The sequence below is a fragment of the Aeromonas sp. QDB20 genome, from assembly GCF_027707805.1.
Taxonomy (GTDB): Bacteria; Pseudomonadota; Gammaproteobacteria; order Enterobacterales; family Aeromonadaceae; genus Aeromonas; species Aeromonas dhakensis.
The window spans coordinates 1-56,636 of record NZ_JAPCJC010000022.1 but is presented as its reverse complement, the minus strand read 5'-3'; the positions used below and the strand labels follow the sequence as shown (position 1 = coordinate 56,636).

General features: G+C 61.2%; 55 protein-coding genes (1 of these 55 running past the window's edge). 37 read left to right on the top strand and 18 right to left on the bottom strand.

From position 1 onward, the window contains the following. On the top strand, positions 1-1,760 hold the 3' portion of the coding sequence (locus PG897_RS19020; protein ID WP_017780325.1) for a sensor histidine kinase. The gene continues 829 nt to the left of window position 1, outside the view; 1,760 of the gene's 2,589 nt are visible here — the last part of the coding sequence; its start codon lies off the left edge, out of view; it ends in the stop codon at positions 1,758-1,760. 38 nt (positions 1,761-1,798) lie between these two features. Then, positions 1,799-2,482 (top strand): response regulator, encoded by a 684-nt coding sequence (locus PG897_RS19015; protein WP_017780324.1) that lies wholly within the window; start codon positions 1,799-1,801, stop codon positions 2,480-2,482. Between the two features lie 4 nt (positions 2,483-2,486). On the opposite strand, the gene PG897_RS19010 is transcribed toward PG897_RS19015, so the two are convergent. Beyond that, entirely contained in the window at positions 2,487-3,614 is a 1,128-nt protein-coding gene (locus PG897_RS19010) for a multidrug effflux MFS transporter (protein WP_201882042.1), read from the bottom strand. A 92-nt stretch (positions 3,615-3,706) separates the two neighbouring features. Between PG897_RS19010 and PG897_RS19005 the strand changes: the two genes are divergently transcribed. Continuing rightward, positions 3,707-4,531: an AraC family transcriptional regulator gene (locus PG897_RS19005; protein ID WP_005307115.1), complete on the top strand. Its 825-nt coding sequence runs from the start codon at positions 3,707-3,709 to the stop codon at positions 4,529-4,531. Here the strand turns inward: PG897_RS19005 and PG897_RS19000 are convergent. Beyond that, positions 4,461-4,694: a hypothetical protein gene (locus tag PG897_RS19000; protein WP_201882041.1), complete on the bottom strand. Its 234-nt coding sequence runs from the start codon at positions 4,692-4,694 to the stop codon at positions 4,461-4,463. The genes PG897_RS19005 and PG897_RS19000 overlap by 71 nt on opposite strands. A gap of 282 nt (positions 4,695-4,976) precedes the next feature. On the opposite strand from PG897_RS19000, the gene PG897_RS18995 reads away from it, so the two are divergent. Further along, positions 4,977-6,227: a valine--pyruvate transaminase gene (locus PG897_RS18995; RefSeq protein WP_201882040.1), complete on the top strand. Its 1,251-nt coding sequence runs from the start codon at positions 4,977-4,979 to the stop codon at positions 6,225-6,227. Positions 6,228-6,303: 76 nt separating this feature from the next. On the opposite strand, the gene PG897_RS18990 is transcribed toward PG897_RS18995, so the two are convergent. Together PG897_RS18990 and PG897_RS18985 are read right to left on the bottom strand one after the other, a co-directional pair. After that, positions 6,304-6,744: an Hsp20 family protein gene (locus tag PG897_RS18990; protein ID WP_017766633.1), complete on the bottom strand. Its 441-nt coding sequence runs from the start codon at positions 6,742-6,744 to the stop codon at positions 6,304-6,306. Between the two features lie 93 nt (positions 6,745-6,837). Beyond that, positions 6,838-7,251: an Hsp20 family protein gene (locus PG897_RS18985; RefSeq protein ID WP_010635612.1), complete on the bottom strand. Its 414-nt coding sequence runs from the start codon at positions 7,249-7,251 to the stop codon at positions 6,838-6,840. A 236-nt stretch (positions 7,252-7,487) separates the two neighbouring features. Between PG897_RS18985 and PG897_RS18980 the strand changes: the two genes are divergently transcribed. Together PG897_RS18980 and PG897_RS18975 are read left to right on the top strand one after the other, a co-directional pair. Next, entirely contained in the window at positions 7,488-8,192 is a 705-nt protein-coding gene (locus PG897_RS18980) for a helix-turn-helix transcriptional regulator (RefSeq protein WP_017785136.1), read from the top strand. Between the two features lie 66 nt (positions 8,193-8,258). Further along, positions 8,259-8,636, top strand: coding sequence for a VOC family protein (locus PG897_RS18975; RefSeq protein ID WP_201882039.1), 378 nt, complete (start codon positions 8,259-8,261; stop codon positions 8,634-8,636). 100 nt (positions 8,637-8,736) lie between these two features. Here the strand turns inward: PG897_RS18975 and gyrB are convergent, their stop codons facing one another. From gyrB to dnaA, 4 genes are all read right to left on the bottom strand, one after another. Beyond that, entirely contained in the window at positions 8,737-11,148 is a 2,412-nt protein-coding gene (gyrB, locus tag PG897_RS18970; protein WP_017766631.1) for a DNA topoisomerase (ATP-hydrolyzing) subunit B, read from the bottom strand. Continuing rightward, the gene (gene recF / locus PG897_RS18965; RefSeq protein WP_017787844.1) at positions 11,145-12,248 is read right to left on the bottom strand and encodes a DNA replication/repair protein RecF; all 1,104 of its coding nucleotides are present in this window, start codon (positions 12,246-12,248) and stop codon (positions 11,145-11,147) included. The genes gyrB and recF overlap by 4 nt, the downstream gene beginning before the upstream one ends. Before the next feature lie 2 nt (positions 12,249-12,250). Beyond that, the gene (gene dnaN / locus PG897_RS18960) at positions 12,251-13,354 is read right to left on the bottom strand and encodes a DNA polymerase III subunit beta (RefSeq protein WP_005307138.1); all 1,104 of its coding nucleotides are present in this window, start codon (positions 13,352-13,354) and stop codon (positions 12,251-12,253) included. Positions 13,355-13,437: 83 nt separating this feature from the next. Next, positions 13,438-14,808 carry a chromosomal replication initiator protein DnaA gene (dnaA, locus tag PG897_RS18955; RefSeq protein ID WP_005307141.1) on the bottom strand — a complete coding sequence of 457 codons (1,371 nt, stop codon included), beginning with the start codon at positions 14,806-14,808 and terminating at the stop codon, positions 13,438-13,440. 313 nt (positions 14,809-15,121) lie between these two features. On the opposite strand from dnaA, the gene PG897_RS18950 reads away from it, so the two are divergent. The 8 genes from PG897_RS18950 (at position 15,122) to mnmE (ending at position 21,471) form a co-directional block, all read left to right on the top strand. Next, positions 15,122-15,880, top strand: coding sequence for an amino acid ABC transporter substrate-binding protein (locus tag PG897_RS18950; protein ID WP_005307144.1), 759 nt, complete (start codon positions 15,122-15,124; stop codon positions 15,878-15,880). Continuing rightward, positions 15,881-16,549 (top strand): amino acid ABC transporter permease, encoded by a 669-nt coding sequence (locus PG897_RS18945; RefSeq protein ID WP_080760954.1) that lies wholly within the window; start codon positions 15,881-15,883, stop codon positions 16,547-16,549. 87 nt (positions 16,550-16,636) lie between these two features. Further along, complete coding sequence (locus PG897_RS18940) at positions 16,637-17,371, top strand: amino acid ABC transporter ATP-binding protein (RefSeq protein ID WP_005307149.1); 735 nt, start codon at positions 16,637-16,639, stop codon at positions 17,369-17,371. A 269-nt stretch (positions 17,372-17,640) separates the two neighbouring features. Continuing rightward, entirely contained in the window at positions 17,641-17,775 is a 135-nt protein-coding gene (gene rpmH, locus PG897_RS18935; protein WP_005307156.1) for a 50S ribosomal protein L34, read from the top strand. Next, entirely contained in the window at positions 17,775-18,134 is a 360-nt protein-coding gene (gene rnpA / locus PG897_RS18930; protein WP_005307159.1) for a ribonuclease P protein component, read from the top strand. The genes rpmH and rnpA overlap by 1 nt, the downstream gene beginning before the upstream one ends. Further along, on the top strand, positions 18,101-18,349 hold the full coding sequence (gene yidD / locus PG897_RS18925; protein ID WP_010635605.1) for a membrane protein insertion efficiency factor YidD: 249 nt from the start codon (positions 18,101-18,103) through the stop codon (positions 18,347-18,349). Before rnpA ends, yidD begins: the two co-directional genes overlap by 34 nt. 5 nt (positions 18,350-18,354) lie before the next feature. Beyond that, positions 18,355-20,001, top strand: a complete 1,647-nt coding sequence (yidC, locus tag PG897_RS18920; protein WP_010635604.1) for a membrane protein insertase YidC — start codon at positions 18,355-18,357, stop codon at positions 19,999-20,001. 108 nt (positions 20,002-20,109) lie between these two features. Then, a complete protein-coding gene (gene mnmE / locus PG897_RS18915) occupies positions 20,110-21,471 on the top strand; it encodes a tRNA uridine-5-carboxymethylaminomethyl(34) synthesis GTPase MnmE (protein ID WP_017410486.1) in 1,362 nt (453 codons plus the stop codon). Positions 21,472-21,541: 70 nt separating this feature from the next. Here the strand turns inward: mnmE and fhuB are convergent, their stop codons facing one another. The 5 genes from fhuB to PG897_RS18890 all read right to left on the bottom strand — a co-directional run bounded on the left by fhuB (position 21,542) and on the right by PG897_RS18890 (position 29,098). After that, positions 21,542-23,524 (bottom strand): Fe(3+)-hydroxamate ABC transporter permease FhuB, encoded by a 1,983-nt coding sequence (gene fhuB, locus PG897_RS18910; protein WP_201885291.1) that lies wholly within the window; start codon positions 23,522-23,524, stop codon positions 21,542-21,544. Then, positions 23,524-24,447: an ABC transporter substrate-binding protein gene (locus tag PG897_RS18905; RefSeq protein WP_043171126.1), complete on the bottom strand. Its 924-nt coding sequence runs from the start codon at positions 24,445-24,447 to the stop codon at positions 23,524-23,526. Before PG897_RS18905 ends, fhuB begins: the two co-directional genes overlap by 1 nt. 18 nt (positions 24,448-24,465) lie before the next feature. Next, positions 24,466-25,230, bottom strand: a complete 765-nt coding sequence (locus PG897_RS18900) for an ATP-binding cassette domain-containing protein (protein ID WP_005307174.1) — start codon at positions 25,228-25,230, stop codon at positions 24,466-24,468. Between the two features lie 22 nt (positions 25,231-25,252). Beyond that, the gene (locus PG897_RS18895) at positions 25,253-26,911 is read right to left on the bottom strand and encodes a multidrug ABC transporter permease/ATP-binding protein (RefSeq protein ID WP_043171124.1); all 1,659 of its coding nucleotides are present in this window, start codon (positions 26,909-26,911) and stop codon (positions 25,253-25,255) included. Between the two features lie 78 nt (positions 26,912-26,989). Further along, complete coding sequence (locus tag PG897_RS18890; RefSeq protein WP_026141999.1) at positions 26,990-29,098, bottom strand: TonB-dependent siderophore receptor; 2,109 nt, start codon at positions 29,096-29,098, stop codon at positions 26,990-26,992. 383 nt (positions 29,099-29,481) lie between these two features. Here PG897_RS18890 and mioC point away from each other — a divergent pair, with 383 nt between their 5' ends. The 15 genes from mioC (at position 29,482) to glmU (ending at position 43,273) form a co-directional block, all read left to right on the top strand. Continuing rightward, the gene (mioC, locus tag PG897_RS18885) at positions 29,482-29,931 is read left to right on the top strand and encodes an FMN-binding protein MioC (protein ID WP_043171123.1); all 450 of its coding nucleotides are present in this window, start codon (positions 29,482-29,484) and stop codon (positions 29,929-29,931) included. A gap of 509 nt (positions 29,932-30,440) precedes the next feature. After that, positions 30,441-32,330 carry a tRNA uridine-5-carboxymethylaminomethyl(34) synthesis enzyme MnmG gene (gene mnmG, locus PG897_RS18880; RefSeq protein WP_043171122.1) on the top strand — a complete coding sequence of 630 codons (1,890 nt, stop codon included), beginning with the start codon at positions 30,441-30,443 and terminating at the stop codon, positions 32,328-32,330. Positions 32,331-32,350: 20 nt separating this feature from the next. After that, positions 32,351-32,977, top strand: coding sequence for a 16S rRNA (guanine(527)-N(7))-methyltransferase RsmG (rsmG, locus tag PG897_RS18875; protein ID WP_024942392.1), 627 nt, complete (start codon positions 32,351-32,353; stop codon positions 32,975-32,977). A 26-nt stretch (positions 32,978-33,003) separates the two neighbouring features. Then, positions 33,004-33,807, top strand: a complete 804-nt coding sequence (locus PG897_RS18870) for a ParA family protein (RefSeq protein ID WP_005307193.1) — start codon at positions 33,004-33,006, stop codon at positions 33,805-33,807. After that, the gene (locus PG897_RS18865) at positions 33,804-34,718 is read left to right on the top strand and encodes a ParB/RepB/Spo0J family partition protein (RefSeq protein ID WP_270829252.1); all 915 of its coding nucleotides are present in this window, start codon (positions 33,804-33,806) and stop codon (positions 34,716-34,718) included. The genes PG897_RS18870 and PG897_RS18865 overlap by 4 nt, the downstream gene beginning before the upstream one ends. Positions 34,719-34,908: 190 nt before the next feature. Further along, on the top strand, positions 34,909-35,319 hold the full coding sequence (locus PG897_RS18860) for an ATP synthase subunit I (protein WP_024942393.1): 411 nt from the start codon (positions 34,909-34,911) through the stop codon (positions 35,317-35,319). A gap of 8 nt (positions 35,320-35,327) precedes the next feature. Continuing rightward, positions 35,328-36,110: a F0F1 ATP synthase subunit A gene (gene atpB, locus PG897_RS18855; RefSeq protein WP_005307200.1), complete on the top strand. Its 783-nt coding sequence runs from the start codon at positions 35,328-35,330 to the stop codon at positions 36,108-36,110. 58 nt (positions 36,111-36,168) lie between these two features. Continuing rightward, the gene (atpE, locus tag PG897_RS18850) at positions 36,169-36,411 is read left to right on the top strand and encodes a F0F1 ATP synthase subunit C (protein ID WP_005307205.1); all 243 of its coding nucleotides are present in this window, start codon (positions 36,169-36,171) and stop codon (positions 36,409-36,411) included. 52 nt (positions 36,412-36,463) lie between these two features. Further along, a complete protein-coding gene (atpF, locus tag PG897_RS18845) occupies positions 36,464-36,934 on the top strand; it encodes a F0F1 ATP synthase subunit B (protein ID WP_005307207.1) in 471 nt (156 codons plus the stop codon). Positions 36,935-36,947: 13 nt separating this feature from the next. Further along, positions 36,948-37,481, top strand: coding sequence for a F0F1 ATP synthase subunit delta (atpH, locus tag PG897_RS18840; protein ID WP_010635592.1), 534 nt, complete (start codon positions 36,948-36,950; stop codon positions 37,479-37,481). A gap of 15 nt (positions 37,482-37,496) precedes the next feature. After that, on the top strand, positions 37,497-39,038 hold the full coding sequence (gene atpA, locus PG897_RS18835) for a F0F1 ATP synthase subunit alpha (protein ID WP_010635591.1): 1,542 nt from the start codon (positions 37,497-37,499) through the stop codon (positions 39,036-39,038). A 43-nt stretch (positions 39,039-39,081) separates the two neighbouring features. Beyond that, positions 39,082-39,948, top strand: a complete 867-nt coding sequence (atpG, locus tag PG897_RS18830; protein ID WP_005307212.1) for a F0F1 ATP synthase subunit gamma — start codon at positions 39,082-39,084, stop codon at positions 39,946-39,948. Between the two features lie 33 nt (positions 39,949-39,981). After that, entirely contained in the window at positions 39,982-41,370 is a 1,389-nt protein-coding gene (atpD, locus tag PG897_RS18825; protein ID WP_005307215.1) for a F0F1 ATP synthase subunit beta, read from the top strand. Positions 41,371-41,388: 18 nt separating this feature from the next. Further along, a complete protein-coding gene (locus PG897_RS18820) occupies positions 41,389-41,817 on the top strand; it encodes a F0F1 ATP synthase subunit epsilon (protein WP_005307217.1) in 429 nt (142 codons plus the stop codon). A 94-nt stretch (positions 41,818-41,911) separates the two neighbouring features. Continuing rightward, complete coding sequence (gene glmU / locus PG897_RS18815; protein WP_026459027.1) at positions 41,912-43,273, top strand: bifunctional UDP-N-acetylglucosamine diphosphorylase/glucosamine-1-phosphate N-acetyltransferase GlmU; 1,362 nt, start codon at positions 41,912-41,914, stop codon at positions 43,271-43,273. Positions 43,274-43,323: 50 nt separating this feature from the next. Here the strand turns inward: glmU and creD are convergent, their stop codons facing one another. The 4 genes from creD to blrA all read right to left on the bottom strand — a co-directional run bounded on the left by creD (position 43,324) and on the right by blrA (position 47,802). Next, positions 43,324-44,685: a cell envelope integrity protein CreD gene (creD, locus tag PG897_RS18810; protein WP_043171119.1), complete on the bottom strand. Its 1,362-nt coding sequence runs from the start codon at positions 44,683-44,685 to the stop codon at positions 43,324-43,326. A 116-nt stretch (positions 44,686-44,801) separates the two neighbouring features. Next, positions 44,802-45,596, bottom strand: a complete 795-nt coding sequence (blaOXA, locus tag PG897_RS18805; protein WP_019839806.1) for an OXA-12 family class D beta-lactamase — start codon at positions 45,594-45,596, stop codon at positions 44,802-44,804. 75 nt (positions 45,597-45,671) lie between these two features. Continuing rightward, the gene (blrB, locus tag PG897_RS18800) at positions 45,672-47,093 is read right to left on the bottom strand and encodes a beta-lactam sensor histidine kinase BlrB (protein WP_019839805.1); all 1,422 of its coding nucleotides are present in this window, start codon (positions 47,091-47,093) and stop codon (positions 45,672-45,674) included. A 34-nt stretch (positions 47,094-47,127) separates the two neighbouring features. Then, positions 47,128-47,802, bottom strand: coding sequence for a beta-lactam response regulator transcription factor BlrA (gene blrA / locus PG897_RS18795; protein WP_019839804.1), 675 nt, complete (start codon positions 47,800-47,802; stop codon positions 47,128-47,130). Positions 47,803-47,924: 122 nt separating this feature from the next. On the opposite strand from blrA, the gene PG897_RS18790 reads away from it, so the two are divergent. Both PG897_RS18790 and glmS read left to right on the top strand, forming a co-directional pair. Then, entirely contained in the window at positions 47,925-48,698 is a 774-nt protein-coding gene (locus PG897_RS18790; protein ID WP_005307234.1) for a DeoR/GlpR family DNA-binding transcription regulator, read from the top strand. A 51-nt stretch (positions 48,699-48,749) separates the two neighbouring features. After that, the gene (gene glmS, locus PG897_RS18785) at positions 48,750-50,582 is read left to right on the top strand and encodes a glutamine--fructose-6-phosphate transaminase (isomerizing) (RefSeq protein ID WP_043171117.1); all 1,833 of its coding nucleotides are present in this window, start codon (positions 48,750-48,752) and stop codon (positions 50,580-50,582) included. Between the two features lie 69 nt (positions 50,583-50,651). Here glmS and PG897_RS18780 read toward each other — a convergent pair whose 3' ends face one another. Continuing rightward, on the bottom strand, positions 50,652-51,428 hold the full coding sequence (locus PG897_RS18780; protein ID WP_016352388.1) for a helix-turn-helix transcriptional regulator: 777 nt from the start codon (positions 51,426-51,428) through the stop codon (positions 50,652-50,654). 209 nt (positions 51,429-51,637) lie between these two features. On the opposite strand from PG897_RS18780, the gene PG897_RS18775 reads away from it, so the two are divergent. Genes PG897_RS18775 through PG897_RS18750 form a run of 6 tightly spaced genes read left to right on the top strand, consistent with a single transcriptional unit; the run spans position 51,638 to position 56,468 of the window. Next, on the top strand, positions 51,638-52,399 hold the full coding sequence (locus tag PG897_RS18775) for a DUF3450 domain-containing protein (RefSeq protein WP_043171116.1): 762 nt from the start codon (positions 51,638-51,640) through the stop codon (positions 52,397-52,399). After that, a complete protein-coding gene (locus PG897_RS18770) occupies positions 52,396-53,703 on the top strand; it encodes a MotA/TolQ/ExbB proton channel family protein (protein ID WP_201882036.1) in 1,308 nt (435 codons plus the stop codon). The genes PG897_RS18775 and PG897_RS18770 overlap by 4 nt, the downstream gene beginning before the upstream one ends. Continuing rightward, a complete protein-coding gene (locus PG897_RS18765; RefSeq protein WP_005307253.1) occupies positions 53,700-54,230 on the top strand; it encodes a MotA/TolQ/ExbB proton channel family protein in 531 nt (176 codons plus the stop codon). The genes PG897_RS18770 and PG897_RS18765 overlap by 4 nt, the downstream gene beginning before the upstream one ends. Further along, a complete protein-coding gene (locus tag PG897_RS18760) occupies positions 54,227-54,628 on the top strand; it encodes an ExbD/TolR family protein (RefSeq protein WP_010635580.1) in 402 nt (133 codons plus the stop codon). Before PG897_RS18765 ends, PG897_RS18760 begins: the two co-directional genes overlap by 4 nt. Further along, complete coding sequence (locus PG897_RS18755) at positions 54,625-55,287, top strand: energy transducer TonB (protein ID WP_017766612.1); 663 nt, start codon at positions 54,625-54,627, stop codon at positions 55,285-55,287. Before PG897_RS18760 ends, PG897_RS18755 begins: the two co-directional genes overlap by 4 nt. Positions 55,288-55,289: 2 nt before the next feature. Further along, complete coding sequence (locus tag PG897_RS18750; protein WP_201882035.1) at positions 55,290-56,468, top strand: hypothetical protein; 1,179 nt, start codon at positions 55,290-55,292, stop codon at positions 56,466-56,468. Positions 56,469-56,636 lie beyond the last annotated feature (168 nt).

The following is a 56,636-nucleotide window of genomic DNA, read 5'->3' as shown; positions in this document are numbered from 1 at the left end:
TGGTGGTGCACGTCGACAGCAAGGGGCAGCGTTCCGCCGAACAGGAGCAGGCGCTGGCGCTCGCCTCCCAGCTGGGGGCCAAGGTGCTGACCCTCTCCAGCCCGGCGGTGGCCGACGCCCTGCTGGAGACCGCCGAACAGCAGCAGGTGTCGCAACTGCTGCTGGGCAAACCCCACAAGGCGCCGTGGCGCCGCTCGCTGGTGCAGCATCTGCTCAGGCAGGCACAGGGGCTCGAGATCACCCTGGTGGATACCGAGAAACGCAAACCCGGCCTGAACTGGCAGCCGCTTCACCCCAAGGACATTCGCCAGAGCCTGCTGGCGGTGGTCATCATGGGGACCACCTCGGCCGCCGTCTGGGGGCTCTCCCACTGGCTGCCGCCCGCCTCCCTGCCCATGCTGTTCGTGCTGGGGGTACTGGCCACCGCGCTCACCACCAGCCTGGTGCCCGCCATCCTGGCCGCCGTGCTGGGCTTCGTCGGCCACAACCTGCTGTTCACCGTCCCCTACTTCTCCCTCAGCGTCGCCAGCCACAGCGACCTGCTCACCCTGTTCGTGCTGCTCATCGTCGGCATCACGGCCGGGCGGCTCGCCTCCCGTCAGCGCCAGCAGCTGGTCGGCCTGCGCGAGACCCAGCAGCTGGGCAATGCCCTGCTCTCCCTGAGTCAGGGGTTGGCCACCGCCAGCAGTCCGGTCGAGGTGCTCAGGCAAGGGAGCCAGGCCATCTCGCTGGCACTGGGCCAGCCGGTGTTTGCCCTCGATCGGCACTACCAGTACTGGGCCGGCTCGACCGAGCACAAGCCGGGGCAGACCGACAAGGCGGCCATCGACTGGTGTCTGGCCCAGAAGCAGAGCGCCGGCGCCCACACCGCCACCCTCAACGCGGCCGAGGCCCAGTACCATCACCTCAGCGATGAGCTGGTGCTGGGCATACTGCTGGCCAATCCGCTCGCCTCCTCGGCCGAGCATCAGCTGCAGGCGCTGCTCACCGATATCCGCGCCGCCCTGGCCCGGATCGACCTCAACGAGCGGCTGGCCGACAGCCAGCTGCAGGCAGAGACCGACCGGATGCGCGCCGCCCTGCTCTCCTCAGTCTCCCATGATCTGAAGACGCCGCTCGCCACCATCATGGGCGCCGGTAGCACCCTGCTGGAATATGGTGACCGGATCAGCAGCGAAGACCGCAGCGAGCTGTTGCACTCGGTGCAGGAGGAGGCGCGCCGCCTGCACAGCTATGTGCAGAACCTGCTGGACATGACCCGCATCGGCTCACCCGACTTCCAGCTGAAACGGGACTGGGTCGATCTTGCGGATCTGGTGGAGAATGCCCGCCGCCGGCTCGACTCTTCCTGGCGCCAGCACAAGCTGCTGGTGCACTTCGATCAGCAGATCCCCCGCCTCTATGTGCACGGCGCCCTGATCGAGCAGGTGCTGGTCAACATCCTCGACAACGCCTCCCGCTACTCGCCGGCCGGCACCCCCATCGAGTTCAAGGTGATGCTGGCGGACCCCGACCTCATCATCGACATCATCGATATCGGGGTCGGCATCGCCGAGTCGGACCGCGACAAGATCTTCAACCTCTTCTACACCCAGCCGGTCGGTGATTGCGGCAGCCGTGGCACCGGGCTTGGCCTCGCCATTTCCCGCGCTATGATAGAGGTCCATGGGGGCCGCATCTGGGCCTTTTCCGGCCCCAACGGCAACGGCACCTGCATGCGCATCTCCCTGCCGCTGGCCCTCAATGCTCCGGCGGCCTGATGGTCGCCGCCCTTTTTCATCAGCGAGCTGGAGGTTGAATGGCTCACATACTGGTCATCGACGACGAGGCGGCCATCCGCCGTTTTTTGCGGATCAGCCTGATCGCCGAAGGCCATCAGGTCAGCGAGGCCGTTGGCGTCAACGAGGGTGTGGCGCAGTATCGCCACCTCAACCCCGACCTGGTGATCCTGGATCTGGGCCTGCCGGATGGGGATGGTCTCCAGGTGTTGCAGGCCATTCGCGAGCACCATCAGCATCCGGTACTGGTGCTGTCGGCGCGGGACTCGGAGCAGGAGAAGGTGCGGCTGCTGGATGCTGGAGCCAATGACTACATGAGCAAGCCGTTCGGCGTCGGCGAGATGATGGCCCGTATCCGGGTGCTGCTGCGCCAGCGGGCCGGGGTCAGCAGCGGTGAGTGCCGCCACTTCCCCCAATGCGGGCTGACCCTGGACAGCAGCAGCCACAGGGTCACCCTGGGGGAGGAAGAGGTGGCCCTCTCCCGCAAGGAGTTCGCCCTGCTGCAGGCGCTGGTGTGCCACCCCGGCAAGCTGGTGCTGCAGACCCAGCTGCTCAACGACATCTGGGGGCCGAGCCACAAGGAGGACACCCACTACCTGCGCATCGTCATCGCCAGCCTGCGCAAGAAGCTGGGGGATAACCCTCAAGACCCCGCCCTTATCGAGACCGAATCCGGCATCGGCTACCGCTTTATCGGCAGCTGATGTTTCACGTGGAACGACGCCAGCAACAACACAGGGCCAACAGACCGCATCCACCGAGCAGCAGACCGAGATCCTGCAAGCTGGCTGCAACCGCCAACCCCAGGCTGAGCAGCAGGTAGTAACCGAGCCCGAACAGGGCGCCGGCACTGCCCGCCACCTCCCTATAGGCCAGCAGCGCCTGGCTCAGCACATTGGGGATCGCCAGCCCGAATGCCACTACCACTCCCGTCATGGGCAGCAGAAACCAGAGCGACGCCTGACTCGCCCACACCAGCCAACCCGAGCCCAGAGCCAACACGGCGGCGAGCCGGATCAGGGAGGCAGGCGACCAGCCAAGCCCCAGCAGACGCTTGTTGAGCAGACTGCCCCCCAGGGTCGCCAGTGCCAGCACGATACCGGAGTAACCAAACTCACCCGCGCTCAGCCCCAGCCCGGCAAACAGAAATGGCGCCAGACTGTAGTAGCCGAACAGCATGGTATTGAACAGCGCCACCAGAGCGGCGCTGCGCCACAAGCCGGTATCACGCACCATCCGGCATGCCAGCGGCCAGAGTGCCACTCGCTGGGTGGTGATCGGCCGGGTTTCCGGCAACTGCCGGCTGGCCATCAGCAACAAGCCGACTGCCAGCGCCAGCAGGGCGCCAAATACCCCGAGATAACCAAAACCATCGGCCAGCAGGCCGCCGCTCACCAGCCCCAGCACCGGGCTCAGGGAGAGCGCTATGCCCATCACCGAGAAGACCCGCGCCAGATCGCTGCCCTGATAGCTGTCGCGCAGCATGGTCTGGGTCACCACTGAGCCCACGGCGGCGCCGAAAGCCGCAATGACCCGGGCCAGCAGCAGGGTTTCAAACTGGGTGGCCAGCAACGCCAGCAGGGTGCCGGCACCATAGGTCAGCAAGCCCGCCAGCATGGCTGGGCGCCGACCGATGAGATCGCACAACCGACCCCAGCAAACCACGCCCGCCGCAAACGCCAGAAAATAGACCGACAGGGTCTGGGATGCCTGCCCCTCGCTCACCCGAAACTCAGTGGCGATATGGGTCAGTACCGGGCTGTAGATGGTCTCCACTATCTGCGGAAACATCATCAGTCCGACCACCAGCCAGAGCGGTGGCAACTTGTTGTTCATGACAAACCTCCTTCACTAGAGGCCGTCATTCTAGAGTGACGCCAGATGTCTGATTACAATAAGCAGGACTATAAACATCAAGAATCGGACACATGGCCTTTATTCTTCCCGATCACCCTTTTGATCCGGACCAGCACGACGGCAGTGCCATCGGGATCGCCGCCGCCCTCGGCTGGCACGACTCTGGCCGCCACCAGCACAGGCGCCATCAGCTGCTGTTCGCCCAAGCTGGCTGCATGACCATAGAGCTGGACGATCAGGTCTGCCTGCTGCCGCCGACGCGGGCCGCCTGGTTGCCGGCGGGTCTGCCCCATCGGGTGCTGATGCGCGGGGTGGTGGCCTATCGCTCCCTCTACTTCCAGCCGGAGCCCGGCTTGCCGGCCGAGATGGCGGTGCTGGCGGTCAACCCGCTGCTGCGGGAGATCATCGAACGGATGGCGCTCTGGCCGTGGGACAAGCCGGAGGCAGAGCAGACCTGCACACTGGCATTATTGAAAGAGGAGCTGGCGCAAGCACCGCGGGAATCCTGGCAGTTGCCGCTGCCGTCAGACGTGCGTCTGGCCGGCTGGCTGCAGGAGGTGAAACAGGGCGACGCCCTGCCCGATCGGCTCAACCGGCTGGCCGAACGGGTGGGTGCCAGTGACAAGACCATAGGCCGCATCTTCATGCGGGAGACCGGCATGAGCTACCAGGCCTGGCGTCAGCAGTGGCGACTGCTGCGTGCGCTGGAGCTGCTGGCCGAAGCCGAGCCCATCAGTCGGGTGGCGGCTGCGCTGGAGTTTGCCAGCGACAGCGCCTTCATCGCCTTCTTCAGGCAACACACGGGGCAGACCCCCTTGCGCTATCTCAACTCTCGGGGTGAGTCGCATCGGCCGAGCTCGCCTCCACCACCAGGGTATCCAGCGCCAGCGGCTTGAGGTTGTGGATCGCCTCCTCCACCACGGCATGGGAAGCCTGCTGCTGCTGGGCCAAAACCTCCTGCTCCAGCTTGACGCTGTCCAGTTCGGGTCTGGGGTATTCGTCGGCCATGACGTTCAGGCTCAGGCTGCTGGCAATCAAGGTTGCGATCAGGATTTTCATCTGGTGTGCTCCGGTGTGGTTGAGATGACCAGATAACTATTCCAATTGTCGTGCCACATCTATAACAGCATGATTTTGTTTAAATTAATTGTTTTTAGATAATAAATGGCTCCAGTTGGAAAACACCCTGTGGTCAGGGTTGAACCAACAAGTGGTTATTTTCACCACACTAGATTTTGCCTGCTGTTCCACGTGGAACGTCCCATTTTTTTGATCGACACCCGCTTTTAAACTGAGCTATGGTGCTAGCTCCCCCGTAACTGACTCTGGATCTGTCACCGAATGGAATTTTCCTTGTTCGGCGAGAAGTTCACTCGCCATGCCGGTATTACCCAACTCATGGATGACCTTAATCAGGGGCTGACCAATCCGGACGCCATCATGCTGGGTGGCGGCAACCCAGCCCCCATCCCCGCCATGCTGGAACGCTTTCAGGCCGAGGCCAAGAGCCTGCTCGACAACGGCGAACTGATCAAGGCCATGGCCAACTACGACGGCCCGCAAGGCAAGGACAGGTTCACCAAAGCGCTGGCGGCCCTGCTCAGCAAGGAGCTGGGTTGGGAGATCTCAGCCCGCAACATCGCACTGACCAACGGCAGCCAGAACGCCTTCTTCTATCTGTTCAACCTGCTGGCGGGCGAATTTGCCGATGGCCGCAAGAAGAAGGTGCTGTTCCCACTCGCTCCCGAGTACATCGGTTATGCCGACTCGGCTCTGGCCGACGACTACTTCGTGGCCTACAAACCCACCATCGAGAAACTGCCCGACGGCCAGTTCAAGTACCACGTGGACTTCGAGAGCCTGCAGGTGGGTGACGACATCGGGGTGATCTGCGTCTCCCGGCCGACCAACCCGACCGGCAACGTGCTCACCGATGAAGAGATCGAGCACCTCGATCAGATCGCCCGCGACAAGGGCATTCCGCTGCTCATCGACAATGCCTATGGCGTCCCCTTCCCTGGCATCATCTTCAGCGAGGCCAAGCCGTTCTGGAACGCCAACACCATCCTCTGCATGAGCCTCTCCAAGCTGGGGTTGCCGGGCACCCGCTGCGGCATCGTCATCGCCGACGAGAAGATCATTCAGGCCATCACCAACCTGAGCGGCATCATCAATCTGGCACCGGGCAGTCTGGGCCCCGCCATCACCATTCCGATGATCGAGAGCGGCGAGATCATCGCCCTCAGCGAGCAGGTGGTGAAACCCTTCTATCGGCAGAAGGCGGAGCTGGCGGTGCAACTGCTGCGCGAAGCGATCCCCGATCCGCGCTTCCACATCCACAAGCCGGAAGGCGCCCTCTTCCTCTGGCTCTGGTTCGAAGACCTGCCGATCCACTGTCAGGAGCTGTACGAGCGACTGAAGGCGAAGAACCTGCTGATCGTGCCGGGTCACTACTTCTTCCCCGGCATTGATGACCCGGAGTGGCGTCACAGCCGGGAATGCATCCGCCTCAACTACTCCCAGAGCGAGGAGCTGGTGCGGCGCGGCATCGCCATCCTGGCCGACGAGATCAACGCCCTCTACGCCGGCTAAGCGCCAGTCAGGCGAACAAAAACAGAGAGGCCTGCGAATGCAGGCCTCTCTTCTATCAGCTGGTCAGCGGTACTGTTTAGCCGGGCAGCGCCAGCTGTTCGGGCTTGCCGATGGGGATGGCGCGGGGCTTGAGCGCCTCCGGCAGCTCGCGGGCCAGCTCTATGGTCAGCAGGCCATGCTCCAGCTTGGCACCTTGCACCTCTACATGCTGGCTCAGCTTGAAGGCGAGCTCGAAGTCCCGCTCGGCGATCCCCTGATGGAGGAACTGGCGCTCGCCCATGGAGGCGACCTTGCGCCCCTTCACCTTGAGGGTGCCGTTTTCGGTCTCCAGCTCCAGCTCATTGCGCTCGAAACCGGCCACGGCAACCGTGATGAGGTAGCTGTCGTGATCGCGTTTTTCGATGTTGTACGGGGGGTAGGCCGAGGTCTTCTGATCGAACAGGCCTTCCAGCTCACGGGCCATCCGCTCGAAGCCGACGGCATTGGAATAGAGATGAGAAAAATCGAGGTTACGCATGATCCTATCCTTCTATAAAGCAACAGGGTTTACTCTCCACGGGCCCGTCAATCGGCACCCGGGAAACATCAACAATGCAACGAGGTCAGGCTGTCAGCCGTTGATCTCGATCTTGCGGGGCTTCATCGCCTCGGGCACTTCGCGCACCAGGTCGATGTGCAGCAGACCGTTCTTCAGATCGGCCCCCTTCACCCGCACATAGTCGGCCAGCTGGAAGCGACGCTCGAAGCCGCGTTCGGCTATGCCTTGATAGAGGTAGTTACGCTCGGTATCGGCCTGCTTGTTGCCCTTCACCGTCAGCAGATTTTCCTGGAAGCTCAGCTCCAGCTCTTCCTGGGTAAAGCCCGCCACCGCCATGCTGATGCGGTAGTCGCTGTCACCCAGCTGTTCGATGTTGTAGGGGGGATAACCGGCATTGCCATTGCTGGCGGCAGATTCGATGAGATTGGCCAGACGATCGAAACCGATGGCAGAACGATAGAGCGGAGAAAAGTCGATAGAACGCATAGTATTACCCTCTTTTGAGCGATAACGGATTGTTTGCCCTCCTGATGGACGGGCACCTGGTCGAAACCTCTGTCGAGCGTTCCGGCCTTGTTATCTATATAGGGGCCCGCTTTCGGCTTTCAAGGGCTCTGATCGAAAAATCTTCTCTCCGCCCATTTGCTGGCTTTTTCCTTATTGGGCTTCCTCCCCCAGTCACAAACATGGCACCCTGAGCGGAGATCTTGAGGAGTCACATCATGTCCCGTTCCGAACGCCTGCTGGCCCTGCTGCAACTGCTGCGCGGCCACCGCTACGCCATCACCGGCAGCGAGCTGGCCAGCCAGCTTGGCATCAGTCTGCGCACCCTCTATCGGGATATCGCCACCCTGCAGGCACAGGGCGCCCACATCGAGGGGGAAGCGGGTATCGGTTATGTGCTGCGCCCCGGCTTCATGCTGCCGCCGCTGATGTTCAGCGAAGAGGAACTGGATGCACTGGTACTGGGCTCACGCTGGGTGGCGGCCCATGCCGATCATGCCCTCAGCACCGCCGCCAGCAGCGCGCTGGCCAAGATAGAGGCCGTGCTGCCCGCCGATTATCGCCAACAGCTGCATGCCAATGCCCTGCTGATCGGCACCGCTCGCGGTGACAGCCCCGTCGATGAGGCTCCGCTGCGCAGCGCCATCCGCCAGCAGCGCAAGGTGACTCTAAACTATCGGGATCTCAAGGAAGCGAGTTCGGAGCGTACCGTCTGGCCCTTCGCCCTCGGCTACTTCGACCAGGTGCGGGTACTGGTGGCCTGGTGCGAGCTGCGCCAGGGCTTTCGCCACTTTCGGGTGGACAGGATCAGCGCGATGCGGCTGGAGGCGGAGCCTTATCCTGGCAATCGGGAACGGTTGCTCAAGGAGTGGCGCGCCAGCCAGCAGATCCCGCAGCCCAGATTCATTGCTGACAGAAACTGACAGCAGGTAGCGCCATCCTGATGGGGTCGGCGCCGATGCGCCATCTCATCAGCAAGGAGCATCACCATGTTAGTCCCCCAGTTCACCATCCTCTATGTTGCCAACCCGGCCCGCAGCGCCCTCTTCTACCGCGAGCTGTTCGGCCGCCAGCCGGTGAAGGAGTCACCTACCTTTGCCATGTTCGTGTTCGAATCGGGCGCCAGACTGGCACTCTGGTCCAGCGCCACGGTCGAACCCGCTGTGACCCAAACGGCCGGGGCCATGGAGCTGGCCTTCGCCCTCCCCGATGATGCCGCCGTCGATCGCCAGTCTGCGGAGTGGCAGGCACGCGGACTTACCCTGATCCAGGCACCGACCCGGATGGAGTTTGGCTACACCTGTATGGCCCTCGATCCGGACGGCCATCGTCTGCGCCTCTACTGCCCTGCACCTGAACTGGGGTAATCGGGTTCAATGTTCCACGTGGAACGTGCCACCTCCTCCGCCAGAAAACAAAAAGCCGCTCACAGAGAGCGGCTTTTTTATATCGTACTGATGCGTCGAATTAGACGTCGAGGTTGGCAACGCGCAGGGCGTTGGTCTCGATAAAGTCGCGACGCGGCTCTACTGCATCACCCATCAGGGTGGAGAAGAGCTGGTCGGCACCGACGGCATCGTCGATGGTAACGCGCAGCATGCGACGGGCTTCCGGATCCATGGTAGTTTCCCACAGCTGGTCCGGGTTCATCTCACCCAGCCCTTTATAGCGCTGGATGTAGATGCCGCGCTTGCCTTCGCCCATCAGCCACTCGACCGCTTCGACGAAGCTGGCGACCGGCTTCACCTTCTCGCCACGCTTGATGTAGCCACCTTCCTCGATCAGGTTGGCGATCTCCTTGCCCAGCGAGACCAGCTGACGGTACTCGGAGGATTGCAGGAAGTCGTAGCTGATCGGGTATTCACGGTCGACACCGTGTTGACGTACCACGGCGTGCGGCACGAACAGACGGCGCTCTTCATCGCGGCGCACCTGCATCTGATACTGGATGCCGTGGTTGCTCTCGTTGAGCACGGCTTCCATGCTCTGGCACCAGGCCTGCAGATCGCTCTCGCTGGTTAGCAGTGCTTCGTTCAGTTCCGGCTGATAGATCAGCTGGGTCAGCACGGCTTCCGGCGCACGGCGGGACATGCGGGTGATCAGGTGGGTCACGGCGCGATGCTGGTTGACCAGACGCTCCAGTGCCTCGCCACCGATGGCCGGGGCGGACTCGTTGACGTGCAGGGTCGCACCATCCAGCGCCATGGCGGTCTGGTACTGCAGCAGCGCATCTTCGTCTTTCAGATACTGCTCCTGCTTGCCCTTCTTCACCTTGTAGAGCGGCGGCTGGGCGATGTAGACATAACCACGTTCGATGATTTCCGGCATCTGACGATAGAAGAAGGTCAGCAGCAGGGTACGGATGTGCGCACCATCGACGTCCGCATCGGTCATGATGATGATGTTGTGATAGCGCAGCTTGTCCGGGTTGTACTCGTCGCGACCGATACCACAGCCCAGTGCGGTGATCAGGGTGCCCACCTCCTGGGAGGAGATCATCTTGTCGAAACGGGCCTTCTCCACGTTCAGGATCTTGCCCTTGAGCGGCAGGATGGCCTGGTTCTTCCGGTTGCGACCCTGCTTGGCGGAACCGCCAGCAGAGTCCCCTTCCACTATGTAGAGTTCGGAGAGCGCCGGGTCTTTTTCCTGACAGTCGGCCAGCTTGCCGGGCAGACCGGCAATATCCAGCGCGCCTTTGCGGCGGGTCAGTTCGCGAGCCTTGCGGGCCGCTTCACGGGCACGGGCCGCATCGATGATCTTGTTGACCACGATCTTGGCATCGCCCGGGTTTTCCAGCAGGAAGTCGGCCAGCTTCTCGCCCATCGCCTGTTCGACTGCGGTCTTCACTTCGGAAGAGACCAGCTTGTCCTTGGTCTGGGAGGAGAACTTAGGGTCAGGCACCTTGACGGAGATAACGGCAATCAGACCTTCACGCACGTCGTCGCCACTGGCGGCAGACTTGGCCTTCTTGCTGTAGTCCTCTTTGTCCATGTAGGAGTTGAGGGTACGGGTCAGCGCGGTACGGAAGCCCACCAGGTGGGTGCCGCCATCACGCTGGGGAATGTTGTTGGTGAAGCAGTAGACCCCTTCCTGATAGGCGTCGTTCCACTGCATCGCCACTTCGACGCCGATGCCGTCCTGCTCGGTGGTGAAGTGGAACACCTTCGGGTGGATCGGGGTCTTGTTCTGGTTCAGGTACTCGACGAACGCCTTAATGCCGCCTTCGTAGCAGAAGTGCGCCTCGCGGCCGTCACGCTCGTCCATCAGACGGATGGAGACGCCGGAGTTGAGGAAGGAGAGCTCGCGCAGACGCTTGGCCAGGATCTCGTAGTGGAACAGGGTGTCGCTGAAGATGGTCGGGCTCGGCCAGAAACGCACTTCGGTCCCGGTGGTGGTGGCATCGCCGATCTGCTTGAGCGGCGCCTGCGGCTCACCCAGGTGATAGGTCTGCTCGTAGACATGACCGTTGCGACGGATGGTCAGCAACAGCTTGTCAGAGAGCGCGTTCACCACGGAAACGCCCACGCCGTGCAGACCGCCGGACACCTTGTAGGAGTTGTCATCGAATTTGCCGCCGGCGTGCAGCACGGTCATGATGACCTCTGCGGCGGAGCGACCCTCTTCCGGGTGAATGTCGACAGGAATGCCGCGGCCGTTGTCACGGACGGAGACGGAACCATCGGAGTGGATCTTGACCTGAATATCGGAGCAGTAGCCAGCGAGCGCCTCGTCAATGGAGTTATCGACCACTTCGAACACCATGTGGTGCAGGCCCGAGCCATCATCCGTATCGCCGATATACATCCCCGGGCGCTTGCGGACCGCATCCAGGCCCTTCAGTACCTTGATATTCGAGGAGTCGTAAGTATTTTCACTCATAGCTTACTCTCTGCCTTCTCTAACGTTTCGGAGATCTTGCCTTGTTCCACGTGGAACAACTTGCAGTCATTCGCATCCATCATGTCTGCGAGCTGACCGGTGTCGATGGCGGTGATGAACACCTGGGACGCACACTGCTTCAGCCTTGCGGCCAGCAAGCGGCGCTTGTCGACATCCAGTTCAGAGGCAAAATCGTCAATTAAAAAAATACAGCCACGGCTGCTATGTTGATTCAAATAGAGCCCTTGGGCCAGTCGCATGGCACAGACCAACAACTTCAACTGACCCCTGGACAAAATATCCTGAGCGGGCACACCGTTCGCCTTGAGGCGCACATCGGCCTTCTGCGGACCAACGCCCGTGTAACCCAGCGTCCGATCCCGCTCAAACCCCGCCTCCAGCAACTCATTGAGCGGGGTATCTTTTTCCCAGCCTCGATAGAATCCAAGGCTGATGTCGAACTCCGGCAAAAAGTCCGCCGTCATCTCCTTGATCAAGGGGGTAATGGCCTGACAATAACTGGCGCGAAACTCGGCCAGCTCTCCCCCCAACCGCACCAACTCCTGATCCCAGAACGCCAGTTGGCGATACTGGGTGCTCTGGCGCAGCAGTGCATTACGCTGTTTCAGCAGCCGCCGTACCCGTCCCCACAAGGAGAAGAAGGTCGGTTCCTGATGAAAAACACCCCAGTCGAGCCAGGCGCGCCTAGCCTGGGGCCCGCCGGTCAGCAGGTTGAAGCCATCCGGGTGGATCAGCTGCACCGGCAGCAGCTCGGCCAGGTCGGCCAGGCGCTGGGCCTGGGCACCGGCAATCTTTAGCTGGGTCTCGCCACTCTTGTCCTTGGCGAGGCCGATGGGAACCTGTCGCCCTTCCAGTTCACACTGGGCGAACAGGGTAAACGCCCTCTCCCCCTGGCGGATGACCCGCCCGGTCAGGTGAGTGCGAAAGGAGCGACCGAGACCGAGGTAGTGAATGGCTTCCAGCACGCTGGTCTTGCCACTGCCGTTGCACCCGACCAGGATATTGAGGCCGGGTGACAGCGCGAGACTGGCCTGCTGGATATTGCGAAAGTCGCTGAGCTGGAGTTTGACCAGGGACACGACTAGATCCGCATCGGCATTACCACGTACTGAGCATCCTGACTGTCAAAATCCTCAATAATGGCGCTGCTGATGGAATCGCTCAGGCTGATCCGGATTTGGTCACATTTTAACGTATTCAGCACGTCCAGCACATAAGAGACGTTGAAACCGATCTCCATCTCGCCGGCTTCGTATTGTACGTCAAGCAGCTCTTCGGCTTCTTCCTGTTCCGGGTTGTTGGCGGTGATGCGCAGCAGGTTTTCCTGCAGATTGAGACGCACCCCACGGAATTTCTCGTTGGAGAGGATGGCGGCACGGGCAAAGGCCTGGCGCAGATCCTCACGGCCGGCGATCAGGGCCTTGTCGCTGTTGCGCGGAATGACGCGGCGCCAGTCCGGGAAACGGCCATCCACCAGCTTGGAGGTGAAAATGAAGCCGTCGAGGGCAGCGCGCAGGTTGCTGCGGCCGATCTGCAGCCGTACCGGCTTGTCTTCCGCTTCCAGCAGGCGCACCAGTTCCAGCACGCCTTTACGCGGCAGGATGACCTGATGATCGGGCAGCGATTCGCTCACCACCTCGCGGCGGCAGGTCGCCAGCCGGTGGCCATCGGTGGCCACGGTACGCAGGCCGTGGCCCTCGCTCTCGAACAGCATGCCGTTCAGGTAGTAGCGCACGTCCTGGCTCGCCATGGAGAACTGGGTCGCGTCGATGAGTTTTTTCAGCTCCAACTGGCCGATATCGAACTCGAGCACGGATTCCCAATCCTCGATGTTCGGGTATTCGGTGGCCGGCAGGGTCGACAGGTTGAAGCGGGAGCGGCCGGAGCGGATGATCAGGCGCTCGCCTTCGGTATTGAGGCGAATGTCCGCCCCTTCCGGCAGACCGCGACAGATGTCCAGCAGCTTGCGCGCCGGTACTGTGGTGCGGCCATCCTGACTGTCGCTGTTGAGATAGACCTGACCGATCATCTCCACTTCGAGGTCGGTACCGGTCAGTGACAACAGACCGTTGCTGACATCAAGCAGCACGTTGCCGAGGATCGGCAGGGTCGGCCGGCCACCCAGGGCACCGGACACCAGTTGCAGAGGACGTAACAGGGCCTCACGGCTAATTTCGAGCTGCATCTGTGCTCTCCGTTGTGATTAGGAGTAAAGGTTTCGGATCAGGTTGGCATGTTCAAGCTGCATCTGTGCACTCAGTTCCGTCATCAGGAAGAAAGGGTACGGATCAGGTTGGAATAGTCTTCCTTGATGTCGTGACTCTCTTCCTTCAGCTGCTCGATCTTGCGGCAGGCATGAAGCACGGTAGTGTGGTCACGACCACCAAAGGCATCACCTATCTCCGGCAAGCTATGGTTGGTCAGCTCCTTGGCCAGCGCCATCGCCAGCTGGCGTGGACGGGCAACGGAGCGGGAACGGCGCTTGGAGAGCAGATCCGCCAGCTTGATCTTGTAGTACTCCGCCACCGTCTTCTGAATATTGTCGATGGTGACCAGCTTCTCCTGCAACGCCAGCAGATCGCGCAGCGCTTCGCGCACGAAGTCGATGTTGATGGCACGGCCGGTGAAGTTCGCGTTGGCGATCACCCGGTTCAGCGCCCCTTCCAGCTCGCGCACGTTGGAGCGCAGCCGCTTGGCGATGAAGAAGGCCACTTCGTCCGGCAGGTGGATCTGGTTCTCGTCCGCCTTGCGCATCAGGATGGCGACACGCGTCTCCAGCTCCGGCGGCTCGATCGCCACCGTCAGGCCCCAGCCGAAGCGGGACTTGAGACGATCTTCCACCCCGTTGATCTCCTTCGGATAGCGATCCGAGGTCAGGATGATCTGCTGGTTGCCTTCGAGCAGGGCGTTGAAGGTGTGGAAGAACTCCTCCTGGGAGCGCTCCTTGTTGGCAAAGAACTGGATGTCATCGATGAGCAGGGCATCGACGCTACGGTAATAACGCTTGAACTCTTCAATGGCGTTATTCTGCAGCGCCTTCACCATGTCCTGCACAAACCGCTCGGAGTGCATGTAGATGACTTTGGCGTCCTGCTTGCGCTCCTTGATGGCGTTGCCGACGGCATGCAGCAGGTGGGTCTTGCCCAGACCGGTGCCGCCATAGAGGAACAGCGGGTTGTAGGCCCCGCCCGGATTGTCAGCCACCTGACGGGCAGCCGCACGGGCCAACTGGTTGGACTTACCCTCGACGAAATTCTCGAAGGTATAGTTCACGTTGGTGTTGCTCTTGTGGTTCGGTTCGGGCTTGGCCTCGGCCTTGCTTTCCCAGCTCTTCTGCGAGTTATTCACAGGATCCGCACCCCGCGCCGGCGCCCTGGCCACCGCGACGGGATGGGGACGATTGCCGATGTCAAAACGCAGGGTGGGGCCATCGACCCCGCAGAGCTCATTGATGATGCCGTTCACCCGGATGAGATACTTGTCTCGAACCCAGTCCAGAACGAAACGATTCGGTGCATACAGGGTCAGAGTATTGTCACTCAACTCCGCTTGAAGCGGCCGGATCCACATGCTGAATTCTGCCGAGGGCAACTCATCTTGCAGCCGGTTAAGGCACTGCTGCCATAGCGAAGCAGTCACTCTAAACTCCCGTCGATTGATTAACTAAAGACCGGCTATTCTACGTTTTTAGCGGCTGGATCTCTAGCCGCGACCTCGCGGATCCAGCAAATAAGATCCTTGACTTTCAAGGATCCAGCAGCCGTGGATCTGATTTCATCCCCAAAGTTACCCACAGCCCGATCCCGTTACCGATGCACCAAAGATCCAGACCTGAAGCGGTTATTTTATATAACCAAATATCATTTATTCTTTAGGTTTTATTCCAATAACATCAGCGCAACCCCAGCGTTTACAACTAAAAATACAGAACTACAGAGAGAGAGGAATCACCATGACGTCATCCATCAAGCTGGTCTCCGGCGCCGCCATTCTGCTGGCAGCCCTGTCCGGTCAAGCCATCGCCCAGGAAACCATCAAGGTCGGCATGTCCGGCAAGTACTTCCCGTTCACCTTCGTCAAGCAGGACAAGCTGCAGGGCTTTGAAGTGGACATGTGGAACCAGATCGGCGAGCGCACCGGCTACAAGGTCGAGTTCGTGACCGCCAGCTTCTCCGGCCTGTTCGGCATGCTGGAAACCGGCCGCGTCGACACCATCTCCAACCAGATCACCATCACCGATGAGCGCAAGGCCAAGTACGCCTTCTCCCAGCCCTATGTCTATGACGGCGCCCAGATCGTGGTCCGCAAGGGCAACAGCACCATCCACGGCATCAAGGATCTGGAAGGCAAGAAGGTTGCGGTGAACCTGGGCTCCAACTTCGAAGAGCTGCTGCGCAAGAACGACCCCAACAAGAAGATCGACATCCGCACCTATGACTCCGCCTTCGAGCAGGACGTTGCCCTGGGCCGCATCGACGCCTTCGTGATGGACCGCGTCTCCACCGCCCAGCTGATCAAGGAATCCAAGCTGCCGCTGCAACAGGCTGGCGCACCGTTCGAGACCATCGAGAACGCCCTGCCCTTCCTGAAGACCCCGGAGAAACAGGCACTGCTGAAGAAGGTCGATGACGCCCTCACCGCCATGCGCAAAGACGGTTCCCTGCGTCAGATCTCTGAAAAATGGTTCGCTTCCGACATCACCGACAAATAAATGATGGAATTTGACCTCGAATACACGCTGGGGCTGTTTCCCATCCTGCTCAAGTATCTGGGCACCACGATGGAAATGGCCCTGTGGGGATTCGCATTGGCACTCGTACTGTCGCTAGCCCTGGCGATAGTACGGGTCTTTCGCGTTCCCGCGATCCACTGGCTGGCGATGCTCTATATCTCGTTCTTTCGGGGTACACCGCTGCTCGTCCAGCTGTTCCTGCTCTACTACGGGCTGCCGCAGCTGTTCCCTATTTTCGTGGGAATGGATGCCTTCACCGCCGCCATCGTCGGTTTGACCCTGCACTTTGCCGCCTACATGGCCGAGTCGATCCGTGCCTCCATCATTGGCATCCACAAGAGCCAGATGGAAGCTGCCCTCAGCATCGGCATGAGCCGTTACCAGGCAATGCAGCGGATCATACTGCCGCAGGCGGCCCGCATCGCCACGCCGTCCCTGATGAACTACTTCATCGACATGATCAAGAGCACCTCGCTGGCCTTCACCCTGGGGGTGGCCGAGATCATGGGCAAGGCGCAGATGGAAGCCTCCTCCTCCTTCAAGTTCTTCGAGAGCTTCATGGCGGTGGCCCTGGTCTACTGGGTGGTAGTCATCTTCTTTACCCGCCTGCAGCATCTGCTGGAAGTGCGGCTCAACCGTGCCTATTAGGGGTTTGCCATGACAACGCAACCGACCCGCTTGCAATGCACGCCGGAAGTCCGTTTTAACTCTGCGCCTGTTTAAAGGAGGGCCATCATGATCAAGCTAACCGGCCTCTCCAAGGCATATGACGGCAATCAGGTGCTAAACAGCATCGATCTGGAGGTGAAAAAGGGGGAAATCGTCGTCATCATCGGCCCCTCCGGCACCGGCAAGTCCACCTTGCTGCGCTGCCTCAACCTGCTGGAGACTCCCGATACGGGCACCCTAGCCATCGACGATCTGCAGCTCAACCTGGCCAAGGCCAGCGAGCAGCAGGCCATCGAGCTGCGCAAGCGCGCCTCCTTCGTGTTCCAGAACTACGCCCTGTTTGCCAACAAGACGGCGCTGGACAACATTGCCGAGGGGCTGATCACCGTCTGGAAACAGCCGAAGGCGGAGGCCCGTGCCACCGCCCTCGGCATCCTCAAGGACATAGGTCTCGCCGACAAGCAGGACGCCTATCCGGCCTCATTGTCGGGCGGTCAGCAGCAACGGGTCGGCATCGGCCGGGCCATGGCGGCTCACTCCAAGGTGATCCTGTTTGACGAACCTACCTCGGCCCTCGATCCCGAATGGGTTGACGAAGTACTGGGTCTGATGAAGGAGCTGGCTCGCCAGCACCAGACCATGGTAGTGGTGACCCATGAGATTGAATTTGCTCGAGATGTTGCCGATCGGGTGATCTTCATGGAGGGGGGCCGGATCGTGGAACAGGGCCCGCCGGATCAGATATTGGTCGATCCGCAGGATCCCCGCACCCGGGAGTTCCTGCGCAAAGTGCTTAAATAGCTCTCTCTTTGGCGGCTCTGCCGCCTTTTTTATTGGAGGATCCTTGTTAAACCCCGGGTTGCCAGTATAATCCGGAGCCCTTGATCCTTCGGATCCTCACGCTCGCCCAAGACCTTTTCCAGGTCGGGGCAGGATGGGAGGGAACGGCGGATTGACTAAAAGCCGAACTCTGTTTAGAATTCGGCCTCTTTTGCTAGTCGTCACACGCTATAGCTGGCGCGTCGGCTAAGTGTGACAATCAAAACTGTACAGAAATACGGAATCGAATCATGAAACGTACTTTTCAACCGTCCAACCTGAAGCGCAAGCGCTCTCACGGTTTCCGCGCCCGCATGGCAACTGCCAACGGTCGTAAAGTTCTGGCCGCTCGTCGTGCCAAGGGTCGTGCCCGCCTGGTAGTCTAATGCCTACCCAGCACGCCTTTTCTCGGGAGTTACGTCTGTTAACTCCCGAACACTTCAAACGCGTTTTCGCCGAGCCTGTCCGGGCCGCTTCTCCGCAGATTACACTTCTCGCCTCTCCCAATTCGCTCGAACACCCTCGCCTTGGTCTCGCCGTGCCCAAAAAAGCACTCAAGCGTGCCGTCTGGCGCAACCGTGTAAAACGGGTGGTTCGGGAAAGTTTCCGCCTCAATCAAGCCAATCTGCCCGCTATCGACATCGTCGTGATCGCCAAGGCCGGTGTGAAGGAGATGGATAACGAGGAACTGTTCAAGTTACTGGAAAAGCTATGGCGCACTCTGTCACGCCGTTGCAATGGGTAGCTGTCAAACTGATACGCCTGTATCAGCTAATCATTAGCCCGCTGCTCGGGCCGCGCTGCCGTTTCACCCCGACTTGTTCCCAATTTGCGATAGAAGCAATCCGACTTCACGGTTTCATAAAAGGCGTTTGGTTAGCCAGCAAACGTCTATTAAAATGCCATCCCTTATCCGAGGGTGGTTATGACCCGGTTCCGCAACCAAAGCGAAGAAACTGAAGACTATGGAATCACAACGCAATCTCATCCTGATCGGTTTGCTGTTCGTGAGCTTTTTGCTCTGGCAACAGTGGGAGTCCGACAAGGCTCCGAAGCCGGCCCCGACTACCGTGGCCCAAACCGAACATTTCGTACCTGAAGCCGGTCAGACCGGTGATATTCCTCAGGTTTCCGAGCAAGCCAACGCGAACACCGCACGCAAGCTGATCACCGTCACCTCCGACGTGCTCAAGCTGACCCTGGATACCCAGGGTGGTGACATCGTCTCTGCCGAACTGCTGGCCCACAAGCTGGAAGAAGGCAAGGATCAACCGTTCGTACTGCTGACCAGTCAGCCTGAGCACCTCTATGTTGCCCAGAGCGGTCTGGTTGGTCGCAATGGCCCGGACAGCCAGCCCCAGGGTCGTCCCACCTATGAAGCCGCCCAGACCAGCTACCAGCTGGCCGACGGTCAGGATCAAGTCGTCGTTCCGATGACCTGGACCGACAGCAAGGGCGTGGTCTTCACCAAGGAGTTCGTCCTCAAGCGTGGTGACTACGCAGTCGGCGTCGACTACAAGATCGACAACAAGTCTGCCGAGCCGGTCCAGGTGCAATTCTACGGTCAGCTGAAGCAGACCGTGGCCACGCCGAAAGACCAGCAGGGTCACGCCATGGTGGCCAGCGCCTACCGCGGTGGTGCCTTCTCCAGCGAAGATACCCGCTACAAGAAGTACACCTTCGACGAGATGAAGGATGCCGACCTGAACAAGACCACCAAGGGTGGTTGGGTCGCCATGCTGCAACACTACTTCGTCTCCGCCTGGGCACCGAATGCCGACGACACCAACAGCTTCTACAGCCGAGTGATCCCTGGCAAAGACCAGGCCATCATCGGCTACAAGGCACCGCTGGTTGACATCGCAGCCGGCCAGCAGGCCGAAGTGACCAGCAAGCTGTGGGTCGGTCCCAAGCTGCAGGATCAGATGGCCAAGGTAGCCAACCACCTCGACCTGACCGTCGACTACGGCTGGCTCTGGTTCATCGCCCAACCGCTGCACTGGCTGCTGACCGTGTTCCACGGTTTCGTCCAGAACTGGGGTCTGGCCATCATCATGCTGACCCTGCTGGTGCGCGGCGTCATGTTCCCGCTGACCAAGGCCCAGTACACCTCCATGGCCAAGATGCGCATGCTGCAGCCCAAGCTGGCCGCCCTGCGCGAGCGCTTCGGCGACGATCGCCAGAAGATGTCTCAGGGCATGATGGAGCTGTACAAGAAGGAGAAGGTCAACCCGCTGGGTGGCTGTCTGCCGATCCTGGTACAGATGCCGATCTTCATCGCCCTCTACTGGGCACTGATGGAGTCCGTCGAGCTGCGCCACGCGCCGTTCGCCCTGTGGATCACCGACCTGTCGGTGAAGGACCCCTTCTTCGTGCTGCCGATCCTCATGGGTGCCTCCATGTGGTATCTGCAGAAGATGAGCCCGACCACCATTACCGACCCGATGCAGCAGAAAGTGATGCAGTTCATGCCGATCATCTTCACTTTCATGTTCCTCTGGTTCCCGGCAGGTCTGACCCTGTACTGGCTGGTGAGCAACGTCATCTCCATTACCCAGCAGACCATCATCTACCGTCAGCTGGAGAAGAAAGGCCTGCATACCCGCAGCTAATCGCTCCCGATGGCAAGATGGATGACAAAAGAGGCGGCCTTCGGGTCGCCTTTTTTATTACAATGACCCCACTGCTGTGAACATCAGCGAACAAATGAGCCAAGCAAGATGACTACAGATACCATCGTGGCCCAGGCCACCGCCCCCGGCCGTGGCGGCGTCGGCATAGTCCGCGTCTCCGGCCCCGCCGCCGAACAGGTCGCCGAGATAGTGCTCGGCAAACTCCCCCGGGTGCGTTACGCCGAATATCTGCCGTTCAGGGATGAGCAAGGCCAGCCGCTGGATCAGGGCATCGCCCTGCTGTTCAAGGCCCCCAACAGCTTCACCGGCGAAGACGTGCTGGAGCTGCAGGGCCACGGCGGCCCGGTGATCATGGACATGCTGGTGCGCCGCATCCTGCAGATAAAAGGGCTGCGCCCAGCCCGCCCCGGCGAGTTCAGCGAGCGCGCCTTCATGAACGACAAACTGGATCTGGCCCAGGCCGAGGCCATCGCCGACCTCATCGAGGCTTCCAGCGAGCAGGCGGCCCGCAGTGCCATGCACTCCCTGCAGGGGCAGTTCTCCGGCAAGATCCAGCAGCTGGTGGAGAGTCTCACCCGGCTGCGTATCTATGTGGAGGCCGCCATCGACTTCCCGGACGAGGAGATCGACTTTCTCTCCGACGGTAAGGTGGCGGGTGATCTCTACGCCATCATGGATGAACTGGATGCGGTGCGCGGCGAAGCCAAGCAGGGCGCCCTGCTGCGGGAAGGAATGAAGGTGGTGATCGCCGGTCGCCCCAACGCCGGCAAATCGAGCCTGCTCAACGCCCTGGCCGGCCGCGAGTCCGCCATCGTCACCGAGATCGCCGGCACCACCCGCGACGTGCTGCGCGAGCACATCCATCTGGATGGCATGCCGCTGCACATCATCGACACCGCAGGCCTGCGCGATACCCAGGACAAGGTGGAGCAGATCGGCATCGAGCGTGCCTGGGCCGAGATTGAACAGGCCGATCGGGTGCTGTTCATGGTGGATGGCACCACCACGGCTGCGGTAGACCCGCGGGAGATCTGGCCGGAATTTGTTGATCGGTTGCCAAAAAAGATCGGCCTCACCGTGGTGCGCAACAAGGCCGACCTGACCGGCGAAGATCTGGCGCCGAGTCAGGAGCAGGGCCATGCCGTCTACCGTATCTCCGCCAAGACCGAGCTGGGGCTGCCCGCCCTGCGCGAGCATCTGAAAGCCTGCATGGGCTTCCAGGGCAACACCGAGGGGGGCTTCATGGCCCGCCGCCGTCACCTGGATGCGCTGGAGCGCGCCGCCGAGCGGCTGCTGGTGGCCAAGGAGCAGCTGGAGGTGTTCGTGGCCGGCGAGCTGGTGGCCGAAGAGCTGCGGCTGGCGCAGGAGTCCCTCTCCGAGATCACCGGCGAGTTCAGCTCCGACGATCTGCTGGGTCGCATCTTCTCCAGCTTCTGCATCGGCAAATAACGCCGCACGGCAGGCAATAAAAAGCCCGGGTTCATCCCGGGCTTTTTTTGTGCATTTTTCATCCACCAACCTAGAGGCGGCGCAGGCACCACATGAAGTAAGCGCCCCCTAACAAGGTGGAGACCAGCCCCACCGGCACCTCCTGCGGGAACAGGATCTGCTGGCCGATCCAGTCCGCCGACACCATCAGCAGGGCGCCGGAGACGGCGGCACCGAGCAGGTGCCAGCGTGCCCGCACCAACCCCATCAGCTTGGCCATGTGCGGCGCCAGCAGGCCGACGAAGGAGAGCGGCCCCACCACCAGGGTCGCGCTGGCGGTGAGCACGGCCACCAGCAGCAGGATGGCGAGCTGAGCCCGGTTGAGCCGAATGCCGAGCGCGGCGGCCACCGCCGGTCCCATCGGCAGCAGATCGAGCCAGCGGCTGAGCAGCAGGCAGACTGCCAGCAGCGTCAGCGCCAGCACGACCAACCCGCCGGCAAGCGGCAGGGTGACGTAATAGGTGGAGCCGGACATCCAGGAGAGCAGTTGCTGCACCCGCAGGTCACCGTTGGCCAGCGCGATGGCCTGCAGCGGCTCGAACAGCGCCGTGATGGCGATGCCGGAGAGCAGCAGTCGCTCCGGCTGGAAGCCATGGCTGCGATTGACCAGCAGCAACAGCAGCAGACAACCGAAGGCACCGAGCAGGCCGCCGGCCAGCATCATGGGCAGCGGCAGGGCGGGCAGCAGCAGCGCCGTGGCAATCACCCCCATGAAGGTGCCACCACTCACCCCCAGCAGCTCGGGGCTCGCCATGGGGTTGCTGCTGACCCGTTGCAGCAGGGTGCCCGCCAATGCCAGCAGCATGCCCGCCGCACCGGCCGCCAGGGTGCGCGGCAGCCGCCACTCCAGCTGGGCCTGCCAGCGCAGCCAGCTCGGCCAGCGCCAGCCGTCCATCCCCTGCCCAAACAGCAAAGAAGCGATCACCGCCACTACCAACCCCATCAACATCAGGCCGACAAGGCGGGCTGGCGCCGGGTGGCGGGCCACCAGCAGGGCGGCATTCGCCTTTGGCGTGCCCGACTTGATACCCAGGCGCGGGCTCAGCCACAACAGCAGCGGCGCCCCCAACAGAGCCGTCATGGCGCCGGTCGGGATGAGCACAGAGCCGCTGCGACTCAGGGATTGCAGCAACAGATCGGTGGCCGCCAGCAGCAGAGCGCCCAGTAGCGGGGCCCACAGCAGTCGCAGAGCCAGTTTTCTCACCCCCAGCAAGCGCACCAGGGCGGGCGCCGCCAACCCGATGAAGCCGATCAGCCCCACCACGCTCACCACGCAGGCGGTGACGAACACCGCCAGCCCCAGTCCGGCGAAACGCAGATGTTGAAGGGAGACCCCCAGACTGCGGGCACTGGCATCATCCAGCTCCAGCACCGCCAGCGGGCGCACCAGCACCGCGGCCAGCACGCCAGCCAGCAGCAGACGGGGCAGCAGGTAGCTCACCCCGCTCCAGCTGTTTTGCACCAGCGAGCCACTGCCCCACACCAGCAAGCCTTTCAGCTCCTCCTGAAAGAACAGCAGGAGCCCCATGCTGATGGCCGCCAGATAGAGGTTGATCACCAGCCCGGCAAAGACGATGACCACAGGATTGAGCTGGCGACGCCAGGCCAGGGCAAACACCAGCCCCATGGCGAGGCTGCCGCCGGCCATGGCGATCCACTCCCGCCCCAGCAGCAGCCAGGAGGGCGCAAACAGGGTCACCATCATCAGCGCCAGCTGGGCACCGGAGGCCACCCCCAGGGTGGTGGGCGAGGCCAGCGGATTGCGCAGCACCTGCTGCATCAGGGTGCCGGCCAGCCCGAGGGCGGCGCCGGCCAGCAGGCAGACGGCAAGGCGCGGCAGCCAGCTGAAGTGGACCACCGCCTCGCTGGCATCGGTCAGATCCGGCGACAACAGGGTCGCCAGCCAGCGTGCCGCCGGCAACTGATCGGCCAGCTCCCAACCGGCGAGCGCCAGCGTCAGCCCCAGCAGCAGGCTGACGGGAAGCCGCAGCGGCGACGGAAAAATCTGGTTCATCACAGCCCCTCCCCGCTTTGCCCATCTTGCTGCAGCGCAGTACTCAGCTGCACGGCAAAGCGACGCGCCGCCAGCACGCCGCCAAAACTCCACACCGCGGACAGATGCAGCACGGCCGCCGCCCTCACCTGTGGCAGCTGTTGCCATAGACCAGGCTCCTGCAGCCGCTCGCTCACCCCGACCGGGATCGGATCGACCACCACCAGTCGCGCTTGCGGCAGCGCCATCAACTGCTCCAGGCTGGCCACGGCAAAGCCCCAGGCATTGGTTTCCCCCTGCCAGCCATTGCGCAGGCCGAGCCGCTGCATCACCGCCTCAAACAGGCTGTGGCGGCCAAATACCCGCACATGGCGCTCATCGATGAACTGCACCACCAGCAGGGGCGGCAGCTCTGCAGGCAACGCCGCCCGCATCTGCGCCAGATCCTGGTCCAGCCTGGCCAGCAGTTGCTCGGCCTCGGCGGTTTTGTCCACCAGCGCGGCTATGGTCAGAGTCGCCTCGTGCAGCCGCTGCCACAGATCGGCATCCGGCTCGTAGAGCGCGATGGATTGTACCGGCGCGATGCGGGAGAGGGTCGGCGCCAGCGGGGCCGCCAGCGGCGAGATGAGGATGCGATCGGGTTTGAGCTCGGCCAGCAGCTCGCGGTTGGGCTGGGCACGCTGGCCGATATCCACCACGGCGGCCGGCAGCAGCGGTTCGCCGACCCAGGCGCGGTAAGAGCCGACATCCCCCACCGCCAGCGGAGTCACCCCGAGTGCCAGCAGGGTTTCGGCTATGGTCCAGTCGACGGTGGCGATGCGGGGTACCGACTTCACAGCATCGGCTCGAGGGAGGTCTGCAGCGGCAGGCATCGCTGGTTCGGCCAGCAATATGAGCGGAGCCAAGAGGCAGCAGAACCAGCCAACTTTCTTGAATAAAAGCATCGAGATAACAGGCCTTGTCTAAACGATGGCAATGGCGTGGTCATGGGCCGGGTGGCGAATGACCTCCATCGGGATGCCATAGATGGCGTGCAGGGTCTCGCCGGTCATGATCTGTTCGGGTTCGCCGTGGGTCAGCAGGCGGCCGGAGTGCAGCGCCACCAGCCGATCGCAGAAGCGGGAGGCCATGTTGATGTCGTGAATGACGATGATGACCCCGAGCTTGAGCTGGCGGCTCAACTGCTTGACGAGCGTGAGCACCTCCACCTGATGGGCCACGTCCAGCGCGGCCAGCGGCTCGTCCAGCAGGATGAAACGGCTCTCCTGGGCCAGCAGCATGGCCAGCCACACCCGCCCCCGCTCGCCGCCTGAGAGGGTATCCACCAGCCGGTCGGCAAAGCGTTCGGTATGGGTCAGCGCGATGGCCCGTTCGACCTGGCGGTGATCCTCCGCCCCCATCCGACCCAGCAGGCCGCGCCAGGGGTAGCGGCCCATCTCCACCAGCTCCCGCCCGAGCAGGTTTTCGGCGCTAGGCAGATGCTGGGGCAGATAGGCCACCTGACGGGCGAAGTCGCGCGCCCCCCACGCCGGTAGCGGCTTGTCATCGAACCGGATCTCGCCGTCACTGAGCGGCTGCTGGCGTGCCAGCAGCTTGAGCAGGGTGGATTTGCCCGAACCGTTGTGGCCGATGAGGCCATAGACTTTGCCCTGCTCGAAACAGAGATCGGTAGGGTGCAGCAGCGTGCGGTCATTGACCGCGAAGCTGGCTGATTTCATCTCAAACATAAGCGGTTCCTGTTGGCCGGGTTCAAACCGGCGCCTCTGCATTCAAGTCACAATCCAGATGGGCGACCGCATCGCGGCTCACCTGCTCGCGCCGCTCGCCGGTCAGCTCGCTGAGCCGGCCCTGGCGCATCTCCAGCAGCCGGTCGGCCTGGGAGAAGTAGAGATCATCGTGGCTGATGGCGATCACCGTCTTGCCCATCTCCTTCAGGCGCGGCAGCAACAGCTGATAGAAGATGCGACGGAACTGGGGATCCTGATCCGCGGCCCACTCGTCGAACAGCATCACCTCGCGCTGCTCGGCCAGCGCCAGCAGCAGGGCGACCCGCTTGCGCTGCCCCTGAGAGAGGTCGATATCGGCGATGAAGCCCTCTTCGATGGTGAGCTTGCTGCCCATCTGCAGCCGCTCCAGCCACTCGGCCACCAGCTCATCCTTGGGCTCCGGCCCCAGCAGGTGCTGAAACAGGTGATAGTCGGTGAAGATGGCGGAGAAGAGCGCCAGATAGGCGTTGCGATCGGTGACCGGCTCCCCATCCAGCAGGATCCGGCCCGCTACCGGCTGATAGAGGCCGGTCAGCAGCATGGCCAGGGTCGACTTGCCGGAGCCGTTGCCACCTATGATGAAGAGTTGTTCCCCCCGCTCGATCACCAGATTGATGGGACCCACGGCGAAACCACCCTCCCCCTGATAGTGAAAGCTCACCTGCTCCAGCTCGATGCGCTGCCAGGCGCGGGGCGCGGACGGCAGCGGGAACTCGGCGTCCGGCGCGGCAAGATTGAGGGCCGCTATCTTGTCGAACGCCACCTGGGCGGAGAGCAGGGTCGGCAGCGCGCCAATGCCCTGCAGCAAGGGGGTACGCAAGAACAGCAGGGTCAGCGCGAAGGTGGCGGCCACCTGGGTGTCGGCCCAGCCCAGCCCGTTGGCCAGGAAGAAGACCAGACCGATGGCCCCCAGCATCATGATATTCGACCAGTTCACCGCGCTCAGGTGATAGGTGTCGGCGCGAATGATCTGCTCCCGATAGTCCTGCGCATTCTGCTGATAAAGCTGGTGGTAAACGAAGTGGGCCCGCTCGCGGTTGAGCGCCAACTCCTTGCTGCCAGCGATGATGGCCTGATAGTTCTGATAGAGCCGATCCTCGGCCTGACGCATATGGGAGAGATGGCGATAGACCCGGTTCACCAGCAGCCAGCCCACCACCATGGTGAAGGTGACCCAGAGCGTTGTGACGCCGAGCAGGGCCGGCGACAGCCAGCCAAGGTAGAGAGCCGACCCCAGGGTGAGCACCAGCCCCTGCACCAGCTCCGGCAGGCGCACGAAGGCGATGGTGATCTGGCCGATGTCGCTGGAAAGGGAGGCCAGCAGCGGCCCCTGGCCAATCTGGCGCAGGCGGGCGACATCGGTATCCAACAACTGCTTGAGCAGGCGGCCGCGCAGCCGGTAGACGAAATGATGGCCGAGGGTGGTCAGCGCCAGCTGAGAGCCGAGCGTGATCACCAGCAGCAATAAAATGAGGCCGATCAGCTGACCGAGCACCGGCAGCGGATCGCCGACTGATTCGACGAGAGACTGATTGATAAAGGCAATGACACCAATCCCGCTGACGGCACTGAGCAGGCTGAGCAGGGTAATGGCGATGAAGGGCCAACGATATTGGCGATAAACCAGAGACAAGAGTTCCATAACGGACCGGTATTCCAGAGAGATCAGAGCAACTGCAGGTGAAAAGAAGGGCGGGAACCCAGTTCCCGCCCACTTCGATTACCAGCGGTAGTTGATGCTGCCCACTACGCTGCGCGGCTCGCCGTAGTAGCAGTAGTAGTCGCAGCTGGCCACGTAGGTATCACCCAGCAGGTTGTTGACGTTGAGCTGAGCCCGCCAGTTCTTGGCAAAGTCATACCCGATCATCGCATCCCACACGGTATGGGCCGGCACCTGGGCCGAGCCGTAGATGGGGGTGTAGTCCGCATTCACGGCACCGATGCCGACACTGGAGCCGACGTAGCGCACGCCGCTCCCCAGTTCCAGACCGGAGACCGGACCCTGCTGCACCTTGTAGTTGCCCCAGAAGGAGGCCTGGTGGCGCGGGATAAGGCTGGCACGGCGATCGCCCTTGCCGGTGTCGTTGGTCTTGGCATCGGTATAGGTGTAGGCGGCGGTCAGGCGCAGCGCCTCGGTGGCCTGCACGCTCCCTTCCAGCTCGACCCCCCGGGAGGTCACTTCGCCGGCCTGGGTCTGCTGGCCGGAACCGGTGGAGACCAGCGAGTTGGTCTGCTCCAGATCGAACAGGGCCAGGTTGATGTAGCCATCGAGGAAGCTCGGCGCGTACTTGACGCCGGTCTCGTACAGGGTGCCCTTGAGCGGCTTGTAGGATTCGCTGGTGTTGGGGTCGATCCCAGGCAGCACCTCGAACGACTCGGCATAGGCAACATAAGGAGAGAGACCATTGTCGGCCAGGTACATCAGGCTGCCGGAGAGGGAGAGCTCGTGATCATACTGCTTCTCGTTCTTGCCCTTGGCTTCGCTGATGTTGTGGGTCTCCACGTAGTCGAAGCGACCGCCGCCGGTCAGCAACCAGCGATCGTCCCAGCGGATCTGGTGCTGGGCATAGAGGCCGCTCTGGCCCTTGGTGCTCTTCTGGTGGGTAGCGGTAGATTCATCAAAACCGGGGAAGCCGCTGTAATCCGGGTTCATGGTATTGATGGAGCCCATGCCGTAGTTGTCGGCTTCCTGGCCTTCATTGACATGGCGCTGCAGATCCACCCCCAGCAGCAGGGTCTGCTCTGTGCTGTCGGTGTTCCAGTAACCCACCATCTGGTTGTCCATGGTGGCGCTCTTGGTGGTGCCGTCGCGATAGATCAGGCCGCGGAAGGCGGTGGTGCCTTCATAGGTCGGGAAGATATAGGTCTGGCGCAGCAGCAGATCGTTGTAGTTGAAGCGGACGTTCTGCTTGAACTCCCAGGTCTGGTTGAGCTGGTGGGCCAGCTCGTAACCGGTGGAGAGCTGGGTGTTGCGGTTGCGATCGTAATCCGGCTGGCTCAGGTTGGTGCTGGGATCGATCTGGCCGCCGGAGGTATTCAGGGTGCCATAGACCGGGAAGAAGCCGTTGGTCGGCACCCCTTCGTCGTGCAGGAAGCTGGCCAGCAGGGTCAGGCTGGTGCGATCCGAGAGATCGAAGGTCACGCTCGGCGCCAGATAGACGCGATCGTTGTAGGTGCCGTCCAGCACGCCGTCACGCTCCTTATAAAGAGCAACCATGCGGTAGCGGCTGTTGTCGGTCAGTGCATCGGAGACATCCACCCCGATCTGGCGGTGATCCCGGCTGCCCAGCTGCAGATCCAGCAGCCCCTGCGGGGTGGCGGTCGGCCGCTTGCTGATGGCATTGATCACGCCGCCGGGAGGCGCCTCGCCGTAGAGGATCGAGGCCGGGCCTTTGAGCACTTCCACGCTCTCCAGGCCGAACGGCTCCGGCGTCCAGAGATAATAGCCGGTGCCGAACAGGCGGTTGCCATCCAGATAGGACGCGGCATCGAAGCCGCGCACCTTGAACCAGTCGGTATTGTTGTCGGAGCCATAGAGGCCGGTGAGCACGCCGGAGCGGTAGCGCAGGGACTCGTCAAGCTGCTGCACGGCACGCTGATCCAGCTCCTCGCGGTTGACCACGGAGACGGCGCGAGGCGTCTCGGCCATGGGTACTTCCACCTTCATGGCGGTGCCGGTGACCACCATGGTCTCGCTGGCTTTGGGCAGTTCTTTCGGTTGTTCGGCCGCCAGCACGGGCAGGCTGGCCAACAGGCAGGAGAGCGGCAGCAGTTGCTGTGCCCCTCTCTTTCGCATCGCTGCGATCGGGGTGTTTTTTTGCGCAATCATAGTAAGTGTCTCAAATATCAATGAGTTGTTTCTGATTTCTTATTATTGGTAGCCGGTCATACCGGTAGCCCGGTTCCTCAGGCGAATAAAGCAGCGACATGCTACTACAGGAGACATGATCGAATCGATTCAATAATTGCTAATCATTTGCATCCGCATTGTTACTTAACGTATCAGGAGCCGAGCGGAGAACACTCAAGAGGAGGAAACGGCCCCTTTTCGACACGATCGCAAGATTGGGCAGGATCGGCGGGCGGGGATCCCTTTTTTCCGTACAAAAGCAGCGAGGATCCATTATCCCCAAGCTTTATCCATATTTATCCACACCCTTTGGCGGTAGAATCCGGCTTTCTCTTGCTTCGTCTGAAATCAGGATCCATTCCATGGCCAAACTCAATCTCGTCGTCGGCTCCATGCTGGGCGCCTCTGAATATGTCGCGGACCACGTCGCCGGCCTGCTGGAACAAGCGGGACATCAAACCGAGATCCACAACCCCGCCAGCCTGGCCAGGGTGCTTGCCGAGCCGGAGGCCATAGTACTGGTGGTCACCTCCACCCACGGTGCCGGCGATGTGCCCGACAATCTGCAGCCTTTCGCCAAGGATCTTGCCGAGCAGCGTCCGGATCTTGATGGCTGGAAATACGGGGTGATCGCGCTGGGAGACAGCAGTTATGACACCTTCTGCCAGGGTGGCAAGACGCTGGATCGACTGCTGGCCGAGTGCGGCGCCAGCCGGATTGGGGATCGTCTCGACATCGACGTAACCCGGCACGAGATCCCGGAAGATGCGGCCGAAATCTGGATCCGGGACTGGTTGGCCCTGATCGCCTGAACCGGGAGCGGAAGATCCGGCAAGAACGGCTCGATCTCCCCGCTTATCCCCAGATCGCTATCCACCAGGTTATTAACAGGTGGATCCGGAGAAGTTGTTCCAAGGGTTCCCCTAGAATGCTCCGAGAAATTGTGAATAACTCCTGTGTGAAACTCTGTAAAACCTATAGTTATCCATGTATTAGATCTAAACAAAAGGGTGTCTGTGCATAAAAACCCTTGTTATCCCCCAGTTCACGGGGCCAGGATCCAAGCTTTTCCACAACCAGAGATCGCTCTTAAGACGATGATCTTTATGATCAAAAAGTGCTTATCAACAGAAGCGGCGGATCCTAATAAAAGATCCAATAAAAGATCGATCTAAAGATCCTTAAGATCTATTTAGTGGATCCTCCCTCCATACTGAACGTTAAGTAGACGTTCCCCTCAGGACGCTAAACAGATAGAATGTTCCGCCCTCGAGCACAGGCAAACAAAGATCTTCAGGCGTGCAGATCAAGGTGATCCCCAATGCAATACCATGAACAGTTTGATGTGATCGTCGTCGGTGGCGGTCATGCAGGAACCGAAGCGGCAACAGCGGCAGCCCGGATGGGCCTCAATACCCTGTTGCTGACCCACAATATCGATACGCTGGGACACATGTCCTGCAACCCGGCGATCGGCGGGATCGGCAAGGGACACCTGGTCAAGGAAGTTGACGCTCTCGGCGGGATCATGGCGCGTGCCATCGATCTTGGCGGGATCCAGTTCCGTACCCTCAACTCCTCCAAGGGCCCGGCGGTTCGCGCCACTCGCGCCCAGGCGGATCGTCTGCTGTACAAGGCAGTCGTGCGCCAGATGCTGGAGAACTACCCCAACCTGAAGATCTTCCAGCAGGCCTGTGATGATCTCATCATGGACGGGGATCGGGTTGCCGGCGTGGTCACCCAGAGCGGGATCCGCATCAGCGGCAAGACGGTCGTGCTGACCGTGGGTACCTTCCTGAACGGCCTGATCCACATCGGCATGGAAAACTACAAGGGCGGCCGTGCCGGGGATCCTCCCTCGATCGCCCTCGCCCAGCGCCTGCGGGAACTGCCGCTGCGCATCGATCGCCTCAAGACAGGTACGCCGCCCCGCATCGATGCCCGCAGCGTCGATTTCTCGGTGATGCAGGCCCAGCACGGTGACGATCCGCGTCCGGTCTTCTCCTTCATCGGCGATGTCAGCCAGCATCCGCGTCAGGTGCCCTGCTACGTTACCCATACCAACGAGAGCACCCACGAGGTGATCCGCAACAACCTGGATCGCAGCCCCATGTACGCCGGGGTGATCGAGGGGATTGGCCCGCGCTACTGCCCGTCGATCGAGGACAAGATCACCCGTTTTGCCGACAAGACGGCGCACCAGATCTTCGTCGAGCCGGAAGGCCTGACCACCCACGAACTCTATCCGAACGGGATCTCCACCAGCTTGCCGTTCGACGTGCAGGTGCAGATCGTCCGCTCCGTGCGCGGCTTCGAGAATGCGCACATCACCCGCCCGGGTTATGCCATCGAGTACGATTTCTTCGATCCGCGGGATCTCAAGGCCAACATGGAGAGCAAGTGCATCGGCAACCTGTTCTTCGCCGGCCAGATCAACGGTACCACCGGCTATGAAGAGGCGGCAGCCCAAGGCCTGCTGGCCGGTCTGAACGCCGCCCTGCGTGCGCAGGGCAAGGATCCCTGGCATCCGCGCCGGGATCAGGCTTACATCGGCGTGATGATGGACGATCTCTCCACCCTGGGAACCCGCGAACCCTACCGCATGTTCACCAGCCGTGCCGAATATCGCCTGCTGCTGCGGGAAGACAACGCCGATCTGCGCCTGACCGCCATCGGCCGCGAGCTGGGCCTGGTGGATGACGAGCGCTGGAGCAAGTTCAACGCCAAGATGGAACAGGTGGAGCAGGAGCGTCAGCGCATGCGCTCGACCTGGATCCACCCGCAGCATCCGTCGCTGGAGGCGGTCAACGCCCTGGTCAACACCCCGCTGACCCGCGAGCAGAGCCTGGAAGAGCTGCTGCGCCGCCCCGAGGTAACCTACGATGCGCTGATGGCCATCGAGGGGGTCGGGCCTGCGCTGAGCGATTCGGCCGCCGCCGATCAGGTGGAGATCCAGATCAAGTACGCCGGCTACATCGAACGCCAGCACGACGAGGTGGAGAAGCAGCTGCGCAACGAGAACACCCTGCTGCCGCTGGACATGAACTACCGCGACGTCAACGGCCTCTCCAACGAGGTGATCGCCAAGCTCAACGATGCCAAGCCGCAGACCATAGGTCAGGCGTCCCGCATCTCCGGCATCACCCCGGCGGCCATCTCCATCCTGCTGGTTCATCTGAAAAAACACGGCCTGCTGCGTAAAACCGCCTGAGGATCCTACCGTTGCAAAACATGCTGGAAAGATTGAACGGCCTGCTCATGCAGGCCGGAATTGTTATCACCGAGACCCAAAAGACCCAGTTGGTTCGGCTTGTCGAGTTGCTGCACAAGTGGAACAAGGCTTACAATCTCACCTCGGTACGAGATCCGGACGCCATGCTGGTCAAGCATATCCTCGACAGCCTGGTGGTGAGCCGGCACCTGCACGGTGAGCGCTTCATCGATGTGGGCACTGGCCCGGGTCTGCCCGGACTGCCGTTGGCGATCATCAATCCGGACAAGCAGTTCGTGCTGCTGGACAGTCTGGGCAAGCGGATCAACTTCATCCGCCAGGTGATCCTGGAGCTGGGCTTGACCAACGTGACTCCCGTCAAATCCCGGGTCGAGGAGTATCAGCCCGAGGTGGGATTTGACGGCGTGCTGAGCCGGGCCTTCGCCTCGCTGGAGGACATGCTGGGCTGGTGTCACCATCTGCCGTCTGCCCAGGGCAGCTTCCTCGCGCTCAAGGGACAGTATCCCGAGCAGGAGCTGGCCCAGTTGCCCGCCAACATCCGTCTGGTCGCCTCCCATCAATTGGTGGTGCCGGAGCTGGAAGGCGAACGTCATCTGCTGGAATTCAAACATATCCAGCCCGAATAGGGTCGCAGTTTCATTTAGGGGACAGTGTGGGAAAAGTCATCGCCATAGCCAACCAGAAGGGTGGAGTGGGTAAAACCACCACCTGTGTGAATCTGGCCGCCTCCATGGCCGCTACCCGCCGCAAGGTGCTGGTGATCGATCTGGATCCGCAGGGCAATGCCACCATGGGCAGCGGTGTCGACAAGTACGAAGTCGAGCGCACCGCCTATGAGCTGCTGATCGAGGACGCCCCCATCGGCGAGGTGATCATCCCCGAAACCTCCGGGGGCTATCACCTGATCGCCGCCAACGCCGACGTGACCGCGGCCGAAATTCGTCTGATGGAGTTCTTCGCCCGCGAGATCCGCCTGCGCAACGCGCTGGCCGCGGTGCGGGACAAATACGACTACGTCTTCATCGACTGCCCGCCTTCTCTCAACATGCTGACCGTCAACGCCATGGCCGCCGCCGACTCCGTGCTGGTGCCCATGCAGTGCGAATACTATGCGCTGGAAGGGCTCACCGCCCTGGTCGACACCATCAGCAAGCTGGCAGCCGTGGTCAATCCGGATCTGAAGATCGAAGGGGTGCTGCGCACCATGTTCGATCACCGCAACCGGCTGGCCAATGATGTGTCCGATCAGCTTAAACAGCACTTCGGGGACAAGGTCTATCGCACCATCATTCCCCGCAACGTAAGACTGGCGGAGGCACCGAGTTTCGGCGCCCCGGCCATGCACTATGACAAATCATCGGTGGGCGCCAAGGCCTATCTGGCTCTGGCTGGCGAGATCCTGCGTCGCCAGGAGCAGGAGCGCCAGGTGACCATCGCAGACCGAGAGAGCATATGACGCCGAAAAAACGTGGGCTGGGCAAGGGGCTGGACGCTCTGCTCAGCACCAGCACGGCCGCGCGCCAGAAGCAGGTGATGAGCGATCAGCGCACCGAGCAGGCCATGGCCCCGACCCTGACCAATCAGGGCGAACTGCGCAAGCTGCCGGTGGAGTGGTTGCAGTCCGGCAAGTACCAGCCGCGCAAGGACATGTCGCAGGATGCGCTGGAAGAGCTGGCCAATTCCATCCGTGCCCAGGGGGTGATCCAGCCTATCGTGGTGCGTCCCCTCGGCGAGCAATCCTTCGAAATCATCGCCGGTGAGCGGCGCTGGCGCGCCTCCCAGCTGGCCCGCCTCGAGGTGGTGCCCTGCCTGGTCAAGGACGTGCCTGACGAGGCGGCCGTCGCCATCGCGCTCATCGAGAACATCCAGCGTGAAGACCTCAATGCCATCGAAGAGGCGGTCGCCCTGCAGCGGCTACTGACCGAATTCGAACTGACCCACCAGCAGGTGGCCGATGCGGTGGGCAAGTCCCGCACCACGGTGACCAACCTGCTGCGCCTCAACCAGCTCAACGACGACGTGAAGCGCTTCGTTGAACACGGTGACCTCGACATGGGCCATGCCCGTGCCCTGCTGGCCCTGAGCGGCCAGGCCCAGTCCGAACTGGCCAAACTGGTAGCCCAGAAGGGGCTGACAGTGCGAGATACCGAGAAGTTGGTGCAAAAGGCGCTGGAACCGGCAAAAGCCGGGGTCGAGCCCGTCCGCGATCCCCAGTTTGGTTATCTCGAGCGCCAGATCTCAGAAAAAATTGGCAATCAGGTACAACTTCAGCCGGGAAAACAGGATAGCGGCAAGTTAGTAATTAGTTACGAGAACTTGGCGGATTTGGACCGGGTATTGAGCTATTTTGGCCTGTCAGAATCGTGATTTTTACGCTTTTTGTAGTAATAAAACATCCATTCCTTTTGATATGAACATAACCTTAATTCTGTGCGGAAAGCCGCAAAAATTAAGGATTTTTGCCATGTTGCAATAGCTGTCTTCAAGGGTATAATTTGACCGGCTTTTTGGGCTGTAAACGCGGGGTCTTCGGATCCCGATTTTTTACAGTTCTGTAATGTTCAGGGGTAGGTTGGTGAAGCAGAAAATAGCCTTGGAAGGTTTAACGCTGGCCTTGGCTATGCTCGTTTGTCAGCTCGTCCTGATCCTGGCGATCAGTACCGTCTGGTTTTACCAGAGCGGTGCGTTTGCCGGACGCTCCTCTCTCTACGGGGGGAGCATGTACTGGGTTCCTCAAGCCCTGTTCACGCTCTGGGTTCTGCGCCGCAAGGTGACGAAAGAGAGCGTGGGCCTGGTTCTGCGGGACTTTTATGGTGGGGCAGGGATTAAGCTCATTACTACAACAGGACTTTTCGCCCTGATGTTTGGCGCCGGGATCGAGGTCGATACCGTCTCGTTCTTTGCCACTTATATCCTCGCCCTCGTTGTACAGTGGATAGTCTCATTCACGCTTAACAACCACTATTAGGAAAACTCATGTCTGCAACCGGAGAAGTCCTGACTCCTCAGGGATATATCTCCCACCATCTGACCCATCTGCAAGTCGGGTCTGGGTTCTGGACAGTCAATGTCGACTCAATGATATTTTCTGTTCTGTTGGGCGCTCTGTTTATCTGGTTGTTCCGCCGCGTAGCCGTCAACGCTACCAGTGGTGTGCCCGGTAAACTGCAGTGCTTTGTGGAGATGCTGGTCGAGTTTGTGAGTGGTAACGTCAAGGACATCTTTCACGGTCGCAACAAGGTCATCGCACCTTTGGCCCTGACGGTGTTTGTGTGGATCTTCCTGATGAACCTGATGGATCTGATCCCCGTTGACTTTATCCCCCACGCTGCACAGTTGATGGGTGTTCCCTATCTGCGTGTGGTTCCCTCTGCTGACGTTAACATCACCATGTCCATGGCTTTGGGCGTGTTCTTCTTGATCCTGTACTACAGCATCAAGGTCAAGGGTATCGGCGGGTTTGTGAAGGAGCTGACGCTTCAGCCTTTCAACCACCCGGCGGCCATCCCGGTTAACCTCATCCTGGAAACTGTTACGCTGATTTCCAAACCTGTTTCTCTGGGTCTTCGACTGTTCGGCAACATGTATGCTGGCGAACTGATCTTTATCCTGATTGCGGGTTTGCTACCCTGGTGGTCTCAGTGGATCCTGTCCGTGCCTTGGGCAATTTTCCACATCCTGATCATCACTTTGCAGGCGTTTATCTTCATGGTGCTGACCATCGTCTATCTGTCGATGGCGCAGGAAGACCATGGTTGATGCAACTCAAATAATCCTTTTTATACAATCAATTACATCTAAATAAATGGAGATCCTCATGGAAAACTTGAACATGGACCTGCTGTACATCGCTGCTGCAATGATGATGGGTCTGGCGGCTATCGGCGCTTCCATCGGTATCGGTATCCTGGGTGGCAAATTCCTGGAAGGTGCAGCTCGTCAACCGGACCTGATCCCTGTTCTGCGTACCCAGTTCTTCATCGTGATGGGTCTGGTGGATGCGATCCCGATGATCGCCGTTGGTCTGGGTCTGTACGTGATGTTTGCGGTTGCCGGCTAAGTCATAGCGACCTCCGGACATAACCCATTAACTAACTAAGAGGACACAGGCTGTGAATATCAACGCCACCCTCCTCGGCCAAGCAGTTGCTTTTTTCTTCTTCGTAGTGTTTTGCATGAAGTACGTGTGGCCGCCGCTGATGGCTGCCATCGAAGCCCGTCAGAAAACCATTGCTGACGGCCTCTCTTCTGCCGAGCGTGCCAAGAAAGATCTGGATTTGGCCAAGGCCAACGCCACCGATCAGCTGAAAGAAGCCAAGCTCCAGGCTGCAGAAATCATTGAACAGGCCAACAAACGCAAGGCCCAGATCATTGATGAAGCTGCTGCCGGTGCCCAATCTGAGCGGGAAAAAATCCTGGCTCAGGGCCGTGCCGAGATTGAAGCTGAACGTCATCGTGCCAAAGAAGAACTGCGTAAGCAGGTTGCTGCTCTTGCCATTGCTGGTGCAGAGAAGATCCTGGCGCGCCAAATCGACCAGGCTGCCAACAGCGACATCGTCGACAAGCTGGTAGCAGAACTGTAACGGGAACGGGGCTATGTCTGAACTGACTACAATCGCTCGCCCCTACGCCAAGGCTGCTTTCGAGTTTGCCGTTGAGCACAAGGCGGTTGACCAGTGGCTGGGGATGCTCGGCTTCGCTGCACAAGTAGCGGAGAACGAGACCATCCACAACCTGGTAAACGGCTCTGTGGCTGCCGAAGAGCTGGCAAAGTTGTTTGTCGGCATCTGTGGTGAGCAACTCGACGAGCATGGTCAGAACCTGATCCGGGTGATGGCCGAGAATGGTCGCTTGGGTGTGCTGCCGGCGGTCGTTGCCGAATTCATCGCGTTCAAGGCTGAACTGGATAAAGAAGTTCAGGCTGACGTGATTTCGGCGATCGAACTGACCGACCAGCAGAAAGCCAATATTCAGGCTTCTCTGGAACAACGTCTCGCGCGCAAAGTGAAGCTGAATTGCAGCATGGATGCGTCCTTGATGGCCGGGGTGCTCATCAAGGCCGGTGACCTGGTTATCGACGGCACGGTCCGCGGTAAGCTGGATCGCATGGCTGACGCGCTGCAATCTTGATTGGGGTATTAGAGCATGCAACTGAATTCCACTGAAATCGCCGAGCTGATCAAGCAGCGCATTGCGCAGTTTGATGTAAAGAGCGAAGCGCGTAACGAAGGTACCATCGTCTCTGTGAGCGACGGTATCATTCGTATTCACGGCCTGGCCGATGCCATGCAAGGTGAGATGATCGAGCTGCCGGGCAACCGCTACGCTCTGGCATTGAACCTGGAGCGTGACTCCGTCGGTGCGGTGATCATGGGTTCCTATGACGGTCTGTCAGAAGGAATGAAAGTAAAAGGGACTGGCCGCATTCTGGAAGTGCCGGTCGGTCGTGGTCTGTTGGGCCGGGTGTTGAACACCCTGGGTCAGCCGATCGACGGTAAAGGTCCAATCGACAACGACGGCTTCTCGCCGATCGAAGTGATTGCACCGGGCGTTATCGAGCGTAAGTCTGTTGACCAGCCGGTCCAGACCGGTCTGAAAGCCATCGATGCCATGATCCCTATCGGTCGTGGCCAGCGTGAGCTGATCATCGGTGACCGTCAGGTGGGTAAGACTGCCATCGCCATCGACACCATCATCAACCAGAAAGACTCCGGCATTAAGTGTGTCTACGTTGCGATCGGCCAGAAGGCCTCCACCATCGCCAACGTGGTACGCAAGCTGGAAGAGCACGGCGCCCTGGCCAACACCATCGTGGTGGTTGCCTCTGCCTCCGAAGCGGCTGCCCTGCAGTACCTGGCTCCGTATGCCGGCTGCTCCATGGGTGAGTACTTCCGTGACCGCGGTGAAGACGCGCTGATCATCTATGATGACCTGTCCAAGCAGGCCGTAGCTTATCGCCAGATCTCCCTGCTGCTGCGCCGTCCGCCAGGACGCGAAGCCTACCCGGGCGACGTTTTCTATCTGCACTCCCGTCTGCTGGAGCGTGCTGCTCGCGTCAACGCCGAGTACGTAGAGAAGTTCACCAACGGTGCCGTGAAAGGCCAGACCGGTTCTCTGACCGCGCTGCCGATCATCGAAACCCAGGCCGGTGACGTATCCGCGTTCGTTCCGACCAACGTGATCTCCATCACCGATGGCCAGATCTTCCTGACTTCACAACTGTTCAACTCCGGTATCCGTCCGGCCGTTGACCCGGGTATCTCTGTATCCCGTGTAGGTGGTGCCGCTCAGACCAAGATCGTCAAGAAGCTGTCCGGTGGTATCCGTACTGCGCTGGCCCAGTATCGTGAACTGGCTGCATTCGCCCAGTTCTCTTCCGACCTGGACGATGCGACCCGCAAGCAGCTGGACCACGGTCAGAAAGTGACCGAGCTGATGAAGCAGAAGCAGTACTCTCCGCTGAGCGTGGCTCACCAGTCTCTGGTGCTGTTCGCCGCGGAAAAAGGCTATCTCTCCGATGTCGAGCTGAACAAGATCGTCGACTTCGAAGCCGCTCTGCTCTCTTACGCCAATACCCAGCATGCCGAGCTGATGGCTGAAATCAATGCCAAGGCCGACTACAACGACGCGATCGTTGGCAAGCTGACTGCGTTGCTGGACAACTTCAAGGCAACCCAGACCTGGTAAGCGTGTGTGGCAGCGCGAGCTGCCACCTGATGGAGAGTAAGAGATGGCCGGCGCAAAAGAGATACGTAACAAGATCGCGAGTGTGAAAAACACTCAGAAGATCACCGGCGCTATGGAAATGGTGGCAGCAAGCAAGATGCGCCGTGCGCAAGATCGCATGTCTGCCAGCCGTCCGTACGCTGAAACCATGCGCAAGGTGATCGGCCATATCGCTCAGGGGAACCTGGAATACAAGCACCCCTACCTCATCGAACGTGAGGTCAAGCGAGTGGGTTACATCGTCGTCTCCACCGACCGTGGCCTGTGTGGTGGTCTGAACATCAACCTGTTCAAGGCTGCCCTCAATGACATGAAGCAATGGAGCGCGAAAGGAGCCAAGGTTGACCTGGCTCTGATCGGCAACAAGGCCTCCAACTTCTTTGAACGGCACGGCGCCAAGGTGAAAGCTCACGTCGCAGGACTGGGCGATAACCCGAGCGTCAATGACCTGATTGGTTCAGTCAAGGTCATGCTGAAGGCTTACGACAACGGTGAGATTGACAGGCTGTATCTGGTGTACAACAAGTTCGTCAACACCATGGTTCAGCAACCACGAGTCGATCAACTGCTGCCTTTGCCCGTAACTGAAGACAGCAAGCTCGCCAAGAAACACCACTGGGATTACCTCTATGAGCCGGATCCCAAGCAACTGCTGGATACCCTGCTGATTCGCTACGTCGAATCCCAGGTCTACCAGGGGGTAGTGGAAAACTTGGCAAGTGAACAGGCAGCCCGAATGGTTGCCATGCAAGCCGCGACTGACAACGCCGGTAACCTGATTAACGATCTGCAACTGGTATACAACAAGGCCCGTCAGGCCAGTATTACCCAGGAACTGACAGAGATCGTGTCCGGTGCTGCTGCGGTGTAAGGCAAGGGTTATCAAAGGTTTAGAGGATTTGACATGAGTAACGGTTTCATCGTCCAAATCATCGGCGCTGTGGTGGACATCGAGTTCCCGCAAGATGCCGTGCCCCAGGTGTACGATGCACTGAAGGTTGTCAGCGAAGGTCAAGGCCAGGGTCTGGTGCTGGAAGTTCAGCAACAGATCGGTGGCGGCGTCGTTCGTTGCATCACCATGGGCTCCTCCGACGGTCTGCGTCGTGGGTTGGAAGTAGTGAATAGCGGTAAATCCATCCAGGTGCCGGTCGGTGTATCGACTCTGGGTCGGATCATGAACGTACTGGGCGATCCGATCGACGAAAAAGGTCCGATCGGTGAAGAAGAGCGTTGGTCCATCCACCGCGCGGCTCCCAGCTACGAAGATCAGTCCAACAGCAACGACCTGCTGGAGACCGGTATCAAGGTTATCGACCTGGTATGCCCGTTCGCCAAGGGTGGTAAGGTTGGTCTGTTCGGTGGTGCCGGTGTAGGCAAGACCGTAAACATGATGGAGCTGATCCGTAACATCGCGATCGAACACAGCGGTTACTCCGTGTTCGCCGGTGTAGGTGAGCGTACCCGTGAGGGTAACGACTTCTACCACGAGATGATGGAGTCCAACGTACTGGACAAAGTATCTCTGGTTTACGGTCAGATGAACGAGCCGCCCGGAAACCGTCTGCGCGTGGCGCTGACCGGCCTGACCATGGCCGAGAAGTTCCGTGACGAAGGTCGTGACGTGCTGTTCTTCGTGGACAACATCTACCGTTACACCCTGGCCGGTACCGAAGTATCCGCACTGCTGGGCCGTATGCCCTCCGCAGTAGGTTACCAGCCGACCCTGGCCGAGGAGATGGGTGTTCTGCAGGAGCGCATCACCTCCACCAAGACCGGTTCCATCACCTCCGTACAGGCCGTTTACGTGCCTGCGGATGACTTGACCGACCCGTCTCCGGCGACCACCTTCGCCCACCTGGATGCGACCGTGGTACTGTCCCGTCAGATCGCGGCACTGGGTATCTACCCGGCCGTTGACCCGCTGGACTCCACCTCCCGTCAGCTGGATCCGCTGGTGGTTGGCAAGGAGCACTACGAGACTGCTCGTGGCGTTCAGACCGTACTGCAGCGCTACAAAGAGCTGAAGGACATCATCGCCATCCTGGGTATGGATGAACTGTCAGAAGAAGACAAACTGACCGTAGCCCGTGCCCGTAAGATCGAGCGTTTCCTGTCCCAGCCGTTCTTCGTGGCCGAAGTGTTTACCGGTTCCCCGGGCAAATACGTGCCGCTGAAAGAGACCATCCGTGGTTTCCAGGGCATCCTGAAAGGCGAGTACGACGATCTGCCGGAGCAGGCGTTTTACATGGTTGGCAGCATCGACGAAGTTGTCGAGAAAGCCAAGAAACTGTAAGCCTCGATAGGAGGGCCCATGGCTGAGATGATCTCCTTTCACCTGGACGTGGTGAGTGCCGAAGGAAAACTGTTTTCCGGTCGCGTGCAGTCCGCTCAGGTATCAGGCTCCGAAGGTGAGCTGGGTCTCCGCCACGGTCATGCTCCGTTGCTGACTGCCATCAAGCCGGGCCTGGTCCGCTTGGTGAAGCAGAACGGAACTGAAGAGGTGCTGTACATCTCCGGCGGCATGCTGGAAGTGCAACCCGAAGCCGTGACCGTGCTGGCGGACACCGCGATTCGTGCCGACGATTTGGATGAGGCGAAAGCCCAGGAAGCCAAACGCGCGGCGGAAGAGCGGATCCACAGCTCCCATGGTGATATCGACTACGCCCAGGCCGCTACCGAGCTGGCCAAGGCGATGGCTCAACTGCGGGTCATCGATATCGTCAAAAAGAATTACCGTTAATAACGGTGAGGTAAAAAGCGACCTGCGGGTCGCTTTTTTTTTACTCGTTGGATAGACTCCGCCGAGTATTTCTTCATGTTCCAAAGGTCGAATTATGTCCCTCAACGTCGTGATCCTTGCTGCGGGTAAAGGTACCCGTATGCGTTCCTCCCTGCCCAAGGTACTGCACCCGGTCGCCAACAAGCCCATGGTCTCCCATGTGATCGATACCGCCCGCCAGGTGGGTGCCGAGCAGCTGCACCTGGTCTATGGCCACGGTGCCGAACTGCTGAAGGAGCGGATCCAGGCATCCGACCTGAACTGGGTGCTGCAGGCCCAGCAACTGGGAACCGGTCATGCGGTGGCCCAGGCCATCCCGTTCTGGAACGATGAAGACGACGTGCTGGTGCTGTACGGCGACACCCCGCTGATCCAGCCCGAGACCCTGCAGCGGCTGCTGGCCGCCAAGGCCGCCGACGGCATGGCGCTGCTGACCGTGGTGCTGGACAACCCGACCGGCTATGGCCGTATCGTGCGCAGCAATGGCCAGGTGGTCGGCATCGTCGAGCAGAAGGATGCCAACGCCGAGCAGCTTGCCATCCGCGAAGTGAACACCGGCGTGCTGGTGGCCAACGGTGGCCAGTTGCGCAGCTGGCTCTCCCGTCTGGACAACAAGAATGCCCAGGGCGAGTTCTATCTGACCGACGTCATTGCCATGGCCCACGCCGACAACTGCCCCATCGCCGCGGTTCACCCGGACAGCGCCATGGAGGTTGAAGGGGCCAACAACCGGGTGCAGCTGGCCCAGCTCGAGCGCAGTTATCAGCAGATGCAGGCCGAGAAGCTGATGATCGCCGGTGCCACCCTGATCGACCCGGCCCGCTTCGATCTGCGCGGCACCCTGGAGATCGGGGAAGAGGTGGTGATCGACGTCAACGTCATCATCGAAGGCAAGGTGGTGCTGGGCAACCACGTCCGCATTGGGGCCGGCAGCGTGCTGAAGGATTGCGTGATCGGCGATCACACCGAGGTGAAACCCTACTCCGTCATCGAAGGCGCGCAAATCGCCGATCAGTGCTCGGTCGGTCCCTTTACCCGCCTGCGCCCGGGTGCTGTACTGGAGCAGGATGCCCACGTCGGCAATTTCGTCGAGATGAAGAAGGCGCGCCTCGGGGTTGGCTCCAAGTGCGGTCATCTGACCTATCTGGGTGATGCGGACGTCGGCGCCAAGGTGAACATCGGTGCCGGCACCATCACCTGCAACTACGACGGGGTGAACAAGTTCCAGACCATCATCGAGGACGACGTCTTCGTCGGCTCCGACACCCAGCTGGTGGCGCCGGTGCGCATCGGCAAGGGGGCGACCCTGGGGGCCGGTTCCACCATCACCAAGGACGTGGCCGAGAACGAGCTGGTGATCACCCGGGTTCCCCAGCGCCATATCCAGAACTGGGCGCGCCCGGTCAAGAAGAAGTGATGCCCGATCAATGAAATGCAAACCGGCGCCTGATGGCGCCGGTTTTGTTTTCAGCTCTCCTGCCCGCTGGCGGGGGGCATCGGGGCGTTCCCCATCACCCGATACCAGTCCAGCTTGCGGGTCAGCACCATGACCAGCGCCAGGATGGCGAACAGCAGCAGGGCGCCGAGCAGCAGGGCTATCTCTTCGGCCTGCAGCAAGCCGAACAGGATGGCGTAGACCAGCCCGAGCAGGGCCGCGAAGCCGAGCCCCTGTTTGGGGCCGCCCAGCACATGGCTGAGGTAGAAGCCGTTGAGGGCCACGCTGGCCAGGGCGGCAATCAGATAGGCCCAGGCAAAGCCGAGGTGTTCGGTCAGGGCCAGCAGCACCAGATAGAAGATGGCCAGCCCCATGCCCACCAGCGCGTACTGGATCGGGTGTACCCGTAGCCCCTTGAGCAGTTCGAACATGAAGAAGCTGAGGAAGGTGAGGCCGATGAACAGCAGCGCATACTTGGCGGCCCGCTCGTTCTGCTGGTAGTGATCCACCGGCTGTACCAGGCTGACGCTGAAGGCAGGCAGATCGCCGCTGGCATCTTTCATCATCCGGTTGAAGCGGCTCTCCATGTCGGTGGCAAACCAGCTGCTCTGCCAACTGGCCTCGAAACCGCTGGCAGTAAGGGTGCGGCTGCCCGGCAGAAAGTCACCGATGAAGTTGGGGTGGGGCCAGTTGCTGGCGAGGTTGAGCCTGCTGTCCTGGCCGAGCGGCACCACTTCCAGCTGGTTCATCCCCTGCAGATCCAGCTCGATATGAAAGGCACCGTCTGCTCCCGGCAGGGTGGCAAGCGGTGCATGAATACCGGCCAGCCCGTCACCCAGCAGGGCGCCGGGGGCGAACGGGATGCGCTGCTCACCCAGTTGCAGCTCGGGTACCCGGTTGATGCCGCGGGCATCGGACAGCACCAGGCTCAGATAGGGTTTGCCTGCCACCAGGGCGGGATCTGTCCCATCGACGGTCAGATCAGGTTCGCCGCTGATCAGGGTTTTACCGTTCAGTTCGGCAGGCAATCGCCCGGAGAGGGAGAGCCGGGTGTGATAGACCTGGGCCTGGTAGATGCCGAGCTTGCGCGGGGTCACCTCCATGCTGGCCTGCACATCCAGCTGTTCCGGCAGCAGGTAGCGATAGAGCTGCAGCTTGCGCTCGAAGCGCTTGCCATCCTGCTCCACCGTGACGGTGCGGGTATAAGGCTGCACCACGACCGGCCCCAGCAGTCGCTGCGGCCCGCTGCTGCTGGCCATGATGCTGTGGATGGCCTGGCTGCGATAGGCCTGGCGCTCCCGGTTCAGCTCCATGATGGATTGCACCGGCACCATCAGCAGCAGGCTGAGCAACAGCAGCAGAAAGATCTTGTGGCTGAATATCTGTTTGACCATGACACGTCTCCTTGTTGATGGAGCGAGTGTGGCTGGGTCGGGTGAAGGGGGGATGGGGCTGTGTGAAGTGGAGGTGAAGGGGGATAAAAAACCGGCGCAGAGCGCCGGTCTGGGTATCACAGGGTTTTCAGTTTGGCCGGCAGGGCGGCCAGCACCTCTTCCCTGGCCCTGAGGGAGGCAAACTGCTTGCCGGGTTTCTGCACCACGGTGTGGACAAAGATGAGCTGCTTGCCCGGTTTGCTGGCCCAGCCGACGAACCAGCCGATCTGCTGATCCCGGTTGAGGCTGCCATCCAGCTTCTTCGGATAGCCCATGCCGGTCTTGCCGTGGATTTGCCAGCCGTCGATCTCGCTCACCTTGAGGATGTTGGCGGTGTACTGCAGGGTCTGCGCCGACACCGGCAGCTTGCCGCTCACCATCTTGCCGAGGAAGCGGGCCTGCTCCTCTGGACTGATGGCCAGGCTGGAGCTGAGCCAGGCCTGGGTCAGACCGTCGTGTTTGCCGGGGTTGCCGGAGAGATCCCGGTTGCCGTAGTCGAAACGGTCGACGTACTGCTGGAAGCGATCCATCCCCAGCCATTCGGTGATCTGCTGGGAGAACCAGACCACCGAGTAGGTTTCCCAGCGGCGCGGGGTGGTGGTCTCCCGCCAGGCGGGCAGCCAGTCGTCGTAACCCGGCTTGAAGGGCAGTGCCGGGTGCTCTTCGTCTACCAGAAAGCCGCTGTCATAACCCATCAGCGCCAGCGGGATTTTGAAGGTGGACGCGGGTGGCAGCTGGCTTGAACAATCCCCTTCGCTGGAGAGGGTCTGGCCGTTGCCGTCGGCATAGAGAAAGCAGCCGGTGGCGGCGCTGGCAGGCAGCGAAAACAGCAGGCCTGCGCCGAGCAGGCCGGATAACAGAAGGCGGGACATGGGGGCTCCTTGAGCACATAAAGTTCGCTGGGAAAACATCAGCATAGCGCCGCTTTATGTGCCCAGTGTGAAGTGTCAGCCCGCTGGCAACCAGAGCTCGGCCAGCACCCCGCCGTCAGCCTGGTTGGTGAGGGTCAGCCGACCGCCGTGCTGGCGCGCCACCTCCATGGCGAAGCTGAGCCCGAGGCCGCTGCTCTTGCCCTTGTCGGGTCTGGGCAGGGAGTAGAAGCGCTCGAAGATGCGCGGCAGGGCATAGTCCGGAATACCGGGTCCCTGATCCCGCACCCGGAAGCAGTAACCCCCCTCCTCCATGGTGCCGCTCAGCCTGAGAGTGCTGCCGACGGGGGAGAAGTCGAGGGCGTTGTCCAGCAGGTTGCCGAGGGCCTGCTCCACCAGCAGCGGGTCCCACTTCTGTTTCTGGGCTTCCCCCAGCTCGGCGTGCAGGGTGATCTGGCGGCGCTGGGCCAGGATCTGACGGGCGTCGAGCGCCCGCCTGCCCAGCCTGGCCGGCTCGACCGCCTGTCTGTCCAGCCCCTGCCCCGATTCCAGTTTGGCCAGCTGCAGCATCCGCTCGATCAGCTGCTGCATGCGGGCCGTCTCCAGATTGATGTTGCCGATAAAACGCTTTGCGACGTCCAGCGGCGGCACCTCGGTCAGTATTTCCCCTGCCCCGCGAATGGCGGCCAGCGGGCTCTTGAGCTCGTGGGTCAGGCTGTGCACATAGGCTTCGATGTAGGCCTTGCCGTCCAGCTGGCGGCGCATGGTCTCAAGGGAGCGGCCGAGCCGATCCAGCTCCGGGCTGTAGAGGCGTGGCAGAGTGGCGGGCTGGCCCTGGCTGACCGCATCGGCATAGTGCACCAGCTTGCCGATGGCGCGGTTGAGCCACCACACCAGCAGGGCGCCGATGAGCAGCGAGATGAACAGCAGTAAGGCTGCCCCCTGCAGCAGCTGGTGCTCGCTGCGTTCTATCATGGGCAGCAGGGTACGGTTGGGTTTGGCGACGGTGAGGGAGCCGAGGATGTCGTCCCCCTCCCGCAGCGGGGCGGCGACGTGCATCACCGAGCTGGTGGGATCGTCGGGATCGCTGCGGGTGCTGCGGGCGCCGTATTCGCCGCGCAGGGTCAGGTAGACGTCGTTCCAGCGCGAGTAGTCCTTGCCCAGATCCACCCCGTCCGAGTCGTAAACCACCTTGCCCCAGCGATCGACCACATAGATGCGGTACTCCGCCTGCTGCTTGAGGTGGCCGTCGATGAGGGCGTTGATGGGGCTCTGGTTGAGGCGAGCGAAGGCGCTGGCCAGCCGGCCGTCGGCCATCTTCCCCTCCTGCAGGTCATCCAGCGCCAGCGGGGCCAGCATCTGGGCCATGTCTACCAGGGTATCTTCGGTGGCGCTGCGCACCCCGGGTTTGATCTCCTCGACGAAGATCTCCAGCACGAACCAGGCGGCCAGCGCAAAGATAAGCACCAGCCCGCACAGCAGTTGCAGTCCGATTCTCATGTCATCCCCCGGCCGTGACCCGGCAACCGTCTGTTCATGCCTGCTCCAGGCTGTAACCCAATCCGCGGTGGGTCAGGATCAGGTTGGCGTCCGGATCCCGCTCTCGCAGCTTGGCGCGGATGGTCTTGATGTGGGTGTCGACGGTGCGATCCAGGCTCTCTTCCGCCCCGCTCCACACCAGATCCATCAGCTGCTGGCGGGAGTAGACCCGGCCCGGCGTCAGCATCAGGGTCTTGAGCAGCAGGTATTCGTAGCGGGTGAGCGCCAGCGGCTGGCCGTGAAAGCTGATGCGGGCCCGCTCCTCGTCCAGGGTGAGGGCCTGGCTCGGCTGGGGGGCGGCTGGCTGGCTGCGGCGCAGGATGACCCGCACCCTGGCGCACACCTCGCGGGGCGAGAAGGGCTTGGCCACGTAGTCGTCGGCGCCTATCTCCAGCCCGATCAGGCGGTCTATCTCTTCGCTGCGGGCGGTGAGGAACATCAGGGGGACGTCGCAGCGGGCTCGTACCTCCTTGCACAGCTCGAAGCCGCTGATGTCCGGCAACCCCACATCCAGGATCAGGAAGTCGGGGCGCGACTGAGCAAGTCGCGCCAGCAACGGCTGGCCGAGGGAAAACCACTCCACCTCGAAACCGTCGGTTTGCAGGGCATAGATCAGGGTGTCGGCGATGCTGGCTTCATCTTCTACCAGCCAGATGGTTCGTTTTTGCATGGCATCCTCGTCGCAAATCAGCCCCCCATTCTGGCATCGAACCATATCGGATCCTATTTGCCGTTTGATTTTTCCAGAAAAGGCATTAATATTTCGACATTCTTTCGAATCGAAACTTTAAGATGACCAAACGTAATACTCAGCAGCGCCGTCACACCATCGTCAGCCTGGTGCAGGAGCAGGGTGAAGTGAGCGTCGATGCCCTGGCCAAGCACTTCTCCACCTCCGAGGTGACCATTCGCAAAGATCTGGCCGTGCTGGAGACCGGTGGCCTGTTGCTGCGTCGTTACGGTGGCGCCGTGCCCCTGCCCAGCGAGATGGTGGTGGACGGCAATCCAGAGCAAGTTTCGAAACGAAAGCTGGCTATCGCCAAGGCGGCGGCCGAACGGATCCGCGATCACAACCGTGTCATCATCGACAGCGGCACCACTACCAGCGCCATGATCCCGCTGCTCGGCAACAAGCGCGGTCTCATCGTGATGACCAACTCCCTCAATGTAGCCGGCGCCCTGCGCGAGCTGGAAAACGAGCCTACCCTGTTAATGACGGGAGGCACATGGGACCCCCACTCCGAATCCTTCCAGGGTCAGGTGGCGGAGCAGGTGCTGCGCTCCTATGACTTCGACCAGCTGTTCATCGGCGCCGACGGCATCGATCCGGAACGGGGTACCACCACCTTCAACGAGCTGGTGGGCCTGTCCCGGGTGATGGCCGAGGTGTCGCGGGAGGTCATCGTCATGGTGGAGTCGGAAAAGATCGGTCGCAAGATCCCCAATCTCGAACTGCCCTGGTCCAGCATCCATACCCTGGTGACCGACGAGGGGCTGGCCATCTCGGCCAGAGAACGAATTCAGGCCAAGGGGATCCAGCTGATCTGCGCCCCCGTGGCAGTCTGACCTGAACAAATGATTATCCAACCGAATCAATAGCGTCTTAAGGAGAAGTGTATGTGTGGCATCGTCGGGGCCGTCGCCCAACGTGATGTGGCTGAAATTCTGGTAGAGGGTCTGCGCCGTCTGGAATACCGCGGCTACGATTCGGCCGGTGTGGCCGTGTTCAGCGCCAGTCAGCCGCTGCAGCGGGTGCGTCGCCTCGGCAAGGTGGCCGAGCTGGCCAAGGCGCTGGACGAGCAGTCCGTGCACGGCGGTACCGGCATCGCCCACACTCGCTGGGCCACTCACGGCGAACCGTCCGAGCGCAATGCCCACCCTCACGTCTCCGAGCATATCGTGGTGGTGCACAACGGCATCATCGAGAACCACGAAGAGCTGCGGGAAGAGTTGAAGGCGCTGGGCTATGTGTTCAGCTCCGACACGGATACCGAGGTGATCGCCCACCTGGTGCACCACGAGCTGAAAGCCGCCCCCAGCCTGCTGGCTGCCATGCAGGTGGCGGTGAAGCAGCTGCGCGGCGCCTACGGCACCGTGGTGATGGACAGCCGTGACGACAGCCGCGTGGTGGTGGCCCGTTCCGGCTCCCCGCTGGTGATCGGCCGCGGCATCGGCGAGAACTTCATCGCTTCCGACCAGATGGCGCTGCTGCCAGTGACCCGTCGCTTCATCTTCCTGGAAGAGGGTGACGTGGCCGAAGTGACCCGTCGCGACGTGCACATCTTCGATACCCACGGCGAGGCCGTGGTGCGTGAAGAGCAGGAGTCCGAACTCTCCCACGACGCCGGTGACAAGGGCGAGTACCGCCACTACATGCTCAAAGAGATCCACGAGCAACCCAAGGCCATCACCAACACCCTGGAAGGGCGTCTGGGCGGTGATCACGTGGTGGTTGAGTCCTTCGGCAACGGTGCGCGCGCCATCTTCGACAAGGTCGATCACGTGCAGATCGTCGCCTGTGGCACCTCCTATCATTCCGGCATGGTGGCTCGCTACTGGTTCGAAGAGATCGCCGGCGTCTCCTGCGACGTGGAGATCGCCTCCGAATTCCGCTACCGCAAGTCGGTGGTGCGCCCCAACAGCCTGCTGGTGACCCTCTCCCAGAGCGGCGAGACCGCCGATACCCTGGCTGCCCTGCGCCTGGCCAAGGAGTCCGGCTACATGAGCTCGCTGGCCATCTGCAACGTGCCGGGCTCCTCCCTGGTGCGTGAATCGGATCTGGCCTTTATGACCCGAGCCGGTGCCGAAATCGGGGTGGCCTCTACCAAGGCGTTCACCACCCAGCTGGCCGGTCTGCTGATGCTGGTGGCCTCCATCGGTCGTTGCCGCGGCCACCTGAGCACCGCCGCCGAAGCTGAGCTGGTCAAGGCGCTGCAGGCCCTGCCGCTGCGCATCAAGGAGAGCCTGGCGCTGGCCAAGGATATCGAGGCCCTGGCCGAAGAGTTTGCCGACAAGCACCACAGCCTGTTCCTGGGTCGCGGCAGCCAGTACCCCATCGCCATGGAAGGGGCGCTCAAGCTGAAAGAGATCTCCTACATCCACGCCGAGGCTTATGCCGCCGGTGAGTTGAAGCACGGTCCGCTGGCGCTGATCGATGCCGAGATGCCCATCATAGTGGTGGCGCCGAACAACGATCTGCTGGAGAAGCTCAAGTCCAACGTGGAAGAGGTGCGTGCCCGTGGCGGTATCCTCTACGTCTTCGCCGATGCCGATACCGGCTTCAAGAGCGACGAGACCATGCGGGTGATGAGCCTGAACCACGTGGAAGAGGTGATCGCGCCGATCGTCTATACCGTGCCGCTGCAGCTGCTCTCCTACCATGTTGCCCTCATCAAGGGCACCGACGTGGATCAGCCGCGCAACCTGGCGAAATCCGTGACCGTGGAATAAGCCGTCGCCGGAAATGAAAAAAGAGCCGCATTGCGGCTCTTTTTTATTGGCTGTGCTGCCGGGCTGGCGTCACGACAACCGCAGGTTGGTGATAGTCACGTCGTCCAGCGAAGGTACTATGATGCCGCTGGAGATGCTCTTGGCGATCGCCTGGTTGCGGTTCTTCGAGTCGGTCTTGTTGGTGACCTGATTGAGGTGGAAGTTCACGGTCCGCTCGCTGATGCCGAGGATGGTGGCGATCTCCCAGGAGGTCTTGCCCTCGCTGGCCCAGAACAGGCACTCCTTCTCCCGATCCGACAGCTCGGTCAGGTACTTCATCAGATCCGGCCTGCTCTTTATCAGCTGCAGCGCCGAGTTGAAGATGTAGCTGGCGCAGAACGACAGCAAGGGAACGTTTTCAAACATCAGATCGGAATTGGACTTCTCCTTGCTGATGAAGGAGAGGATACCGTGTTCCCCCTGCGGCGTGTGCAGCGGGAAGGAGACGCCGTTTCTCACCCCGAAGTCGGCGGCCAGGTTCATCACCTCCCGGCTGGCGCTGGGCAGCCAGGGGGAGTCGCAGTCGAGCTTGTTCCAGAAGATGGGCTGGGTCTGTTTCAGCCCCAGGAAGACGACCGGATCCTGGGTCAGGTAGTGCCGCTCCGAATAGGCATCGAACCAGCTGGTGGGGCAGTTGTTGAACAACGCCACATGGGATTTCTGCATGCTGATGGGGAAAATAATCAGCAAACGAAAGTAATCAAAGCCCATCTGGTGACTGAAGCGCTCCAGCTGCTGCTGGATGTCGCTGGTCTTCTTGGCCTTGGTGAACCGATCGATATGTTCCCAGATCGCATCGTTGAACATGAACTTCTCCTTTTTCGATCTCTATCACATTGATCGAAAAGATATTTTTTATTTATTAATTTGGTGTTGTGACGAACAACGCCAGTGACTCCCGTGCTTGCTTAAAAATTATCCTGTTTTTTCAGCCGAAGGCCAACAAAATCATCTGATTGCCACTGACCCTCCACTCTGAGACAATGAGAATAGTTATCATTGTTAAGATTTATATCATGAACAAGTTTTGGGGTTTGGCCTTGTTGCCACTGTCAGTCCACTTCGCTGCCGGCGCCGACGAGCTGGTCGCGCCGGCACTGAAAAACAGCATAGCTGCCGGGAAAGCCTCCCAGCAGCGCGTGGAGAAAGCCGCCGATGCGGCCGTTGCCGCCAGGCTGGAGCTGCAGAATGCGCAGCTGCAACTGCGCGATCTGGAAGCCTACAACCGCTACATGCAGTCTCTGGTGGCCGATCAGCAAAATGAACTGGGTAAGCTGAGTCAGCAGCTGGAAGCGGTACAGGAGACCCGGCAGGGCCTGATCCCGCTGATGTTGCAGATGCAGGCCGATCTGGAGCAGCTGGTACAAAATGACATTCCGCTGCGCAAGGAAGATCGCCTGGCGCGGGTTGAACAGCTGAAAGCCACTCTGGCCAGGGCTGACGTGAGCGAGGCGGAGAAGTTCCGCCAGCTACTGCAGGCCTATCAGATCGAAGCGGAATATGGCAGCCGGCTCGACAGCTATGCCGCCGAACTGGTGCTGGACGGCGCACCGCGCCGGGTCGACGTGCTGGCGGTGGGTCGGGTCTCCCTGTTGGCGATGACCGCCGATCGTTCCCAGGCGTGGCGCTGGTCCGGGCAGAACAAGCAGTGGCAGCCCCTCGACAGCCAGTGGCTCTCCCCCGTCGCCGAGGCACTGGAGATGGCCGCCGACAAGAAGGTTCCCCAGTTGTTGAATGTCCCCCTTTCTGTCAGCCGTGGTCAGGAGGCCCAGTCATGAGCGTCACCATGAAGTGGTTCCCCCTCGCCCTCGCCCTCTCTCTGGGCACCACTGCCGCTGTGGCCGACGAAGCCTGGCAGCAGCAGGAACAGGCCCGTGAACAGCAGGCACAGCAGGATCTGGCGTCCGTCTCCAAGGAGCTGAACAGTACCCGCGCCAAGCTGGCCGAGGCCCAGCGCCTGAGCAAGGAGCTGGCCAGCCAGTTCGCTACCAATGAGAAGCAGCTGGTGGAGCTCAATGCCCAGTGGGAGCAGGCCTCCGGCGACATGAACGAGATCTTTGCGGTCACCCGTCAGGGGGCCAGCGATGCGGTCAAGCTGCTGAGTGAATCCGCGGTCGAGGGTCAATACCCCGAGCGCCTCGCGCCGCTCAAGGCGATGGCACAGGAGAAGCAGGTACCGGATCGTGCCGCCCTCGCCCTGCTGCCTGCCACCCTGCTGCAGGAGATCCGCGAGTCGGGCCGGGTTGCCCAGTTCAACGGCAAGGTGCTGGATGCCCAGGGGGCGGCGAGCGAGCAGCCACTGACCCGGGTCGGCAGCTTCGCGCTGTTTGGCGAGCAGGGGTTCCTGCAGCCAACCGCCGAAGGTCTGAGCCCGGTGCTGGGCCTGCCCGGCAACGTGCTCTCCGCCGCGGCCGCCTATCAGGGCCAGGAAGGAGAAGCGCTGCCGCTGGATCCCTCCCACGGCACCCTGCTGACAATGCTGGCGCAAGCCCCTACCTTCTGGCAGCAAGTCCAGCAGGGCGGCCAGGTCGGCGCCATCATAGTGCTGCTGGCCGCCATCGGCCTGGGGATCGCCGGGGTGCGGCTGTGGAGCCTCTCCCGTGAACTGGGTCGGGTTCGTCGCCAGCTCAAGAGCGGTGAGTATCATGCCGACAACGCCCTCGGCCGGGTGTTGACGGTGGTGGACAAGCATCCAGAGCTGAGCATGGAGACCCTGGAACTGCGTCTCGATGAGGCGATCCTGCAGGAGACCCCTCGCATGGAGCGCGGCATCGGCATGGTCAAGGTGATCGCGGCCATTGCCCCCATGCTGGGTCTGCTCGGCACCGTGACCGGGATGATCGGCACCTTCCAGGCCATCACCCAGTTCGGCACCGGCGATCCCAAGATCATGGCGGGCGGCATCTCCATGGCACTGATCACCACGGTACAGGGTCTGGTCGCGGCCATTCCGCTGATCCTGGCCCACAGCCTGCTGCAGTCCCGCTTCACCGAGCTCTCCAACGTGCTGGAGCAGCAGGTGGCCGGCATTCTGGCCGAGCGGGCCGAAAGCAACCGTGACGGGATGGAGCGGGCGGCATGATGCTCGACATCTGGCAACAGCTGCAGAGCTTCATGGGCCGTGGCGGCCCGGTGCTCTGGGTCATTCTGGCCCTGCTGGTGCTGATGTGGATTCTGATGATCGAGCGGCTGCTCTACCTCAACCTGGGGTTTGCCCCGCTGCAGCGCCAGCTACTCGGCCGCTGGCAGGCCCGCAGCGAGCGCCACAGCTGGCACGCTCGGGCTATTCGCGGGCGCTGGCTGGCCGAGGCCGAGCTTGAGCTAAACCGTCATCTGATCTTCATCCGCACCCTGGTGGTGCTCTGCCCCATGCTGGGGCTGCTGGGTACCGTGACCGGCATGATAGGCGTATTCGATGCGTTGGCCGCGGCCAACCGCTTTAACCCGGAGAGCATGGCGGGCGGGATCTCCCGTGCCACCATCCCCACCATGGCTGGCATGGTGGTCGCGCTCTCCGGCGTGTTGTTACTCAGCCGGCTCGAGAGCCAGGCCAAGCGTGCGCTGGCCAAGACCCGGGACGGCCTGCGAGAAGAGAAGGTAATGCAATGAGACGGCAATCCAAACGCCAGCGCGACGAAGTGCAGATCGACATGACCCCCATGCTGGATATCGTGTTCATCATGCTGATCTTCTTTATTGTCACCACCTCATTCGTGCGCGAAGCCGGGCTCGAGGTGCACAGGCCCCAGGCCAGCCAGGCCAAGGCGCAGAAGTCCTCCAGCATCATGCTGGCGATCGGTCCCCAGGGGCAGATATTCCTCGACCGCAAGCAGATCGACGTGGAGCGAGTACAGGCCAGCGTCGCCCGCCTGCTGGCGGAACAGCCCGATGCCAGCCTGGTGATCCAGGCCGACGAGCGGGTACCCCACGGCAAGGTGGTGCGGGTGATGGATGAGGCCAAGGCGGCAGGCATCGCCAACATCGCCGTGGCGGTGGCACCGAAATGAAATACAAGCTGATGAGCCTGGGGCTGGGAATTGCCCTCAGTCTGGGGATCCTGCTGTTCATGGCTACTCTGGTGGAGCCGCCCAGAGGGGAGAAGGCGAGCGCCGAGCAGAAGTCCATCGTCATCAACATGCAGAACGAGGTGACCGAGGTGCAGGTGCGTGAGCGCCCGGTACCCCAGGAGCCGGAACCCCTGCCGGAGCCGCCTGCCGCGCTGGCCTCGACGCCGCTGCCTATGCCGGCGGCGGCCCCGCTGCCCTCGGTGCAGCCGAGCCTGGATCTGGTCTCCAGCCTCAGCGCGGTGCAGGTCTATGCCCCTGGCGTCGCGACCAGTCCCAACCCGGTCGCGAGCGGCAACTTCCATGGCCAGCAACAGGGTGCCGGGATCGGCGCCGGTGACATGTTGATGCCGCTGCAGCGGATCGAGCCAGTCTATCCCTATCGGGCCCAGCAGGCCGGCATCGAAGGGTCGGTGACCCTGCGTTTCAGCGTCGATGCCGACGGTCGGGTACAGGATGTGGAAGTGGTCGAGGCCAAGCCGAAGCGTCAGTTCGAGCGGGCGGCCATTCAGGCGATCAACAAGTGGCGCTATCAGCCGAGACCCGGCGCCACCGACAAGCTGGTGCAAGTCATCACGCTCAAATTCAAACTGGAGTCATAACTATGTTGCGGATCTGGATCTGTGTGCTGGCCCTGGTCAGCCAAGCCTGTCTGGCGATGGAGGTGAGCCCCCATTTCTCCCGCCAGCTGGAGCCCGTGATGAAGCTCTATCAATCCGGCCAGTGGCAACAGGCCCAGAGCAAGGCATCCGGCCTCAAACCAAATAGCGATGCTGAGCGCGCCTGGCTGGCCCAGTTGCAGGCGTCCCTGGCTGCCAACCTGCAGCAGACCGCGCAGGCGAGCCGCTACGTGGAGCAGGCGCTGGCCTATAAAGAGTGGCCCGAGCAGCAACAGCTGCAACTGCTGCGGCTGCGCGGCGACATCCAGGCCCAGCAATCCAACTGGGCCGGTGCCATCGCCAGCTACAAGGCTGCGTTGGCCATCAAGGCTGATGATGCCTTGCGCCTGCGTCTGGCCGGCCTCTATTACCACAACAAGCAGTACGGTGAGGCGGCCGGCCAGAGTGAACAGCTGTTGAAGAAGAGCTGGCAGAAGCAGGCAGCCATCATCCGCCTCTCCGCTCTCACCGCGCTGCAGCGCTACGGCGTGGCGGCCGATCAGGCCGCAGAGCTGATCCGCCACGAGCCGACAGAGAGCAAGTGGTGGCAGCAGGCGGTGTCGCTCAACCTCTCCGCCAAGCGCGGCGATCAGGCGCTGGCACTGCTGCAAACCGCCATCGACCGTCAGCTGATGGATGATGCCGCCACCCGCAACCAGCTGATCCGTCTTTATGCCTGGCAGGGACTGCCCTATCGCGGCGCCCGCCTGCTGGAAGCTGCCATGGTGAAGGGACAGATGAAGCAAAGCGCTGAGAACCGTCAGCTGTTGGCCCAGTTGTGGGAAGGGGCGCGCGAGTGGCCGAAGGCTGTCGACAGCTGGCAACTGCTCGCCCGTGAGCATACTCATCCCAAGGCGGCCATGCGCGCCGCCGAGCTGCTGTTGCAACAAGGCAAAACAGATGCCGCCATGACCCAGCTCGCGGCCATCAAGTCGGTGAAAGGGGAGCAAGGCAACAGGGCCAAGGCATTGCTGGTGCAAGCACACCTTAATAAGGAGCAGTATGCCGAGGCGCTGGTGCTGGCCCGTGAACTGCAGCAGCAGGGCAACTGGCAGCAGCGGGCGACCAGCTGGGTCAACTATATCCAGGCTCAAAGCGAAGAGTTGAGCAAAAAATCGGCGTGAAACTGGGCGAAAACCTGTGATTAGAGGGCTTTAGTCTGCTTTTTCAGCAAACGAACGCATTTTTGCAAAAAGCCCTTGTCATCGCGACGCGCCTCCCTATAATGCGCCCTCACCAGCACGGCAGAACACGCCAACCTGATGAGCTCGCTTCCTCGTGAAGCCAGCGCC

Coding starts and splice junctions, on each gene's coding strand:
- PG897_RS19015 (WP_017780324.1), top strand. CDS start 1,799: ATGGCTCACATACTGGTCATCGACGACGAGGCGGCCATCCGCCGTTTT.
- PG897_RS19010 (WP_201882042.1), bottom strand. CDS start 3,614: ATGAACAACAAGTTGCCACCGCTCTGGCTGGTGGTCGGACTGATGATG.
- PG897_RS19005 (WP_005307115.1), top strand. CDS start 3,707: ATGGCCTTTATTCTTCCCGATCACCCTTTTGATCCGGACCAGCACGAC.
- PG897_RS19000 (WP_201882041.1), bottom strand. CDS start 4,694: ATGAAAATCCTGATCGCAACCTTGATTGCCAGCAGCCTGAGCCTGAAC.
- PG897_RS18995 (WP_201882040.1), top strand. CDS start 4,977: ATGGAATTTTCCTTGTTCGGCGAGAAGTTCACTCGCCATGCCGGTATT.
- PG897_RS18990 (WP_017766633.1), bottom strand. CDS start 6,744: ATGCGTAACCTCGATTTTTCTCATCTCTATTCCAATGCCGTCGGCTTC.
- PG897_RS18985 (WP_010635612.1), bottom strand. CDS start 7,251: ATGCGTTCTATCGACTTTTCTCCGCTCTATCGTTCTGCCATCGGTTTC.
- PG897_RS18980 (WP_017785136.1), top strand. CDS start 7,488: ATGTCCCGTTCCGAACGCCTGCTGGCCCTGCTGCAACTGCTGCGCGGC.
- PG897_RS18975 (WP_201882039.1), top strand. CDS start 8,259: ATGTTAGTCCCCCAGTTCACCATCCTCTATGTTGCCAACCCGGCCCGC.
- gyrB (WP_017766631.1), bottom strand. CDS start 11,148: ATGAGTGAAAATACTTACGACTCCTCGAATATCAAGGTACTGAAGGGC.
- dnaN (WP_005307138.1), bottom strand. CDS start 13,354: ATGCAGCTCGAAATTAGCCGTGAGGCCCTGTTACGTCCTCTGCAACTG.
- PG897_RS18950 (WP_005307144.1), top strand. CDS start 15,122: ATGACGTCATCCATCAAGCTGGTCTCCGGCGCCGCCATTCTGCTGGCA.
- PG897_RS18945 (WP_080760954.1), top strand. CDS start 15,881: ATGATGGAATTTGACCTCGAATACACGCTGGGGCTGTTTCCCATCCTG.
- PG897_RS18940 (WP_005307149.1), top strand. CDS start 16,637: ATGATCAAGCTAACCGGCCTCTCCAAGGCATATGACGGCAATCAGGTG.
- rpmH (WP_005307156.1), top strand. CDS start 17,641: ATGAAACGTACTTTTCAACCGTCCAACCTGAAGCGCAAGCGCTCTCAC.
- rnpA (WP_005307159.1), top strand. CDS start 17,775: ATGCCTACCCAGCACGCCTTTTCTCGGGAGTTACGTCTGTTAACTCCC.
- yidD (WP_010635605.1), top strand. CDS start 18,101: ATGGCGCACTCTGTCACGCCGTTGCAATGGGTAGCTGTCAAACTGATA.
- yidC (WP_010635604.1), top strand. CDS start 18,355: ATGGAATCACAACGCAATCTCATCCTGATCGGTTTGCTGTTCGTGAGC.
- mnmE (WP_017410486.1), top strand. CDS start 20,110: ATGACTACAGATACCATCGTGGCCCAGGCCACCGCCCCCGGCCGTGGC.
- fhuB (WP_201885291.1), bottom strand. CDS start 23,524: ATGAACCAGATTTTTCCGTCGCCGCTGCGGCTTCCCGTCAGCCTGCTG.
- PG897_RS18905 (WP_043171126.1), bottom strand. CDS start 24,447: ATGCTTTTATTCAAGAAAGTTGGCTGGTTCTGCTGCCTCTTGGCTCCG.
- PG897_RS18900 (WP_005307174.1), bottom strand. CDS start 25,230: ATGTTTGAGATGAAATCAGCCAGCTTCGCGGTCAATGACCGCACGCTG.
- PG897_RS18895 (WP_043171124.1), bottom strand. CDS start 26,911: ATGGAACTCTTGTCTCTGGTTTATCGCCAATATCGTTGGCCCTTCATC.
- PG897_RS18890 (WP_026141999.1), bottom strand. CDS start 29,098: ATGATTGCGCAAAAAAACACCCCGATCGCAGCGATGCGAAAGAGAGGG.
- mioC (WP_043171123.1), top strand. CDS start 29,482: ATGGCCAAACTCAATCTCGTCGTCGGCTCCATGCTGGGCGCCTCTGAA.
- mnmG (WP_043171122.1), top strand. CDS start 30,441: ATGCAATACCATGAACAGTTTGATGTGATCGTCGTCGGTGGCGGTCAT.
- rsmG (WP_024942392.1), top strand. CDS start 32,351: ATGCTGGAAAGATTGAACGGCCTGCTCATGCAGGCCGGAATTGTTATC.
- PG897_RS18865 (WP_270829252.1), top strand. CDS start 33,804: ATGACGCCGAAAAAACGTGGGCTGGGCAAGGGGCTGGACGCTCTGCTC.
- PG897_RS18860 (WP_024942393.1), top strand. CDS start 34,909: ATGTTCAGGGGTAGGTTGGTGAAGCAGAAAATAGCCTTGGAAGGTTTA.
- atpB (WP_005307200.1), top strand. CDS start 35,328: ATGTCTGCAACCGGAGAAGTCCTGACTCCTCAGGGATATATCTCCCAC.
- atpE (WP_005307205.1), top strand. CDS start 36,169: ATGGAAAACTTGAACATGGACCTGCTGTACATCGCTGCTGCAATGATG.
- atpH (WP_010635592.1), top strand. CDS start 36,948: ATGTCTGAACTGACTACAATCGCTCGCCCCTACGCCAAGGCTGCTTTC.
- atpA (WP_010635591.1), top strand. CDS start 37,497: ATGCAACTGAATTCCACTGAAATCGCCGAGCTGATCAAGCAGCGCATT.
- atpG (WP_005307212.1), top strand. CDS start 39,082: ATGGCCGGCGCAAAAGAGATACGTAACAAGATCGCGAGTGTGAAAAAC.
- atpD (WP_005307215.1), top strand. CDS start 39,982: ATGAGTAACGGTTTCATCGTCCAAATCATCGGCGCTGTGGTGGACATC.
- PG897_RS18820 (WP_005307217.1), top strand. CDS start 41,389: ATGGCTGAGATGATCTCCTTTCACCTGGACGTGGTGAGTGCCGAAGGA.
- glmU (WP_026459027.1), top strand. CDS start 41,912: ATGTCCCTCAACGTCGTGATCCTTGCTGCGGGTAAAGGTACCCGTATG.
- creD (WP_043171119.1), bottom strand. CDS start 44,685: ATGGTCAAACAGATATTCAGCCACAAGATCTTTCTGCTGCTGTTGCTC.
- blaOXA (WP_019839806.1), bottom strand. CDS start 45,596: ATGTCCCGCCTTCTGTTATCCGGCCTGCTCGGCGCAGGCCTGCTGTTT.
- blrB (WP_019839805.1), bottom strand. CDS start 47,093: ATGAGAATCGGACTGCAACTGCTGTGCGGGCTGGTGCTTATCTTTGCG.
- blrA (WP_019839804.1), bottom strand. CDS start 47,802: ATGCAAAAACGAACCATCTGGCTGGTAGAAGATGAAGCCAGCATCGCC.
- PG897_RS18790 (WP_005307234.1), top strand. CDS start 47,925: ATGACCAAACGTAATACTCAGCAGCGCCGTCACACCATCGTCAGCCTG.
- glmS (WP_043171117.1), top strand. CDS start 48,750: ATGTGTGGCATCGTCGGGGCCGTCGCCCAACGTGATGTGGCTGAAATT.
- PG897_RS18780 (WP_016352388.1), bottom strand. CDS start 51,428: ATGTTCAACGATGCGATCTGGGAACATATCGATCGGTTCACCAAGGCC.
- PG897_RS18775 (WP_043171116.1), top strand. CDS start 51,638: ATGAACAAGTTTTGGGGTTTGGCCTTGTTGCCACTGTCAGTCCACTTC.
- PG897_RS18770 (WP_201882036.1), top strand. CDS start 52,396: ATGAGCGTCACCATGAAGTGGTTCCCCCTCGCCCTCGCCCTCTCTCTG.
- PG897_RS18765 (WP_005307253.1), top strand. CDS start 53,700: ATGATGCTCGACATCTGGCAACAGCTGCAGAGCTTCATGGGCCGTGGC.
- PG897_RS18760 (WP_010635580.1), top strand. CDS start 54,227: ATGAGACGGCAATCCAAACGCCAGCGCGACGAAGTGCAGATCGACATG.
- PG897_RS18755 (WP_017766612.1), top strand. CDS start 54,625: ATGAAATACAAGCTGATGAGCCTGGGGCTGGGAATTGCCCTCAGTCTG.
- PG897_RS18750 (WP_201882035.1), top strand. CDS start 55,290: ATGTTGCGGATCTGGATCTGTGTGCTGGCCCTGGTCAGCCAAGCCTGT.